This is a genomic window from Halomonas sp. DP5N14-9 (assembly GCF_019802175.1).
GTDB classification, from domain to species: domain Bacteria; phylum Pseudomonadota; class Gammaproteobacteria; order Pseudomonadales; family Halomonadaceae; genus Halomonas; species Halomonas litopenaei.
The window spans coordinates 458,544-516,214 of the sequence record NZ_JAHVHR010000035.1 but is presented as its reverse complement, the minus strand read 5'-3'; the positions used below and the strand labels follow the sequence as shown (position 1 = coordinate 516,214).

At 64.4% G+C, this 57,671-nt stretch carries 46 protein-coding genes and 1 pseudogene (1 of these 47 only partly in view); 22 read left to right on the top strand and 25 right to left on the bottom strand.

Features of this window, described 5'->3' with window-relative positions; genetic code table 11:
• Positions 1–150: 150 nt before the first annotated feature.
• The 3 genes from KUW00_RS21935 to doeA form a co-directional block, all read right to left on the bottom strand.
• Positions 151–636 (bottom strand): Lrp/AsnC family transcriptional regulator, encoded by a 486-nt coding sequence (locus tag KUW00_RS21935; protein ID WP_045992028.1) that lies wholly within the window; start codon positions 634–636, stop codon positions 151–153.
• A 114-nt stretch (positions 637–750) separates the two neighbouring features.
• On the bottom strand, positions 751–1,764 hold the full coding sequence (gene doeB, locus KUW00_RS21930; RefSeq protein ID WP_124803228.1) for a N(2)-acetyl-L-2,4-diaminobutanoate deacetylase DoeB: 1,014 nt from the start codon (positions 1,762–1,764) through the stop codon (positions 751–753).
• 159 nt (positions 1,765–1,923) lie between these two features.
• Complete coding sequence (doeA, locus tag KUW00_RS21925) at positions 1,924–3,123, bottom strand: ectoine hydrolase DoeA (RefSeq protein WP_222570128.1); 1,200 nt, start codon at positions 3,121–3,123, stop codon at positions 1,924–1,926.
• 210 nt (positions 3,124–3,333) lie between these two features.
• Between doeA and KUW00_RS21920 the strand changes: the two genes are divergently transcribed.
• Positions 3,334–4,740, top strand: a complete 1,407-nt coding sequence (locus KUW00_RS21920) for a PLP-dependent aminotransferase family protein (RefSeq protein ID WP_045992031.1) — start codon at positions 3,334–3,336, stop codon at positions 4,738–4,740.
• A 31-nt stretch (positions 4,741–4,771) separates the two neighbouring features.
• Complete coding sequence (locus KUW00_RS21915; RefSeq protein WP_222570127.1) at positions 4,772–5,716, top strand: 2-hydroxyacid dehydrogenase; 945 nt, start codon at positions 4,772–4,774, stop codon at positions 5,714–5,716.
• Positions 5,717–5,883: 167 nt separating this feature from the next.
• Here the strand turns inward: KUW00_RS21915 and yghU are convergent, their stop codons facing one another.
• The 5 genes from yghU to KUW00_RS21890 all read right to left on the bottom strand — a co-directional run bounded on the left by yghU (position 5,884) and on the right by KUW00_RS21890 (position 10,492).
• Entirely contained in the window at positions 5,884–6,759 is an 876-nt protein-coding gene (gene yghU / locus KUW00_RS21910; protein ID WP_108132470.1) for a glutathione-dependent disulfide-bond oxidoreductase, read from the bottom strand.
• Between the two features lie 178 nt (positions 6,760–6,937).
• On the bottom strand, positions 6,938–7,696 hold the full coding sequence (locus KUW00_RS21905; RefSeq protein WP_045992034.1) for an SDR family oxidoreductase: 759 nt from the start codon (positions 7,694–7,696) through the stop codon (positions 6,938–6,940).
• Between the two features lie 123 nt (positions 7,697–7,819).
• Positions 7,820–8,926 (bottom strand): alkene reductase, encoded by a 1,107-nt coding sequence (locus KUW00_RS21900; RefSeq protein WP_108448270.1) that lies wholly within the window; start codon positions 8,924–8,926, stop codon positions 7,820–7,822.
• A 285-nt stretch (positions 8,927–9,211) separates the two neighbouring features.
• Positions 9,212–9,796 (bottom strand): TetR/AcrR family transcriptional regulator, encoded by a 585-nt coding sequence (locus tag KUW00_RS21895; protein ID WP_045992036.1) that lies wholly within the window; start codon positions 9,794–9,796, stop codon positions 9,212–9,214.
• Positions 9,797–9,934: 138 nt separating this feature from the next.
• Positions 9,935–10,492, bottom strand: a complete 558-nt coding sequence (locus KUW00_RS21890) for a DJ-1/PfpI family protein (RefSeq protein ID WP_045992037.1) — start codon at positions 10,490–10,492, stop codon at positions 9,935–9,937.
• 175 nt (positions 10,493–10,667) lie between these two features.
• On the opposite strand from KUW00_RS21890, the gene KUW00_RS21885 reads away from it, so the two are divergent.
• The 7 genes from KUW00_RS21885 (at position 10,668) to KUW00_RS21855 (ending at position 17,351) form a co-directional block, all read left to right on the top strand.
• Positions 10,668–11,357, top strand: a complete 690-nt coding sequence (locus KUW00_RS21885) for a hypothetical protein (RefSeq protein ID WP_222570126.1) — start codon at positions 10,668–10,670, stop codon at positions 11,355–11,357.
• 348 nt (positions 11,358–11,705) lie between these two features.
• Positions 11,706–12,632, top strand: a complete 927-nt coding sequence (locus tag KUW00_RS21880; RefSeq protein WP_222570125.1) for a lysine exporter LysO family protein — start codon at positions 11,706–11,708, stop codon at positions 12,630–12,632.
• A 439-nt stretch (positions 12,633–13,071) separates the two neighbouring features.
• Positions 13,072–14,148: a LacI family DNA-binding transcriptional regulator gene (locus KUW00_RS21875; RefSeq protein ID WP_315901219.1), complete on the top strand. Its 1,077-nt coding sequence runs from the start codon at positions 13,072–13,074 to the stop codon at positions 14,146–14,148.
• A 148-nt stretch (positions 14,149–14,296) separates the two neighbouring features.
• Positions 14,297–15,736, top strand: coding sequence for an ATP-binding protein (locus KUW00_RS21870; RefSeq protein ID WP_222570124.1), 1,440 nt, complete (start codon positions 14,297–14,299; stop codon positions 15,734–15,736).
• Complete coding sequence (locus tag KUW00_RS21865) at positions 15,733–16,440, top strand: response regulator (RefSeq protein ID WP_045994066.1); 708 nt, start codon at positions 15,733–15,735, stop codon at positions 16,438–16,440. The genes KUW00_RS21870 and KUW00_RS21865 overlap by 4 nt, the downstream gene beginning before the upstream one ends.
• Positions 16,441–16,663: 223 nt before the next feature.
• A complete protein-coding gene (locus KUW00_RS21860) occupies positions 16,664–17,050 on the top strand; it encodes a type II toxin-antitoxin system RelE/ParE family toxin (protein ID WP_222570123.1) in 387 nt (128 codons plus the stop codon).
• Positions 17,031–17,351, top strand: a complete 321-nt coding sequence (locus KUW00_RS21855; RefSeq protein WP_222570122.1) for a helix-turn-helix domain-containing protein — start codon at positions 17,031–17,033, stop codon at positions 17,349–17,351. Before KUW00_RS21860 ends, KUW00_RS21855 begins: the two co-directional genes overlap by 20 nt.
• Before the next feature lie 281 nt (positions 17,352–17,632).
• On the opposite strand, the gene KUW00_RS21850 is transcribed toward KUW00_RS21855, so the two are convergent.
• Entirely contained in the window at positions 17,633–19,156 is a 1,524-nt protein-coding gene (locus KUW00_RS21850) for a DUF3360 family protein (protein WP_222570121.1), read from the bottom strand.
• A gap of 291 nt (positions 19,157–19,447) precedes the next feature.
• On the opposite strand from KUW00_RS21850, the gene KUW00_RS21845 reads away from it, so the two are divergent.
• A complete protein-coding gene (locus tag KUW00_RS21845) occupies positions 19,448–20,371 on the top strand; it encodes a helix-turn-helix transcriptional regulator (RefSeq protein ID WP_222570120.1) in 924 nt (307 codons plus the stop codon).
• Between the two features lie 27 nt (positions 20,372–20,398).
• On the opposite strand, the gene KUW00_RS21840 is transcribed toward KUW00_RS21845, so the two are convergent.
• Positions 20,399–20,995 carry a LysE family translocator gene (locus KUW00_RS21840; protein ID WP_222570119.1) on the bottom strand — a complete coding sequence of 199 codons (597 nt, stop codon included), beginning with the start codon at positions 20,993–20,995 and terminating at the stop codon, positions 20,399–20,401.
• A 279-nt stretch (positions 20,996–21,274) separates the two neighbouring features.
• Between KUW00_RS21840 and KUW00_RS21835 the strand changes: the two genes are divergently transcribed.
• The 3 genes from KUW00_RS21835 to KUW00_RS21825 all read left to right on the top strand — a co-directional run bounded on the left by KUW00_RS21835 (position 21,275) and on the right by KUW00_RS21825 (position 24,887).
• Complete coding sequence (locus KUW00_RS21835; protein WP_222570118.1) at positions 21,275–21,901, top strand: hypothetical protein; 627 nt, start codon at positions 21,275–21,277, stop codon at positions 21,899–21,901.
• A gap of 416 nt (positions 21,902–22,317) precedes the next feature.
• Entirely contained in the window at positions 22,318–24,363 is a 2,046-nt protein-coding gene (betT, locus tag KUW00_RS21830; RefSeq protein WP_124803252.1) for a choline BCCT transporter BetT, read from the top strand.
• A gap of 176 nt (positions 24,364–24,539) precedes the next feature.
• Entirely contained in the window at positions 24,540–24,887 is a 348-nt protein-coding gene (locus KUW00_RS21825; RefSeq protein WP_222570117.1) for a DOPA 4,5-dioxygenase family protein, read from the top strand.
• A gap of 3 nt (positions 24,888–24,890) precedes the next feature.
• On the opposite strand, the gene phnX is transcribed toward KUW00_RS21825, so the two are convergent.
• From phnX to KUW00_RS21810, 3 genes are all read right to left on the bottom strand, one after another.
• Complete coding sequence (gene phnX, locus KUW00_RS21820) at positions 24,891–25,724, bottom strand: phosphonoacetaldehyde hydrolase (RefSeq protein ID WP_222570116.1); 834 nt, start codon at positions 25,722–25,724, stop codon at positions 24,891–24,893.
• A gap of 148 nt (positions 25,725–25,872) precedes the next feature.
• Positions 25,873–26,901 (bottom strand): alcohol dehydrogenase AdhP, encoded by a 1,029-nt coding sequence (gene adhP, locus KUW00_RS21815; RefSeq protein ID WP_108132457.1) that lies wholly within the window; start codon positions 26,899–26,901, stop codon positions 25,873–25,875.
• Between the two features lie 189 nt (positions 26,902–27,090).
• Positions 27,091–28,611 (bottom strand): aldehyde dehydrogenase family protein, encoded by a 1,521-nt coding sequence (locus KUW00_RS21810; RefSeq protein ID WP_222570115.1) that lies wholly within the window; start codon positions 28,609–28,611, stop codon positions 27,091–27,093.
• A 147-nt stretch (positions 28,612–28,758) separates the two neighbouring features.
• Here KUW00_RS21810 and KUW00_RS21805 point away from each other — a divergent pair, with 147 nt between their 5' ends.
• The 7 genes and pseudogenes from KUW00_RS21805 to KUW00_RS22500 all read left to right on the top strand — a co-directional run bounded on the left by KUW00_RS21805 (position 28,759) and on the right by KUW00_RS22500 (position 37,481).
• Entirely contained in the window at positions 28,759–29,445 is a 687-nt protein-coding gene (locus KUW00_RS21805; protein ID WP_213229172.1) for a response regulator, read from the top strand.
• A gap of 362 nt (positions 29,446–29,807) precedes the next feature.
• Positions 29,808–34,694, top strand: coding sequence for an RHS repeat-associated core domain-containing protein (locus KUW00_RS21800; RefSeq protein WP_222570114.1), 4,887 nt, complete (start codon positions 29,808–29,810; stop codon positions 34,692–34,694).
• Positions 34,695–34,705: 11 nt separating this feature from the next.
• Positions 34,706–35,146 (top strand): SMI1/KNR4 family protein, encoded by a 441-nt coding sequence (locus tag KUW00_RS21795; RefSeq protein ID WP_222570113.1) that lies wholly within the window; start codon positions 34,706–34,708, stop codon positions 35,144–35,146.
• A gap of 158 nt (positions 35,147–35,304) precedes the next feature.
• Positions 35,305–35,979 (top strand): RHS repeat-associated core domain-containing protein, encoded by a 675-nt coding sequence (locus tag KUW00_RS22605; RefSeq protein WP_222570112.1) that lies wholly within the window; start codon positions 35,305–35,307, stop codon positions 35,977–35,979.
• 7 nt (positions 35,980–35,986) lie between these two features.
• Positions 35,987–36,373 (top strand): DUF2750 domain-containing protein, encoded by a 387-nt coding sequence (locus KUW00_RS21785; RefSeq protein ID WP_222570111.1) that lies wholly within the window; start codon positions 35,987–35,989, stop codon positions 36,371–36,373.
• A 474-nt stretch (positions 36,374–36,847) separates the two neighbouring features.
• A pseudogene (locus tag KUW00_RS22505) lies at positions 36,848–37,090 on the top strand (RHS repeat-associated core domain-containing protein); the annotation flags it as partial.
• Positions 37,091–37,304: 214 nt separating this feature from the next.
• Positions 37,305–37,481 (top strand): hypothetical protein, encoded by a 177-nt coding sequence (locus KUW00_RS22500; RefSeq protein WP_261392348.1) that lies wholly within the window; start codon positions 37,305–37,307, stop codon positions 37,479–37,481.
• A gap of 35 nt (positions 37,482–37,516) precedes the next feature.
• Here KUW00_RS22500 and KUW00_RS21775 read toward each other — a convergent pair whose 3' ends face one another.
• From KUW00_RS21775 to ptsP, 6 genes are all read right to left on the bottom strand, one after another.
• Complete coding sequence (locus KUW00_RS21775; protein ID WP_249742893.1) at positions 37,517–38,929, bottom strand: hybrid sensor histidine kinase/response regulator; 1,413 nt, start codon at positions 38,927–38,929, stop codon at positions 37,517–37,519.
• Positions 38,913–40,118, bottom strand: a complete 1,206-nt coding sequence (nosP, locus tag KUW00_RS21770; RefSeq protein ID WP_213229170.1) for a nitric oxide-sensing protein NosP — start codon at positions 40,116–40,118, stop codon at positions 38,913–38,915. Before nosP ends, KUW00_RS21775 begins: the two co-directional genes overlap by 17 nt.
• Positions 40,119–40,215: 97 nt before the next feature.
• Entirely contained in the window at positions 40,216–40,788 is a 573-nt protein-coding gene (locus tag KUW00_RS21765) for an antibiotic biosynthesis monooxygenase (RefSeq protein ID WP_204248979.1), read from the bottom strand.
• A gap of 409 nt (positions 40,789–41,197) precedes the next feature.
• On the bottom strand, positions 41,198–42,961 hold the full coding sequence (locus tag KUW00_RS21760; RefSeq protein WP_213229168.1) for a PTS fructose-like transporter subunit IIB: 1,764 nt from the start codon (positions 42,959–42,961) through the stop codon (positions 41,198–41,200).
• A complete protein-coding gene (locus KUW00_RS21755) occupies positions 42,958–43,959 on the bottom strand; it encodes a 1-phosphofructokinase family hexose kinase (protein ID WP_213229166.1) in 1,002 nt (333 codons plus the stop codon). The genes KUW00_RS21760 and KUW00_RS21755 overlap by 4 nt, the downstream gene beginning before the upstream one ends.
• Positions 43,956–46,844: a phosphoenolpyruvate--protein phosphotransferase gene (gene ptsP, locus KUW00_RS21750; protein WP_222570110.1), complete on the bottom strand. Its 2,889-nt coding sequence runs from the start codon at positions 46,842–46,844 to the stop codon at positions 43,956–43,958. Before ptsP ends, KUW00_RS21755 begins: the two co-directional genes overlap by 4 nt.
• A gap of 331 nt (positions 46,845–47,175) precedes the next feature.
• On the opposite strand from ptsP, the gene cra reads away from it, so the two are divergent.
• Positions 47,176–48,174 carry a catabolite repressor/activator gene (gene cra, locus KUW00_RS21745; RefSeq protein WP_213229162.1) on the top strand — a complete coding sequence of 333 codons (999 nt, stop codon included), beginning with the start codon at positions 47,176–47,178 and terminating at the stop codon, positions 48,172–48,174.
• A 66-nt stretch (positions 48,175–48,240) separates the two neighbouring features.
• On the opposite strand, the gene KUW00_RS21740 is transcribed toward cra, so the two are convergent.
• The 6 genes from KUW00_RS21740 to KUW00_RS21715 form a co-directional block, all read right to left on the bottom strand.
• Positions 48,241–50,415 (bottom strand): ATP-binding protein, encoded by a 2,175-nt coding sequence (locus tag KUW00_RS21740; RefSeq protein ID WP_222570109.1) that lies wholly within the window; start codon positions 50,413–50,415, stop codon positions 48,241–48,243.
• 166 nt (positions 50,416–50,581) lie between these two features.
• Entirely contained in the window at positions 50,582–50,995 is a 414-nt protein-coding gene (locus KUW00_RS21735) for a molybdopterin-dependent oxidoreductase (protein ID WP_231498610.1), read from the bottom strand.
• Positions 50,996–51,237: 242 nt separating this feature from the next.
• Complete coding sequence (locus KUW00_RS21730) at positions 51,238–52,056, bottom strand: DUF2189 domain-containing protein (RefSeq protein WP_045994083.1); 819 nt, start codon at positions 52,054–52,056, stop codon at positions 51,238–51,240.
• A 221-nt stretch (positions 52,057–52,277) separates the two neighbouring features.
• The gene (locus KUW00_RS21725; RefSeq protein ID WP_045994084.1) at positions 52,278–52,706 is read right to left on the bottom strand and encodes a universal stress protein; all 429 of its coding nucleotides are present in this window, start codon (positions 52,704–52,706) and stop codon (positions 52,278–52,280) included.
• 11 nt (positions 52,707–52,717) lie between these two features.
• Positions 52,718–55,312, bottom strand: a complete 2,595-nt coding sequence (locus tag KUW00_RS21720) for a TRAP transporter permease (RefSeq protein ID WP_222570108.1) — start codon at positions 55,310–55,312, stop codon at positions 52,718–52,720.
• Between the two features lie 213 nt (positions 55,313–55,525).
• A complete protein-coding gene (locus tag KUW00_RS21715; RefSeq protein ID WP_213229154.1) occupies positions 55,526–56,509 on the bottom strand; it encodes a TAXI family TRAP transporter solute-binding subunit in 984 nt (327 codons plus the stop codon).
• 419 nt (positions 56,510–56,928) lie between these two features.
• On the opposite strand from KUW00_RS21715, the gene KUW00_RS21710 reads away from it, so the two are divergent.
• Positions 56,929–57,671, top strand: the 5' portion of a protein-coding gene (locus KUW00_RS21710; protein ID WP_222570107.1) for a carbon-nitrogen hydrolase family protein. Its footprint extends 124 nt past the window's final position; the window shows 743 of its 867 coding nt (coding positions 1–743); the start codon lies at positions 56,929–56,931; the stop codon falls past the right edge of the window.

Sequence of the window (57,671 nt, the reverse complement as noted above, 5' to 3'; positions counted from 1 at the left end):
GGGAGAAGCCAGGGTCGGACTTTTTGAAGCGCCCGTCTGTCGATGGCGTTTTTTTTGTCCAGAACCGTGAAAACGCGGTTTTTTCTGCAACGCCTGTTTTAGCAAAAACCTGCAAGCCTACAGGAACTTCCGGGCCTGTGCCGATGGCGCTCAGAGCGCCCCGTTGGCCAGCTCGTCGATATCGACTCCCTCGCGAGGAGCCTTGACCGTCTTGGTGACGATATAGGTGAAGTAACGCTCGATGCCGACATCCGAGGTCAGCCAGTCGTCGATCAAGCGCTGGTAGGCGTCGATGGTCTCGGACTCGACCTTGATCAGATAGTCGACTCCGCCGCCCACCGCCACACACTCGGTGACCGCGTCGGTGGCATGCACCAGCGACTCGAAACGCTGGAAGCTTTCGGCATTGTGGGCCTTGAGTTCGATCTGAACCCACACCGGGGTACGCCGGACCAGGGCGCTTGCGTTGATCCGGGCGCAGTAGCCTTCGATGATGCCGGCCTTCTCGAGGCGGCGGACGCGCTCCCAGCAGGGGCTCACCGACAGGTTGATGGCCTCGGCCAGGCGGGACTTGGTGATGCGGCCGTCGCGGGACAGGATGGAGAGGATCTTGAGGTCGTAGCGGTCGAGTTTCATGGCCGGGCTTGTGTGGTTGAACGGGACCGCCCCGCGAGAGGCTCTCGGCGGGGCGCTGATGACGAGAAACGGCGGGCGGGCTCGGGCAAGACGGTATCCCGAGCCCTGGCCCGTTCAGTCGCCCAGGGTCTCGACCACCTCGGCGATGACGGCGATGGTGTCGCCCATGTTCACCTGGGCGGGGAAGCGTCGAGCCGCCAGGATACCATCACGCTCGGCACGGTACTCGATCGGCTCGGCGCCGCTGCGGGTCATGTCGTAGACCCGGGCGATCACGTCGCCCTTGGCAATGCTGTCGCCGAGGGCGTAGGTCAACTCCAGCAGCCCAGTGTGCTCGCTTTGCACATAGCAGCTGGCATCCGGCATATCGAGATAGACCTGGGTCTCGGGCATGGCCACCTCGCCGTCCTTGAGCCCGAAATGGATCAGCACATTGTCGATGCCGCGCTCGGTGATGGCCAGGCTCTCCGGCGTGGAGGTGCCGCCGCCCCCGAGTTCGGTGGCAATGAAGATCTTGCCCTGGTTCTCCACCACGGTATCGAACAGCGCCGAAGCGTCCAGCTCGAACATCATCATCGCATAGGGCGCGCCGAAGGCCTTGGCCCCTTCCAGCGCCTGCCGCTGCTGTTCGGGGTTGTCGAGCACGTGGGAGGCGCCGAAGGGAATGATGTCCAGGGTGCGGCCGCCGGAGTGGAGGTCCAGCACCACGTCGGCCATGGGCACCATCTCCCGGGTGAAGTAGTCGGCGATCTTCTCGGTCACGCTGCCGTCCGGGTCACCGGGGAAGCTGCGGTTCAGGTTGCCACCGTCCATCGGCGAGGTGCGACGGCCGACCTGGGCCGCCGGGGTGTTCATCATCGGTACGATGATCACCCGTCCCTTGACGTCTTCGGCCTTGAGCGAGGTCGAGAGCTTCTGCAGCGCGGTGATCCCCTCGTACTCGTCACCGTGATTGCCACCGGTCAGCAGGGCGGTGGGGCCTTCACCGTTGGCGATCACGGTCACCGGGATCATCACCGCACCCCAGGCGGACTCGTCATTGGAAATGGGCAGTTTCAGAAAGCCGTGCTGCACACCCTGGGCGTCGAAGTCGACGGTGGCGGAGATGGGGCTCTTGCGCTTGCTCATGGTGACTCCAGAAACAGGGACAACGGTCAGGTTTGATTGTAGTGGTGATGGGCAACGTCGGTCACAGAGGGCCGATCACACCGGGCCGATTGCATAGGGCTAATCAACAGGGCTAGTCAACAGGGCCTGATCGACAAGCCCTGCTCAGCCGACCCCGCCCTACTTGACGAACAGCTGTCGCGGAAACTGCGCCAGCGGCTCGGCGCCATTTTCGGTGATCAGGATGCTCTCGGTGATCTCGAGCCCCCAGTCATCCATCCACATCCCGGGCATGAAGTGGAAGGTCATGCCCGGTTGCAGGATGGTCTCGTCAGACGGACGCAGACTCATGGTGCGCTCGCCCCAGTCCGGCGGGTAGCTGATGCCGATGGGATAACCACAGCGCGCGCCGCCTCGGTCGAAGCCGTACTTGTCCATGGCCGCGCCGAGCGCCAGGGCGATGTCCGCGGTCCGGTTACCCGGCTTGGCCACGGCCAGGCCTTTCTCGATGCCTTCGAGCAGCGCCGACTCGCCACGCACGAAGTCCCGCGGCGGCTTGCCGAGAAACACCGTGCGCGACAACGGGCAGTGGTAGCGCTTGTAGCAGCCGGCGATCTCGAAGAAGGTGCCCTCGCCTTCGCGAAACGGCGTGTCGTCCCAGGTCAGGTGGGGGGCAGCCGCGTCGCTGCCGGTGGGCAGCAGCGGCACGATGGCGGGATAGTCGCCACCGTAGACGCGCCCTTCGCTGTCGGTCCAGCCCTCGATGCCGACCCGATAGATCTCGGAGACCAGCTTGGACTTGGCAAGGCCCGGCTCGATCATCTCGAGGATGCGCGAGTGCATGCCCTCGACGATACGCGCGGCAATGCGCATGTACTCGATTTCACGCGGTGACTTGATCGCCCGACACCAGTTGACCAGCGCGTTGGCATCCTGGAAGCGCGCGTGGGGCATCTCCTTGATCAGGCTCTGGTAGGCCTTGGCGGAGAAGTAGTAGTTGTCCATCTCCATGCCCACGACCCCTTCGCACCAGCCGCGATCCGGCATGATCGACTGTGCCAGATACTCCATCGGATGCATCTCGGGATTTTGGACATAGTAGTCGGGGTAGTAGGTGATATTGTCAGGGTCCATCCAGCAGGTACGCAGGGCACCATTGCTGTCCTGACGTCGTCCGTACCACACGGGCTCGCCTTCGAGCCCCACCAGTACGCACTGATGGACATAGAACGACCAGCCGTCATAGCCGGTCAGCCAGGCCATATTGGAGGGATCGCTGACAATCAGCACATCGATGCCTCGCATGGCCATCTCGGCACGCACCTTTCGCAGGCGCTGAGCGTATTCCTCACGAGTGAACGGCAGGGATACCTGAATCATGAAACCACTCGCCACACAGTGTCATCACCGAAAAACCGGACTCATTGGAGTCCGGCGCGCCCTTGAAGCGACATTGCATCCCCTGTAGCGTGCTGACAGGTCACAATTGTCATGAGAAGCTCTTAACAACGTCATGACAATGACTGATCAATGCCGTCTTGCTGATACTAGCACTACGAATAAGCTACCGGTCAAAGGCTTTATTGGATCATGACAATTGACCTGCTGCCATATCTGGACGATAGCCAACCCAAGTATCTTGCGATTGCGCGGGCACTTTCTCGCGCGATCCGTTCCGGTGAGCTTACGCCAGGCACCCGGCTGCCGCCCCATCGACAGTTGGCGGAGCACATAGGCGTCAGCGTCCAGACGGTGTCACGGGCCTATTCACAGGCAGAAAAGATGGGCCTGGTGCAGGCCAGGGTCGGCAGCGGCACCTGGATCAACGCCCTCGATGACAACCGCGAATCCGCCTACCTGAGGGCCGGCGAGCCGCGAACCGAACAGGCGGTGATCGACCTGTCGATCGCCCATCCGGTCTGTCCCCCAAGCCATGACCAGCACTTTCGCGATGCCCTGAGAACGCTGGCCGACAGCGCACATCCCGACGTCTTCACCGCCTGCCGGCCGATCGCCGGCCTGCCCCATCAGCGCGAACGCGCCAGCTGGTGGCTGAACGAGCGCCTGGGCATGCCCGGTGAAGCGGACGACCGCATCCTGACCAACGGTGGCGCCCACGGCATCATGCTGGCGATTTCCAGCGTGGTACAGCACGGCGACCTGGTCCTGACCGAGGCACTGACCGACCATGGCCTGATCGCCCTGTCTCGCACCCTGGGCTTCCAGCTGCGTGGCGTCACCATCGATAGCCAGGGCATCGTACCCGACGCCCTCGACGCCGCCTGTCATCGCTTCAAACCGCGCGCCGTGTGCCTGACCTCGTGCCAGCTCAATCCCACCGGGGCCACCCTGGACGAGAGGCGCCGCGACGAGATCGCCGCCATTCTGGAGCGCCACGGGGTGTGGCTGATCGAGGATGACGTCCACACCCTGCTCGAGCCCGAGCCGCTGATGCCGATCAGCGCGCGCATCCCTTCCCATGCGTTCCACGTCACCAGTCTGACCAAGGCCACCCTGCCTGGGCTTCGCGCCGGCTATCTGACGGTGCCACGCAGTCAGCTGCACCACACCCTGCCCCGCCTGCGGGCGACCTCCTGGATGGCCACACCGCTGTGCTTCGAGGTCGCCAATCTATGGCTGGAGGACGGCACCATCGAGCGCATGGCACAGCAGCAACGTGAACTGCTGGCAGAGCGCCAGCAGCTCGCCGCACGCATCCTGCACAGCCATGGCAGGGCCTCCCGCCCCACCAGCCTGCACGTCTGGCTGTCGCTGCCGGGTAGCTGGCGGGCCGAGGAACTCCAGCAGCTGGCCGAACAGGAAGGGGTGGCCATCACCACCGCGACCCCCTTCATGGTCGAACAGAGTCCGGCGCCACGCCGAGTGCGCCTGAGCCTCGGCGCGGAGCCCGAGATCGAACGTCTCGAGGACGGCCTCAAGCGCCTTGCCAGCCTGCTGGATGACGCTCCGCCGCCCATGATGCAGATTGTCTACTGAACCCCATTCATTCGACCGGAGCGGAATTGTCATGAAGGTGATCGTACACACCGACCAGGCCGACCAGTGGCAGCAGGCGCTAAGCGAGCGGCTGCCCCAGGCCACCATCTGGAAGAGTCAGGAGGCCGACCGCGAACAGCGCGCCCAGGCGGACTTTCTGGCGGCCTGGAAGCCAGACGAGACGCTGCTGCGGGAGTGCACCGGACTCAAGGGCATCGTCAACCTGGGGGCCGGCGTCGACGCCCTGCTCGGCAACCCGGCCCTGCCTCGCGACGTTCCCATCGTCAAGTTGCGTGACGCTGGCATGGCCGAGCTGATCGCCGATTACGTGCGTTACGGTCTTTTCCACTTCCAGCGCGACTTCGACCGCTACGCTCGCCAGCAGCAGCAGTGCGAGTGGCGTGAGCACGAGGTGATCGACAAGCCGGACTGGCCGGTGGGCGTGCTCGGCCTCGGCGCCATCGGCGCCAAGGTGGCCCGGGCCATCGCCGCCGACGGCTTCCCGGTGCTCGGCTGGAGTCGCTCGCACAAGGATATCGACGGCATCGAATGTCTGAGCGGTGACGAAGGGCTCGACCGGCTCCTGTCGCGGGTGAAGACCCTGGTGCTGCTGCTGCCCGATACCTCCTCGACCCGCCACATCATCAACGCCGAGACACTCGGCAAGATGCGCGAGGGAGCCAGCCTGATCAACCCCGGGCGCGGCACCCTGATCGACGAGGATGCCCTGCTCGCAGCGCTGGGCGAAAAGGACCAGCGCCAGGAAGGTCGCCTCCGGGGCGCGCTGCTCGATGCCTTCCCGACAGAGCCGCTGCCGGAATCCAGCCCGCTGTGGCGCCACCCGCGGGTCATCGTCACCCCTCACATGGCAGGACCGACACCCTTGAGCGAAGCGCTCGATCAGGTCGCCGCAAGCCTCGACGCCCTGGACAAGGGCGAGGACATCGAGACCGTCGACCCCGACGCGGGCTACTGACCCAGGAGCCGGAAAGTGCCAGCGAGGGCCGGTAAGGAACGAGGCGGCGATCGCCTCGCGCTCCTGGCCCGCCCCCGGATCAAGCCCCAGATTGATTCACAAAAAAAAGGGCGCCTCCTCGGAGGCGCCCTTGTCGGTGCTGAAAGCGACGTTTGAATTTCAGTGGATCAAGCGTCGTCGCCGATCTTGTCTTGGGTACGCAGTTCGAAATCGCTGGCGTCGTGACGCTCGTGGAGCTGCTCTTCGGGCTCACCGAAGGTGCGGTTGACCATGCGTCCACGCTGTACCGCCGGGCGCGCATCGATGGCCTTGGCCCAGCGCTGGACGTGCTCGTACTCGTGCACGGACAGGAACTCCGCCGCGTCGTATAGACGCCCCAGGGCGAGCTGGCCGTACCAGGCGAAGGTCGCCATGTCGGCGATGCTGTACTCGTCACCGGCCAGGTACTCGTGCTCGGCCAAATGACGGTCGAGCACGTCGAGCTGGCGCTTGGTCTCCATGGTGAAGCGGTTGATCGGATACTCGTACTTTTCCGGCGCGTAGGCGTAGAAGTGGCCAAAACCACCGCCCAGGTAGGGAGCCGAGCCCATTTGCCAGAACAGCCAGCTCATCGCTTCGGTACGCGCCTTGTGCTCGGTCGGCAGGAAGGCGCCGAACTTCTCGGCCAAGTAGAGCAGGATCGAACCCGACTCGAAGACCCGGGTCGGCGGCGTGGTGGTGTGGTCCACCAGGGCCGGAATCTTGGAGTTGGGGTTGATCTCGACGAAGCCGCTGGAGAACTGGTCGCCCTCGCCGATACGGATCAGCCAGGCGTCGTACTCGGCCTGATCGTGGCCCTGCGCCAGCAGTTCCTCGAGCAGGATATTGACCTTGACCCCGTTGGGCGTGGCCAGGGAGTAGAGCTGTAGCGGATGCTTGCCCACCGGCAGCGCCTTGTCGTGGGTCGCACCGGCGATGGGACGGTTGATGCTGGCGAAATGGCCGCCACTCTCACCTTCCCACTTCCAGACCTTCGGCGGCTGATACTCGGCATCGTTGCTCATGATGTTCCTTCTCGTTGAGTGGGGCACCACCCGGCACCGCCGGGTTCATTGATGCAGTAAAGATACACAAGCCTAGCGAAAAATAGCGTCAGACGAAGCACCTTGGAGCGACCTGGCGTATTGCGCCGCGGCCGGACTGGCGTCTCCCGGGACGGCGACGCCAGTCGAACGCCAGCCCTTACAGCTCCTGGCGAGTGGGCCGCAGGATCAGTTCGTTGACGTCGACGTCCCCCGGCTGCTCTACCGCAAAGGCGATCGCCCGCGCCACGGCATCGGCATCGATGGCCAGGGTGTAGAGCTCGTTGACCCCCTCGGCGGTCTCATCATCGCTGATCGTCCGGGTCAATTCGGTGTCGATCGCGCCAGGAGAGATATTGGTCGCGCGAATCTCGCCATTGGATTCCTGACGCAGGCCCTCGGTCAGCGCCTTGACCGCGAACTTGGTCGCGCAATAGACCGACGCGGCGGGGAACACCACATGCCCGGCGACCGAAGACAGATTGATCACGTGGCCTTCGTGCTGTTCGCGCATGGTCGGCAGCACCGCGGCGATACCGTAGAGCACGCCCTTGATGTTGACGTCGACCATCTGCTCCCACTCGTCGACCTTGAGCTTGTCCAACGGCGAAAGCGGCATCAGCCCGGCGTTGTTGACCAGCACGTCGATGCGCCCGAATTCGTCGCGGGCAAGCTTGGCCAGGGCCTCGACCTGCTCACGGCTGGTCACGTCGGTGACACGGTAGACGGCCTGTCCACCGTCAGCCTTGATGTCGTCGCACAGTGCCTTGAGGCGGTCCTCGCGACGCGCGCCAAGCACCAGGCGTGCGCCGCCCTTGGCCAGGCGCTTGGCGGTGGCCTCACCCAGTCCACTGCTGGCACCGGTGATGATCACGACCTTGTCCTTGATACCGTCGGTATTCAGGTTGTTCACGTCCATGCTGTCCTCCTGTCGGGCCGCCAAGGCCCCTTGAAATGTTCCAGATCGATGACGTTGGCAAGACGGCGAACCGCTTGGCGGTCATCGAGAAAAAGACGTCATCGCGCCAGCGATCTTCAAGCGCTAGCGATCTTCGAGAAACGGGTAGTCGGTATAGCCTTTTTCATCGCCGCCGTAGAAGGTGTCGTAGTCCGGCTCATTGAGCTCTGCTCCGCGACGAAAGCGCTCCGGCAGGTCCGGATTGGCGATGAAGGGACGACCGAAGGTCACCAGATCGGTCTTGCCGGCGGCGATGCGCTCACGCGCTTCCTCCGCGCTGTAGGCGCCATTGGCGATATAGACACCGCTGAAGCGCTCGCGGATGGCGCTGATGATCGACTCGGGGCGACCGTTCTCGTGGTTGCCCTGGAAGGAATCTTCCACGACCTCGAGGTAGGCGATGCCGATCTCGTCGAGCGCGGCGGCGAAGGCCGGGAAGGTCTCCTCGGGCTTCTGGTCGTGGACATCGTTGAAGCTGCCGGTCGGACTGATGCGTACCCCGACACGGCCCTTGCCCCAGACGTCGACCACCGCACGCACCACTTCGAGAGGCAGTCGCAGGCGGTTTTCCAGGCTGCCACCGTAGGCATCGGTGCGCGCGTTGCTGTCGGACTTGATGAACTGATCGAGCAGGTAGCCGTTGGCGGCGTGCACCTCGACGCCGTCGAAGCCGGCTTCGCGGGCGTTGATCGCCGCCTGACGGTACTGCTCGACGATGCCTGGAAGCTCGTCGGTGTCGAGCGCACGCGGGGTCGGCACTTCGACCATGCCGGACTCGGCGCTGATGAAGGTCTTGGCGCCTTCAGGCTTGATCGCCGAGGGCGCCACCGGGTCGGCTCCACCGGGCTGCAGCTCCGGATGCGAGATTCTTCCCACGTGCCATAGCTGGGCGTGCATACGACCGCCGGCGTCATGCACGGCGTCGGTGACACGGCGCCAGCCAGCGATCTGCTCCTGGCTATGGATGCCCGGGGTAAAGGCGTAACCCTTGCCCTGGGGCGAGATCTGGGTGGCCTCGCTCAGGATCAGGCCCGCGCCGGCCCGCTGACGGTAGTACTCGACATTCATCGCCTGGGGCACGTCCCCCGGTTGGGCCGCGCGAGAACGGGTCAGCGGCGACATCAGCACTCGGTTTGGCAGGGTGATGTCACCGAGGACCTGCGGGGTAAAGAGGGGATCTTGCTCGCTCATGGAAATCTCCTGTCGTGAAGCTGATACCACGAGGCGCTGCGGCCTCAGCGAGGATGCACGGCTGGACGGTGGCTGGCGCTTCGTTGGCTCGTCGCCAACGGCTGCCCAAGGTGTTCGACTAACGTTTTAGCGAATGTTCAGCCCTTACCGTACAACCCATGCATCACATATCAAGCAGTTTTGTACAAAAACAGAGGGTTTTATAGACCAGTCTATTATTACTTAGGGCCAAGAAAACGGCAGGGGAATCGAGGACCCACCCTGCCACGCCTTCACCTCGACGCGTTAGCGTTTGATGCAGGCCAGTAACGTATTCTCGAACTCAGTCAGTGGCTCACAGGTTCTGGCCATCTTGGAGCGCAGCAGCGCCCCCTGCCAGCCCGCCAGAATAAAGGCCGCCATGGCCTGGGGAGTGATGTCGTCACGCACGCTGCCGTCGGCCTGGCCTTCCTTGAGGCAGCTGGTGAAGTAGCCTTCCCAGCGCTTGAAGATGGCGTCCAGGGCATCGCGCAGGCAATCGCTCTGGGAAGACATTTCCTGGCCCAGGGTACCGATCAGGCAACCCCGGGTGTGGCCGCACTCGGCCATCGCCTGGCGCACGTCTTCAAAATAGTGGCGCAGGCGCGCAACGGGGGCGTCGCGGGAATTCACCAAGAGCGCCTGGAAGCGCTCGTCGTAGTCTTCGGCGAACACCTCGACCACGGCAAGGCCGAAGGCCTCCTTGCTGGAGAAATAGTGGTAGAAGGAACCCTTGGGCACGCCAGCAGCCTTGAGCACCGTATTGATGCCCGTCGCCGTATAGCCGTGCTCGGCAAAGGTGTTCATGCCGACCTGTATCAACAGGTCACGTGTGGGAGCCTTGGTTGTCATGCCCAAGACACTAGACCAGTCGTCTAGTCGTCGTCAAGTGGCTTTCTACCAAGAGCCCAGCGGCCAGGTTTCCAGGGGGCTGGCCTCGCTCCTGGCCTGGGCCTGTACCCAGGCCAGAAGGGGGCACGCCTGGCGGACCTACAGCAATTCGTTGAGCTGGCGCAGCCACTCCGGGTGCGCGGGCCAGGCTGGCGCGGTCACGAACTTGCCGCAGGTGATGGCGTCGGTGACTTCGATATCGACGAATTCGCCACCCGCCAGGCGTACCTCGGGGGCGCAGGCGGGATAGGCCGAGATACGATGTCCTGACAGTGACACCGCCGCCGCCAGAAGCTGGGCGCCGTGGCAGACAGCGGCCACCGGCTTCTCGCTGTCGACGAAGTGGCGCACCACTTCCAGCACGCGCTCGTCCAGGCGCAGGTACTCCGGCGCTCGCCCACCGGGGATGACCAGGGCGTCGTAGTCGGCCAGAGTGATGTCGGCGAAGGTCTCGTTGAGCGCGAACAGATGCCCGGCCTTTTCGGTGTAGGTCTGGTCGCCCTCGAAGTCATGGATGGCGGTCTTGACCTTGTCGCCTTCCTTCTTGTCGGGGCACACCGCATCGACACGATGCCCCATGGCCTGCAGCGCCTGGAAGGGCACCATGATTTCGTAGTCCTCGACAAAATCTCCCGCGAGCAGCAGCAAACGTGCCATGTGGCAAACTCCTTGGTCATTGAGGGGCGGCGCAGGGTCATGATGGCGACCATGCTGTAATGCAGCGTAACCACTGGACCGCGCTTCTGCCAGCCCGCCGGGGAACCTTCAGGCCGCACCGGCCTCCCAAGGTGACAGCTCGTTTCCATATGCCACTCAAGCAGCGGACGCTACTATGCCCAGCAACTCCATCGCCTACCGCTCGCCGTCTCTTCGCCCGCGCCTCGCGGCGGGGCTGCTATGGCTACTGTTCTTGCTGCCGTTTGCAGCACAAGCCGCATCGATGGCCAGCTTCGATGCCCGCTACCACCTGTCGGTGGACGGCTGGCCCGATGCCACCGTGCATCATCGGGTGTACCGCGAAGGCGATCACTGGCGCAGCGACATGCGCGCCCAGGTGGCCATCGCCGAAGGTCAGGAAACCGCGCGCTTCGCCGAGAACGGCGACGGCTTGCGTGCGCTGGGCTATTCCAGTGGCTATCGTCTGCTGGGCATCGGCAAGAGCTACCGACTGGACAACCGTCAGCTACGGCGTCACCCCGACCGTCAGACCGCACTGGTGGATCTGTCACGTAGCGTCCAGCGAGAGCGCTGCGCCAGCGGCTGCGAGATTCACTATCTCGATCACAAGGGCGACATCGAGACACTGGTCGCAAGCCCTCTGCCCACCGCCGCCATCGACGTGAACGGGCGCATGGTGGACGCCCTTCGGGTCCGCCTGGTCGAGCCCGGCAAGGACGACCGCCACATGGTCGTGGCCTTCCACCCGGACCTGCCCGGCCTGCTGCTGGGGGTGGACTACATCAAACGCGGCGAGCGGGTCAGTCGGCTGAGCCTGACCTCCTTGACCACTTCCAACAACTGAAGCTGCTCCGTCTCTCCCTTCCTCGGGCGCCTTTTTGGCCGCTTGTTCAGGCGCTCGTTCAGCCGCCCTGCCTCACCACCATCTGGCCTTCCGCCCCGCCGAGGCCGGCGGCTCGTTGCCAGGATGCCTTGTCGACGTCTGAGGTATGGCACCGATCTTGCCGACCACTGACGCTTTGGTCGTCTTTTCTCCCTTGTGAAACTTGCATAGAGTATTGCGCTTTTGGTCGCGCCGTTGACCACCGATTTGTCCTGCTCATCCTCGACGGACGGGCTCACGAGCGCAGCAATTCATCGATGCGGTGCCTGACCGACATGCACCGCCTCCATCGAGCAAGGAAGTTCGTTCATGTTCACCGGTCTGTTGATCGTGCTGCTGCCGCTGGTGCTGGGCTATCTGGTACCGGTACGCCGCGCAAGCGTCATGGCCTGGATCAATCGCGGCGTCAGCGCATCGATCTACCTGATCCTGCTGTTGATGGGGGTGAGCCTGGCGGGCCTGCCCGACCTGGGCACTCAGCTGTCGCGCATGGGCGGCCAGGCGCTGTTGTTGTTCGTGGTCATCTCGGCCTTCAACCTGGCCGCCCTGTGGTGGCTGTCGCGTCGACTGCGCCTGGACCTTGGCGAAAAACGCGTGATCGACGGCGCCCCGACCAGCAAGCTGGCGGCCATGGCGGGTTCGTTGTCACTGGTCGGGGTGGTGATCGCCGGACTGGTCATCGGGCTGATGCTGGTGGGACGCTGGGGGACGACGCCCTTCGAGCTGGCGGAACACCTGGCAGAATGGGTGCTCTACGTATTGCTGGCGCTGATCGGCTGCCAGCTGCGCAACTCCGGCATGCCGCTCAAACAGATCCTTCTCAATCGTCATGGCCTGTTCATCGCCATGACCCTGGCGGCAAGCTCGCTGATCGGTGGACTCGCCGCTGCACCGATGCTCGGGCTCGCCTGGAACGAGGGCCTGGCCATGGCCTCGGGCTTCGGCTGGTACTCGCTGTCCGGCATTCTGATCGGCGAACACCTGGGGCCGGCTCTGGGCGGCGTCGCCTTCTTCAACGACCTGACCCGGGAACTGCTGGCCTTCGTGCTGATTCCGCTGGTCATGCGACGCTACGCCCCCCTGGCGATCGGTTATGGCGGTGCCACCTCGATGGACTTCACCCTGCCGGTGATCCAGCAGCACGGGGGCGTGCGCTGCGTGCCCATCGCCGTGGTCAGCGGCTTTATCCTGTCGCTGCTGTCACCACCACTCATTCTGTTTCTGGTCGCCCTATGATGCCGGGTCACGACAACCACTCATTCAGCGCTTTATGGTCGCCCTATGATGCCGGATCACGACAACCACTCATTCAGCGCTTTATGGTCGCCCTATGATGCCGGGTCGCAACAACCACTCATTCAGCGCTTTATGGTCGCCCTATGATGCCGGATCACGACAACCACTCATTCAGCGCTTTATGGTCGCCCTATGATGCCGGATCACGACAACCACTCATTCAGCGCTTTATGGTCGCCCTATGATGCCGGGTCACGACAACCACTCATTCAGCGCTTTATGGTCGCCCTATGATGCCGGATCACGACAACCACTCATTCAGCGCTTTTCGGTAGCGCTGTGATGCTGGAATAAGATGCCCGGTTGCGCTGCCAAGCCGTGACGCCCGGTGGCCCAGCGCTTTATGCTGTCGAGTGCACGCAGCAAGGAACACAAGCCCGTGGTGAATCCTGAGGACCGCCCCATCACCCTGAAGAATCTGGCCCAGCGACTTGGGGTCTCTACGGCCACCGTCTCCAACGCCTTCAATCGCCCCGATCAGTTGTCTCGCGCCCTGCGAGAGCACATCCTCGAGGAGGCCCGACGCCTGGGCTACCGCGGCCCCGACGCCAGGGCCCGCAGCCTGCGCACCGGGCAGTCCCGCATCGTCGCGGTGGTGCTGGCAGAGACACTGACCTACAGCCTCAACGACGCGGTTTCAAGCGAGCTTCTGACCGGCATCACCGAGGTGCTCGACGCCCACGGGCACACCCTGCTGCTGCTGTCGGGACGTCAGCCCGAATCTCCCCGTCACGCCGACGCACTCTGTCACCCGGGCTCCGCCAGCATGGCCGACGGCTTTGTCGTCTATGGTCTGATGCCCGGGGATCGGCTGATCAACGAGCTGCCGGCCCAGCGTCCACTGGTCGGGGTGGATTTCCATATCGATGCCCGCCCCACCGTCCATATCGACAACGAACCGGCCTGCTACGCCATCGCCTGCCACGCACTGAAAAAACGTCCACGGCGGGTCGGCATCCTCAGCCTGCGCTTGATCGATGAATCCTATAATGGCCCGGTGAGTGCCGAGCATCGCTGCCTCGATGCCCATCGCACCATCACCCGCTCGCGCCTGGACGGTTTCCACCGCGCCCTGGACGAACACGACATCGACCCCACCGGCGTCCCGGTGTGGAACATCGACGAGAACACCCACGCGGTCTGCGCCCCGGTGATCGAGAAGATCCTCGACCTGCCGGCAGAACAGCGCCCGGATCTGCTTTTGTGCATGTCCGACCGCATCGCCCTGACCGTCCTGACCCTGGCCGAACAGCGTGGCATCCGCGTCCCCGAGGACCTGCGCCTGACCGGCTTCGACGGTATCGAAGAAGGCCAGTACCGAGCCCCACGACTGACCACCGTGCGCCAGGACAGCATCGAGAAGGGGCGCGTCGCCGCGCGCATGGTGCTGGGTCTGGAACCCGCCGAGAACCGCCTATTGGGAACGCGACTGCTGATCGGGGAAAGCTGTCCCTGACGGTCTGACCGCTACGGACTGAGGTGAACGCTCGACTCATCCGTCGGCGAAGGCTGCACAAAGGTTTCACCGTTATTGGCGCCTTTTTGGCGCCGACGATGGCATGCTGTGTTCATCTTTTTCGCCATTTCGGTCAAGGAATCGTCGCATGTCCGCGAAACGCCTGTTTCGCCCGGCCTTCTCACGCCTGGGTCTGAAGCTCTTCGTCATCATCCTGGTGGTCAATGTGGCCATCGCCGGGCTGGTGTTCGTGGCGATTTCGCGCAGCCTCGACCAGGGCTTCATCGAGTACCTCGACCGCTCCCAGACCCAGCGCGCCGAGACCCTGGCGGAAGGCCTCGGCGAGGCCTGGGCGCGACGCCAGAACTGGCAGTGGCTGCGCCAGTCGCCGCGCGCCTGGCACCACCTGGTACGCCGCCAGCTTTGGCCCGGTGACAACCTGCCGCCGCTGAGCATCGAAGGCGACCTGGGCGACCCCAGGGACTTCGTGCTCCATGACGAAAGCGGCCTGCCGGTGATCGGCCTGCCCCCGGACAAGGACGACATGGCCGCCGAGCTGCGCTGGCTGCCGGTGATGAGCGCGGGCCGCCAGGTCGGCACCCTGGGCTATCGCCCGCCGGAGCAGTTGATGGCACGCATGGACCGACTGTTTCTGGCCCAGCAGCAACGCAACCTGACCATCATCGTCATCGCCCTGGCGCTGACCTCGCTGCTGCTGGCCGCCGCTCTGTCCTGGTGGATGGGCCGACGCGCCCGCGGCATGGCGCTGGCCACCCGCCGGCTGACCGAGGGCGACTACAGCATCCGTCTGCCGGAGCGCGGTCGCGACGAGCTGTCCAGCCTGTCCCACGACTTCAATGTGCTGGCGGAAACCCTGGAAGCCAGCCGCGAGGCACGTACCCGCTGGGTTTCCGACATCGCCCATGAGCTGCGTACCCCACTGGCGGTGCTGCGCGGCGAGATAGAAGCGATGCAGGACGGCATTCGCGCCCTCGACCAGGACAACCTGCGCTCGCTGTCCCAGGAGGTCGGCCAGCTAGAGCGCCTGGTCGCCGACCTGCGCCTGCTGTCCCAGAGCGACGCCGGCGCGCTGGAAGTCCAGCTCGCACCGCTGGACCTGGGCGAGCAACTGGCCACCCGGCTGGACGAAGCCGAGGGCTGGCTTGCCGATCATGGCCTGACCCTTGAGCACGATATTCAGGGCCCGGCGTGGATTCGCGGCGACCTGCAGCGCCTGCGCCAGCTATGGAACAACCTGATCGACAATACCTGCGCCTACACCCAGGCGCCGGGGCGCCTCAAGGTATCGCTGCGGCGTGAGGCCGACGACTGGGTGCTGCGCTGGGAAGACAGCGCCCCCGGGGTACCGGTCAACGAACTGCCGCGGCTGACCGAACGCCTCTACCGGGTGGAAGGCTCGCGCAACCGTTCAAGCGGCGGCAGCGGCCTGGGGCTGTCCATCGCCACCGCCCTGGCCCGCGCCCACGACACCGACATGCGCCCCTCCCCTTCCGAGCTTGGCGGGTTATGCTGGACCCTGCGTTTTCCGGCCCTGCCGGACCATCAGCAGCACGAGGACGATGAATGAACGACACCGACGCCAGTCTCGACGACATCCTGATCGTCGAGGACGAACCCAAGATCGCCCGTCTGGTGGCGGACTACCTGGAGGGTAGCGGCTACGCCACCCACCATATCGACCACGGCGACCAGGTGGTCGGCTACCTCAGCGAGGCCGAGTCACGCCCCAGCCTGGTGCTGCTGGACCTGATGCTGCCTGGCACCGACGGCCTGACCCTGTGCCGCGAGATCCGTCAGCGCTGGCCCGATATCGCGGTGGTGATGCTGACCGCCCGAGTCGAGGAGGTCGACCGCCTGCTGGGCCTCGAACTGGGTGCCGACGACTACATCTGCAAGCCGTTCAGCCCGCGCGAGGTGGTCGCCCGGGTCAAGGCCGTGCTGCGCCGCAGCCAGGCACACCAGCAGGACAGCGAAGCCAATCACGACCTGGTGCTGGACGAAAGCGGCTGGCGCGCCCTGGCCGACGGTCAGGACCTGGGCCTCACCGCGGTGGAATTCCAGCTGCTCAAGGTGATGATGCACTCGCCGGGTCGAATCTTCGCCCGCGAGCAGTTGATGGATCACATGTACCGCGACCACCGCATCGTCTCCGAGCGCACCGTGGACAGCCATATCAAGAAGCTGCGCAAGAAGATCGCCGATATCTGGCCCGAGCGGGAGATCATCCGCTCCGTCTACGGCGTCGGTTACAAGTACCAGCCGGAAGAGTGATCCTCGGGGCTGCCTCTGATGGCAGCCGTCCCCCGGCAGCAGTCCCTCGGCGGCTGGACATCGTCCGGCCGCGCTGCCTTTCCCTTTTTCTGCTTGATGCCCCGAGTCTTATGCATCGAAAAGGAGACACTGCCCTGCAACGCCCTGCTGCAGGCAGGACAGTTGCTGCGGGCCGCATGATGTCACACTATGTAGTACACTACGAATGGCAAGGGCACGGCCGGTGAGGATCTTCAAGAACGCCTGGTTTGAACGCTTCGCCAGAAAACAGAAACTTGACGACGCCGCGCTGCGCGACGCTATCCAGCGAGCGGAACGGGGCTTGATCGATGCTGACCTGGGCGGAGGCGTGATCAAGCAGCGGGTGGCTCGTCCCGGGCAAGGCAAGTCAGGCGGCTACCGCACGATCATCCTCTACCGCCAGGCACACCGAGCCTTCTTCGTTTACGGCTTCGCCAAGAGCCAACAGAGCAATATCAGCGACGAGGAAAAGGTTGCGTTCAAACGGGCCGCCCAACACATCCTCGAGCTGTCAGAAGAGCACCTGGTCGAGTTGATTCATAAGGGGCATTTTTTGGAGGTGGAAGACGATGGCGAAGAAATACCGTAGCGAAGCGATGGCGGCGATCCATGAAACCATGGAAACTCTGCACGAGGTAGGCGCCGTCGACAAGCAAACGATGCGCGACTTCGATGAGAGCTGCCTCACCACGGTAGAAATGATTTCCCCCGACGCCATCAGAGCGCTGCGCGAGCGCGAAAATCTTTCTCAGTCTGTCTTCGCTCGCTACCTCAACGTCAGCAAGAACCTGGTCTCAGACTGGGAGCGCGGCGTGAAGCGTCCTGGAGGGCCCGCGCTGAGGCTACTGGCAGTCATCCAGAAAAAAGGCATTCAGGCCATCGCTTGCTGAGCGCGCCTCTCCATTCCTGCCGGTGGAAGGGCCACTTGCGTGGAGAGGCGAATCGAGCACTGTACTCAGGGGGGCCGCCATATATTACGTTGTGCCCTCTGTCACGCTGCCATGGCCGTAATCGAGAGCCCCTTCTAACTGTTTCGCCTCGACTGACGGCAGGCCCGAAGATTCAGTCGCCAGCACCAAGCAAGCCGGTCGGGGAAGTGTCTCGACCGACTCACCGATAACGCAAGAGGCCGCCCTTGGGCGGCCTCTTGCGTATGCCACTTGCGCTCGATCTAGAACAGCGCGGGAATCCCGTACTGTCCCTCGAACATGCCCACCGCCAGCATGGCGAACAGACACACCGCCAGCACCGAGGCGGGGATGATCAGACGGTCGGCCAGCGACAGCCGGGTGGCGCGTTCGCGATCACCGATCCAGCCGTTGTTGTCGAGCAGCATGGTCACCGCCCAGGCCAGCACCGGGTTGGTGACCGCAGCGGCGAACAGGCAAACGCCGGCGGCCTGGGCGTCGCGGCTTTCCTTGATCATCTGCACGCCGGCCTCAAGCATCGGCAGGAAGACTCCGACCAAAAGCGCCACGCACATCACCGGCGGCCACACCGCGACGTCCATGGGGAAGCCGAGGATGGCGATGGCGATGGTCAACAGCCCCAGCAAAATGGCGCCGGCGGGAATCGGCCGCTTGGCGATGGCCGCCGGAATCATGTAGGTGCCCCAGGACGAGGTGATATTGCCACCGCCGAGGGCGGTACCGACCACCTGACGCAGCGAGCACATCGTCATGGTGTCGTCGACGTCCATCAGTACCCGATCGGTACCCTTGGGATAGTTCATCTCCTGGAAGATGCGATGACCGAGAAAGTCCGGTGACCACATGGCAACCGCCAGGATCGCGAACGGCAGCGAGGCGATGAAGTGCTGCATGTTCGGCAGCCCCAGCATCCAGCCGTGGTCGGTGCTGCCCCACCAGTAGCTGGGGCTGAGCGGCGGCAGGCCGGTCTCGGTGGTGAACTCGAGATCGAAGCCCGCACCCAGCGCCAGCGCCACCACCAGGCCGGTGACCGCGCAGGCGGGAATCGCCAGCCAGCGCTTGCCCAGCCGCGCCAGCACGGCGTACAGCAGGATATTGACCGCCAGCACCACCAGGGCGACGTAGCCCATCTCGCCCTCGAGCCCCATGCCCCACGCCTTGAGGCTACCGATCTGGCTCATGGCGCCGGAAAAACCGAGGAAGATCAGCAGGCCACCGGCGGTGCCCTGGGAGGTCAGGTTGACCAGGCGCGAGCCACCCTTGACCCAGGAAAGGCCGAGGCCGAAGGCGCCGATCCACAGCGCCAGGGCCAGCGGGTGGGCACCGGCCAGGGCCATGCTGGCGATCAGCGGAATCATCGGGCCGTGATTGCCGGCCAGGTTGGCACGCGGATTGAAGATACCTGAGCCCAGCACGCAGAACAGCAGGACCGGCAGCAGCATCTCCAGGCGCGAGACGGCGATGGCGAACTCGCGCCCCAGGGTGACATCGGGCCAGGCGGCGGACAGGCCATTGGCCCAGGACATCATCACCGCCGAGTACATGGCGATGATGCCGATGGTGCCAGCGATGGCCGGTACCAGGTCCTCGAGTTCGAAGTGGAAGTCCCGGCCGATCAAATTAAGACCATAGCGCCGGGGACGCATGATCTTGAGTTCATGCTCTAGGTAGTCGGAACGGCTGGCAAATTCGCTGGCATCGCGGTGCATCTCGCGATAGCTGGGGGCCTCGCCGGCCTCCCTGGTGGACGTCACGGTGTCTGTCATGTGGATCTCGATGTCTGAGGTGACGCTGCTGTCCGACGCCGAGCCAAGTCCCCCTGACCGTTCGTCGAATTGACAGCGCGCCTTGAAAAAAGATGACAGACCTTAACAATGCCCCCCGCGGGCCTCGTTGACGGCTATCAGGCTTTGGCCTCGCCAAGGGTTGTGACGCCAAAAATGCCTGACAAACTCCCCTCTCCCTTGATCCAGCGCAGGCGTCTCTTGCCTGGCATCCCAGGATCGACGAGAGTGAAGACCTCGACGCAGCCACGGCGTCTTGCCAGGAAGACCGTCATGCCCCCCAGGATCGCTGCCACCTTTTCCCGCTACCTGCGCGACCCGCGGATGCCCCAGGTCGAGGCGCGCCGGGTCAGGGGCGGGCACCGGCTAAGCCACGCGCCCCACAGCCACGACACCCACTCGCTGGGCGCGATCGTCCAGGGCCACTCGAGCTTCCTCAATCGCCACCGAACCCTCGAGGTGCGCCAGGGAGACGTGGTGCTGATCAACCCCGGCGACGTCCACGCTTGCAACGCCTTGAGCGAGCGAGACTGGGGCTACGACATGCTCTACCTGGACAGCACCTGGCTGACCGAGCGCTGCGGCCTCGACGGCGACGACGGCGCGGTGTTCTCGGCACTGACGACGCAAGACGCCCACCTTCACCAAGCCATTCGCCTCGCCACCGACGCCCTTGCCGATGGGGATGCCAGCCTGCTCGAGCGCGAGACCGTGCTTGAGCGGCTCGCCGAGCGCTTGACAGGCCTGCTCGACCTGCCCGCACAAGGCGAGGCAGAACACGGCGCGCCTCCCGAGCGACTGGTGCGCGCCTGGGAGCGGCTTCACGACGACTGGCAGCAAGAGCTGCGCCTGGACGATCTTTGCGCCGCCGCCGAGTGCCGCGCCACCAGCCTGATTTCGGGCTTTCGACGTCACTATGCCACCACCCCCCATGCTGCGCTGATCGACCTGCGCGTGCGTCATGCCAGGCAACGACTGCGACGGGGCGATCCCATCGCTACGGTCGCCAACGACTGCGGTTTCGCCGACCAGGCGCACCTGCAACGCACCTTCAAGAAGCTGCTGGCCACCACTCCGGGGCACTATATCCGGGGTCATACGCAGGATCAGATGCTGGGTCATATGCCAGGCCCGTTGAAGGGTCAGATGCCAGGCCCGTTGAAGGGTCAGATTCAGCACCTTAAGCAGCGCGCCTGACCGTCGTACCGGTGGCCGCAAGCTGCCTCACAGCAGCATCAGCGCGCCGCTGCAAATCAGCAAGGCCGCCAGCAGGCGCTGGAGGCCCCGCCGTCTTGCCTCGCACGACAGCCAGCCCCGGGCGTGTCCACCAAGCCACGCCCAGCCGATGGCGCTCGCCAGGCAGACGCTGCCCCAGACCAGGGTGAACAGCGCGATATCGACGCTTCCCCGTCCCGCCGTGAAAAGCCCCAGCCCTGCCAGCGAGGCGATCCAGGCCTTGGGGTTGAGCCACTGCATCAGCGCGCCGGTGGCGGGACCCGGCGGTTCACGCCGCTGGTCCGTGCCCCAGTCGCCTGCGTCGGTCAACAGGCGCCAGGCCAGCCAGGCCACAAAGCTCAGGCCCGCCAGGCGCACCAGCCACTGAAGCCCGGGCAGCGCCAGCCAGACACTCCCGAGCCCCGCAGAGAGTAGGCCCAGCAGCAGGGTGAAACCGCCGCTGGCACCCACCACCAGGGGCATCGCCCGGCGCCAGCCGTGACCCACGCCGGTGGAAAGGATCAGCAGATTGACCGGGCCCGGCGATATCGAGGCCACCAGCGAGAAGGCGAAGATCGCCAGCAGTTCTTCCAGAGAAAACGTCATCACACATGCCTCACAGGATGGCGTTTCAGGCTGACGCGATGACGCCCTTCGGTATTGAAGAAAATTTCACCGGCGCCGATTCCTCGGCCGCGGTTGCACTGCCCCGCCGAAAATTCGAACCCTGCGTTGCACAAACTCGTCTGCGCTTGCCGCTTCTCTGCACATTGGCTGCATCAGCCTTGCACGAGCCAGGGTCAAGATGGATCACGTCAACAAGGGCATCGCCCGCCATAACGCCACGTCCTGTGACGAGGCATCAACGCTGAAGGAAGTCGACCCATGAAAATGACATTTGCCCGCAAGGCCCTGCTGTCCGCCGCTGTCTCTGCCGCCCTGCTGCCGGTCGCCATGACCGCGACGGCCTCGCCCGACCGCCCCGAAGGCCCGCGCCACGACGGGGGCGAGATGCGCGCCGAGCTGTTTGACCGCGCCGGCATCGACGCCGAGACCCGCGAAGCCCTGAAGCAGGCAGCTATGGAGCACCGTCAGGAGGTCAAGGAACTCAACGATGATTTCCGCGAGCAGCGCATGGAGATCCTCGGTGAAGACGGTGTCGCCGCCCTCGAACGTGCCCGCCACGAGCTGCGCGAGGAGCGCATCAACGCCCTGGTCGACAAGTGGGAGCTGTCCGACGACGAGCGCGACGCCTTCAACGCCGCTCGCGAATCTTTCAAGGAAGGCGCCGAAGCGCTGAAGGCCCAGGAGTTCGAGAACCCCGAAGCCCGTCATGACGCCTGGCGCGAACTGATGTCCTCCACCCGTGACCAGCTGGCCGAGATCCTCGACGAGCGCCAGCTGCGTGAACTGAAGCACACCATGATGCCGGGCCACGGCGACCACCCGCGCGGTGGTCCGGGTGAGCACCGCGCTCATGGTCCCGACAAGCATCACGCCCCCGAGGCCTGATATTGACGCCACCGGTTCGGCCATAGGCGCCGACCCGGGGGACCAGAAAGCCCTGTACCAACACGCCATGTCCGAGCCTCGGGCATGGCGTTTTCGTGCGCCCCCTGCCCGCCGTTTCTCCCCCTCGGGTTGAAAGATGCTCCCCATCTCTGTATTTTATTGAACGTTCAATCAATAAAATAACCGCGCGCCCCTGGCCGCGGTGGGTCGCCCAGACCCTTCGCAAGAGCCGCCAACAGGTGCCGAGCCACGACTCGGCCACTCCGCCATCATCATTTTGTTAATTGGTCGGTCAATTAACAAAATGGCGTAACGCTCACGGAAGCAGCATCAGGATGCCAGGATGGCATCGTGGAGAACGGCGATAGCCTCGCCGGGCAGGCTCTGTCTCACTTCATCCTCGAGGGAGCACGTGCATGTCACATCACGAGAGCGCCTCCCGCGATCGCCTCAACCCCGTCGTCTTTCACGGCGCGGTAGCCGGCATCGTGGTCTTTCTGTTCTTCACCATGACCTTCACCGAGCGGGCCGGTGCCCTGTTCGACAGCGGTCTTGCCTGGGTCAACGACACCTTCGGCTGGTACTACATGCTGGCCGCCGTGGCCTATCTGGTGTTCGTGCTGGTCATCAGCCTGTCCCGGGTCGGCAACATTCGCCTCGGCCCGGACCACTCGCGCCCGGAATTCTCGCTGCTGTCCTGGGCCTCGATGCTGTTCGCCGCAGGCATCGGTATCGACCTTCTGTTCTTCTGCGTGGCCGAGCCGCTGTCGCACTACCTGACGCCCCCGGACATGGCCCCGGAAAGCGCCGCCGCCCTTAGGCAGGCGGTGCCTCAGACCTTCCTCCACTGGGGACTGACCGGCTGGGGCATGTACGTGCTGATGGGCATGGCACTGGCCTACTTCAGCTATCGCCATCGCCTGCCGCTGGCCATCCGCAGCGCTCTCTATCCGCTGTTGGGCAAGCGCATCTACGGCCCCATCGGCAACGCCGTCGATATCACCGCGGTGATCTCCACCGTGTTCGGCATCGCCACCAGCCTCGGTATCGGCGTCATCCAGCTCAACTACGGCCTGAGCTTCATGTTCGGCGTACCCGAAAGCCTGTCGACCCAGGTGGTGTTGATCGTGCTGGTGGTGATCCTGGCGACCATCTCGGTGGTCACCGGCGTCGAGAAGGGCATTCGCCGGCTGTCCGAGTTCAATATGCTGCTGGCCGCCGCCCTGCTGCTGTTCGTGCTGTTCCAAGGTGACACCCTGGCGCTGCTCAACGCCCTGGTGCTCAACGTCGGCGACTACTTCAGTGGCTTCGTCGGCAAGAGCTTCGACACCTACGCCTTCGCCGGCAGCGACGCCCAGCAGTGGAAAGGCTGGTGGACCATCTTCTTCTGGGGCTGGTGGATCGCCTGGACACCCTTCGTCGGGCTGTTTCTGGCGCGCATCTCGCGCGGGCGCACCATTCGTCAGTTCGCCCTTGGCGCCCTGCTGATTCCGCTGGGCTTCATGATGGCGTGGATGTCGATCTTCGGTAATGCCGGCATCGACATGGTCGCCAATGACGGCCTGGCGGTGCTCGGCGAGCAGGCGCTGGCCACTCCCCAGACCACCATCTACACCTTCCTAGAGCAGTACCCCTACATCGGCGTCACCGCCTCGGTGGTCACCCTGCTCGGGGTGGTGTTCTTCGTCACCTCGGCGGACTCCGGCGCCCTGGTGCTGGCCAACTTCACCTCGATCTTGCGTGACGTCAACCACGACGCGCCGATCCGCCTGCGCATCTTCTGGGCGGCGGTGATCGGCCTGATCACCATCGCCCTGCTGATGGCCGGCGGCCTCGACGCCCTGCAAAGCGCGGTGGTGATCACCGCCCTGCCGTTCTCGCTGGTGATGTTCGCCATCATGGTGGGACTGGCGCGGGCACTGCGCACCGAGAAGGAAAAGGCCGACGCACGCAAGCTGGTTGCGGCCAGCGGCGAAGGTGGCAACTGGAAGGAACGCCTGGATCGGGCGCTGGACACCTCCAACCGCGCCGGTGCCGAGTCGACCATGGAGCACGCCCTGCGCCCGGGCCTGAAACAGTTCGTCGAGGAACTCGAGCGTCGCGGCCAGTCGGCCACCCTGAGCGAAGAGCAGATCGAGGGCGAACCGCTGCCGCGGCTGACCCTGCAGGTGGACTTCGAGGCGATGCAGAGCTTCGTCTACCAGGTCCGCCCCCATCGCATGCGCACGCCGAGCTTCCTGCCGGCGGACGATGACTACTACCTGCGCCTGGACGTGCATCTGGCCGAAGGCGGTGTGGGTCAGAACCTCAATGGCTACACCCGGGGTCAGGTCATCGATGACGTGCTCGGCGAGTACGAACGCCACCTGCAGTTCCTGGCGATCGCCCGCCAGGGCACGCCGACGCCGGCCATGCCGGGCTTTATCGGCGAGCCGCCCCAGGGCACGACCCAGGAACCCTGAGCGTGACCCGGCAAGGTCGTCACCGACGACGCCGGAGCAAGTGACAGCGGCGGCCCCAGGGCCGCCGCTTCAGTACGTAACGCTGGTGGGCAGGCGGGCGTGACACCGCGATTGCCGTGCATCGCCAGGGACGCGATCCTTGTCGACGTCATCAGCGAAGCGCCCAGGAGAGTCCCATGCCCGACGTCGACCAGATTCACTACTACCACGCCCACCTCTACTACGACGATGCCGAAGGGCTTGCCCAGGCCAGGACCCTGGCCGAGCAATGCCAGGCGCGCTTTGTAGTTCAGGTGGGACGTTTTCATCAACAACCGGTGGGGCCGCATCCGCGCTGGAGCTGCCAGCTATCCTTCGCGGCCGAGGCCTTCGGCGAGATCGTGCCCTGGCTCGCCATTCACCGGGGGGAGTTGGACATCTTCGTGCATCTGGGCACCGACGACGACCTCTTCGACCATACCCAGGGCGTCATCTGGCTGGGACGCAGCCACGCACTCGACCTGTCCGTTTTTTCCCCGAGCTGACCTTCACAAGGCCTGGGGTCGCTCGCCCCGGGCAAGCCGAGCCGCGATCTGATCCAGCACACCGTCAAGCTCGGCGACGCTTGCGATCAGGTAGTGGGGGCGACAGGCGCTCAGTCGCTCGGCTACGTGGCGCCGGCGCCGCTCGAGCGCATCCGGCGGGGTCGCTTGGTAACCCTCGAGATCCAGCCCCATGGCGTTACCGGTATCGGTCACCGCCACCGTCCACATGCCGGCGGCGCGCCCCTCCTCGATGCCGGGAGCGGTATCATCGACCTTGACGCAAGCCGCCACATCGCCGATACCGAGCGCCACCACATTGGCCAGCGCCTGGGCCGGCCCGGGTCGCCCGCGCACCACCTCGTCACCGGCGACGGCGTGGTCCACCTCGAGCCCCGCCTGGCGCGCCGCACGGCGCACCGGCGCCAGCACCTCGGCGGGATAGCCGGAGCAGGAACCGATCTTGAGTCCTCTGCCCCGCAGCCCCGCGAGACATTCCCGCGCGCCAGGAATCGGCGCGGAATGCTCGGCCACCTTGGCCACCTGCAACGGCATGAACCGCCGATAGAGCACGTCGACGTCCTCGTCGCTCGGCGAGTGCCCGCAGGCCCGGCGAAAACGCTCGGCGATGTCGGGCAGATCGCACAGGGCGCGGATATGGTCCCACTTGCTCATGCCCATGGGGCCGCGGGCTTCGTCGAGGCTAACGGCCACACCGATCTCGGCGAACACCTCGACAAACACCTGGGTCGGGGCGAAGGAGCCAAAGTCGACCAGGGTCCCGGCCCAGTCGAAGATGACTGCCTCCAGGGCCAGAGGGGCGTGATGGTCGGTACTCATGCGGTCGGCTCCTTGCGGGTTCGAGATACCATGGATGGTGCCGCGACACCAGCGTAGGCAAGGATGACAAGGACATCACATGCATATGACAGGGCGGCGACACCTGGTGTCGCCGCCCTGCTGTATCGGTCGCCGCTGCTCAGTCAACCTAGCCCTGCATATCGAGCACGACTCGGCCCTCGATCTTGCCATCGATCATGCGGCCGAAGATGTCGTTGATATTGGCCAGACGGTCGGTGGAGACGGTGGCCTTGACCTTGCCTTCACCGGCAAAGTCCAGCGCCTCCTGAAGGTCCTGGCGGGTACCGACGATGGAGCCACGCACGGTGATGCCGTTGAGCACGGTATCGAAGATCGGAAGCGGAAAGTCGCCCGGCGGCAGGCCGTTCAAGGCGATGGTGCCACCACGCCGGACCATGCCCTGGGCCTGTTCGAAGGCCTTCGGCGAGACCGCCGTGACCAGGGCCCCATGGGCGCCGCCGATGTCCCGCTTGATCGCCGCCACCGGGTCCTCCTTCAAGGCGTTGACGGTGACCGTGGCGCCGAGCCGTCGTGCCAGCTCCAGCTTGTCGTCGGCCACGTCCACCGCCGCCACGTTCAGGCCCATGGCCACGGCGTACTGCACCGCCATATGGCCAAGACCACCGATGCCAGAGATCACCACCCACTGCCCCGGGCGGGTATCGGTCATCTTCAGGCCCTTGTAGACGGTGACGCCGGCGCAAAGTACCGGGGCGATCTCGACGAAGCCGACGTTGCTCGGCAGATGGCCGACGAAGCCGGCGTCGGCGATGGCGTACTCGGCGAAGCCGCCGTTGACCGAGTAGCCGGTGTTCTGCTGGGACTCGCACAGGGTCTCCCAGCCACCCAGGCAGTGCTCGCAGTGGCCGCAGGCGCTGTACAGCCAGGGAATCCCCACCCGATCGCCTTCCTTGACGTGGCTGACGCCTTCACCCACCGCGGCGATCTCGCCGACGCCTTCATGGCCGGGAATAAACGGCGGATTGGGCTTGACCGGCCAGTCGCCGTGGGCGGCATGCAGGTCGGTATGGCAGACCCCGGAGGCGGCGATCTTGACCAGAACCTCGCCCCTGGCGGGACGCGGCACCTCGACCTCCTCGAGGGTCAAGGGCTGACCGAACTGACGAACGACGGCGGCTTCCATGGTGCTTTGCATTGTTGTGCTCCTTGCCCTGATCCGGGCAAAAAGGGTCTCTATCCGCCCGCTATCAAGGAAGGACGGTACAGAGGAGAAAGGTGTCCGGGGACACCCGGTGAACGGTAGCGGCGCTGAGAGTCAAACGGCGTCAGGCCGCTGGGGTGAAGCTTCCCGGGCCCGGTGGTACCGGGCCCGGATCGACTCCCGTTAGAAGAAACCGAGGGGATTGGTGTCGTAGCTCACCAGCAGGTTCTTGGTCTGCTGGTAATGCTCGAGTGCCATCTTGTGGGTCTCGCGACCGACGCCGGACTTCTTGTAGCCACCGAAGGCGGCGTGGGCGGGATACTGGTGGTAGCAGTTGGTCCATACGCGACCGGCCTGGATGCCACGCCCCATGCGGAAGGCCACGTTGATGTCACGACTCCAGACGCCGGCGCCAAGGCCGAATTCGGTGTCGTTGGCAATCGCCAGGGCTTCTTCCTCATCCTTGAAGGTGGTCACCGCCACCACCGGGCCGAAGATCTCTTCCTGGAAGACGCGCATCTTGTTGTTGCCCTTGAGCAGCGTCGGTTCGATGTAGTAGCCGGTGTCCAGATCGGCATTGAGCTTGGCCTGGTTGCCACCGGTCAGAAACTCGGCGCCTTCCTCCCGGGCCACGTCCATGTAGGACATGATCTTGTCGAACTGCTCCTTTGAGGCCTGGGCGCCGACCTGAACCTCGGTGTCCAGCGGGTTGCCACGCTTGATGGTGGTGACCCGCTCCATCACCTTGGCCATGAACGGCTCGTAGATGCTCTCCTGGATCAGCGCCCGCGACGGGCAGGTGCACACCTCGCCCTGGTTGAAGAAGGCCAGCACCAGCCCCTCGGCGGCCTTGTCGATGAACTCCGGCTCGGCGTTCATGATGTCGGCGAAGTAGATGTTGGGCGACTTGCCGCCAAGCTCCACGGTAGAAGGAATGATGTTGTCGGCAGCGCACTTGAGGATGTGCGAGCCCACCGGGGTGGAACCGGTAAAGGCGATCTTGGCGATGCGCTTGCTGGTGGCCAGGGCCTCCCCCGCCTCGGCGCCGAAGCCGTTGACCACGTTGACCACGCCGGGAGGTAGCAGGTCACCGATCAGCTCCATCAGCTTGAGGATCGAGGCCGGGGTCTGCTCGGCGGGCTTGAGCACCACGCAGTTGCCGGCGGCCAGCGCCGGGGCGAGCTTCCAGGTGGCCATCAGCAGCGGAAAGTTCCAGGGGATGATCTGGCCGACCACGCCCAGTGGCTCGTGGAAGTGATAGGCCACGGTGTTGGCGTCGATATCGGCGGCGGTGCCTTCCTGAGCACGAATGCAGCCGGCGAAGTAGCGGAAGTGGTCCACCGCCAGCGGAATGTCGGCGTTCAGGGTTTCACGCACCGCCTTGCCGTTGTCCCAGCACTCGGCCACCGCCAGCGCCTCTAGGTTGGCCTCGATGCGCTCGGCGATCTTCAACAGGATATTGCTGCGCTCGCCGGCGGACGTGCGCCCCCAGGCCGGCGCTGCCCCATGGGCGGCGTCCAGGGCCTTGTCGATATCCTCGGCGCTGGAGCGGGGGATCTGGCAGAACACCTGGCCGTTGACCGGGCTTACGTTGTCGAAGTACTGGCCCTTGACCGGGGCGACGAACTCGCCGCCGATATAGTTGCCGTAGCGCTCGTCGAAGCTGACCACGGCGTCGGGTTGTCCGGGGTTGGCGTAGATCATGGCGTGTCTCCTTGGAAAGGATGTTGTAGTTGTCTGCCACTCCAGTCTTGGTCAGGAACCTGGCTTGCGACATACTGCCCTGGCAGGAGAGCGCCTCCTCCTTCGGTAGGAGACCGACCAAGGACACAGACAACCGGGACGCCAGACATGCACAGCCTGATGGTGGCTGACGATCACCCGCTCTTTCGCGACGCCATTGCCGCGGTCATTCAATCGGGCCTGCCCGGCACCGAGCTGCGCGAGGCGGACTGTTTCGCCGCGTTGACCAGCGCCCTCGACGCCGACGACGACGTCGACCTGGTTCTGCTGGACTTGAATCTGCCCGACGCCTCGGCCCTGGACGGACTGCGCGAACTGCGCCGGGCCTTTCCGGCGGTGCCGGTGGCGGTGCTGTCGGCCGAAAGCGAGCGCGCCACGGTGCTAGGCGCCCTGGATCTGGGCGCCATCGGGTACCTGCCGAAGTCCACGCCACGCCCGGACCTGCTGGCGGCGATCAAGCAGATCCTGGACGGCCAGATCTATCTGCCCGCCGAGATCATGCGCCGCCCGGCCGAGGCCTCGAGTGCGCCGCCTGCGACACAGGGGGTGACGGGTCCAGCCGATGCAGGCGCGCTCGAGCAGTTGACGGTCAAGCAGCTCGAGGTGCTGTCCCTGCTGATTCGCGGCGCCTCCAACAAGGTCATCGCCCGCAAGCTCGATATCGCCGAGACCACGGTCAAGACCCACGTCTCGGCGATCCTCAAGAAGCTTGGCGTCGGCAGCCGTGTTCAGGCGATCCTGGCAGCCGACGAGTCCACCCTGCTGGCCTGCCTGGCCAGGCGGCGGGTGCGCTGAGTGACCAGGGTGAGCCCACAGATCGCTTGACCTGAATCCACTCCCCGCCTGCCCCGCCCTACGACGCGCAGTTCCGCAACGCCGGTAGCCGACCGCACCGGATGCCCCCGCGATCTCACGCTATTCGGGCACATCCTGGACGACATGGATGTTTCTGGCGTAAGCCCTTTCTGAAAGCACCTTCTTCCTGCTGTCCCGGCCTCGCCTCGCCAGTAGGATCCTCCAGAGTCGGACCACGGCGTCGTTCAGGGAGGATCCACCGTGCCATCTACCCTCGTTCCTTCATCCCCATCTCATGAGCTGCCATCGGTATCTGGCGACCAGCAAAACGTAACCGGAGGGCACTGAGGATGGATGACGGCATGACCCCCGGGCATCGGCCCTTTCCCACCGAGGCCATCGCAGACACCGGCCAGCGCCCGGCCGTGCCGACCGAATTCACCGCCGATGAGCACGGGGGCGGCCTTATCCCCCTGAGGGAACACCTCAACCATCGCCGGGTGATCACCGCCGAGCCCTACAGCGAAGGCGAGACCCCGGAAGCCGTGATGATGATGGACGTGGAGGAGGGATCCGTCACGGTACTCGATGTGATCGTCCAGGCCGCCTACATGTTGCCGGTGGTCGGTAACGTCATGGCCATCGGCGACGTCGCCCGCGACGTGGTTGACCTCGATGGCAACGACGCAGACGGCACGCCGAACTACCAGAACGTCTGGCTCTGGGCGGTGCTGGTGATCGACGCCATCGGTCTGGTGCCCGCCTTTGGCAACGCCTCCCGCCCTATCCGCGTGGGTACCCGCGAAGGCATACAGGCGTTTGCCCGCGGTGAAGGCGTCGACATCGCCGCTCAGATTCTGGTCAACATGGCCGGCGGTGCGGCGATGGATTTTCTGGCAGAACTCGAATCCAAGCTCGAGGAACAGAAACCGAAGCTGTTGCGCGAAATTGACACCATCGTCGGCAAACTCGCCGAGTTCATCAACAACCCAGTCGATGCCGCCACACAGCTCAAACTGATCGACGAGAACCCCGAGTGGTGGAACCTTCTCGAGAAAGGCAAGCGTGTCGTATTCATTGCCTTTGACCGCCTGCTCGAGGCCTTTGGTGACGACCGTCAGCGCCTCATCGCCTTCCTCGGCCAGCTCGGCGGGATGGCCAGGTCCATGGTCAACGCCGGGTTCGAGCGCCTGTTGCCGATGATACGCGACCTGGCCCAGGCGACTCGCCGCCGGTCGTCGCAACGTGGGGACGTCAATCACCAGGGCACCGCCGTCACCGGGCAACGTACGGTCCACTACCTGTCGGCAGACAATCGCCAGACCACCCGCCACGAAGCCGAGCCAAGCGCCACTCCGGCCGGCTGCGTGTGCTCGCTGCATCGCCCCACCCCCACCAGTCCCAACCCTGTGGACTATGTGATGGGTGACGAGAACCTGTGGCACACCGACTTCAGCGTACCGGGGCTGATCGACGTCGAATGGACCCGCTACTACCGCTCCAGCATCGACGAACTCGATGACAGCGAGCTGGGCGCCCGCTGGAGCAGCCCGTTCCATACCCGCTTCGAGGCCCTGGGCGAGCAGTTGACCTTTATCGACAGCCTGAACCGCGCCCTGCCCATCGAGCCCATCGAGGTGGGCGGCAGCCGCTTCCTGCCGCGTGAAAGCGTGACCCTTGAACACCCCGACAGCGAGCACTACCGGCTTCACTACCTCGACGGCAGTCAGGAGCTCTACCGCCGCATCGGCAAGTCCGGGCGGGGCGAGCGCGTCCACTTCCGCCTGGTCGAGCAGCGCGAGCGCGACGGCCGCGCCCTGCACCTGAGCTATCGCCAGGGCCGACTGGACCGGCTGACCGACGGCGCCGCCCTGCTGCTGCGCTTTCACTACAGCAGCGCGGGACTGCTGGCCAAGGTGGTGCGCCACTATCCCGGGGCGGGCGTCGGCAAGGACGTCACCAAACACAATGACGAAGCCGCCGAGGCGCACGAGCCCGAGGTGCTGGTCCGCTACCAGCACAGCGCCGACGGTGATCTGATCGAAAGTCGTGATATGCGCGGCTACACCCGCGAGTACCAGTACCAGCACCATCTGGTCACCCGCTATACCCACCGCAGTGGCCTGGCGGTGGAGCTCGAGTGGGACTGGCCGGGCAAGGCCGAGGGCGCCCTGCCCGCCGCTCACGACGCGCGCTGCGTACGCAACCGCCTGGAAGACGGCAGCGAGGACACCCGCTTCGAGTACCATCGCGGCCTGTGGTACACCCGCGTCACCGACGCCGACGGCGTGGTGACCTTCTACCGCTACAACGATCACAACCAGATCGAGTCGATCACTCACCCCTTCCACCCGGCGCTGGGCAGCGAGCACTGGCGCTGGGACGAGCACGGCCGGCTGATCCGCCATATCGACGGCGAGGGACGCACCACCCACTATCGCTATGACGACCAGGGTCGGCTGATCGAGACGGTCGACCCCCAGGGCCTGAGCACCCGCATCGACTACGACGACAAGGGCCTGCCGGTGCGCGTCACCGAACCTGACGGGCGCGAACACTCGCTGCGCTTCGATGAACGCGGCCTGCCGCTGCAAGAGATCGCCCCGAGCGGGCGTGTCACCACCTTCCGTCACAACGCACGCGGCCTGCCCACGGCGATGACCGACGCCGCCGGCAACACCTACCAGTACCGCTGGAACGACCAGGGTCGGCTGACCAGTGCCAGCGACTGTTCACGCAAGACCACCCAGTTTCGCTACGACCACCGCGGCTGGCTGATCGAGCGCCGTGACGCCGCCGGGCATCGCACCCATTACACCCGTGACGCCACCGGCCTGCTGTTGAGCGTCGAGCACCCCGACGGCGCCATCGAGCACTTCTCCCACGACGGCGAAGGCCGGCTTACCCAGTATCTCGATCCCACCGGGCAGCGCACCCGCTATCGCTACAATGGCAAGGGCCAGCCGATCGAGCGCCGCGACCCCATGGGCCAGCGTTTCGCCTACCACTACGACCGCCTGCTGCGGCTCTCGGCACTGACCAACCAGAACGGCGACCGCTGGCAGTTCCGCTATGACGGCGGTGGACGACTGATCGAGGACACCGGCTTCGACGGGCGCACCCGCCACTACCGCTACGACGATGGCGGTGCCCTGATCGAGCGTCGCGAAGGCGAGCTGATCACCACCTTCACCCGCGACGCCATGGGCCGGGTGCTGGAGCGCGAGAGCCAGCGACCGGGCCAGCCCGCGCTGACCACCCGCTACGGCTACGACCCGCTGGGACGCCTGACCCGCGCGGCCAGCCGCCACAGCGAGACGCGCTTTCACTTCGACACCGCCGACAACCTGATCGCCGAGGTGCAGCGTCATCAGCTGCCCAACGGCGGTGACTACTCCAGCGTCACCCGCCACACCCACGACGCCCTGGGCAACCGCGAGACCACCACCCTGCCCGACGGCCAGACCCTGGCCTGGCTGCGCTATGGCTCAGGCCATGTCCACGCCATGACCCTGGACCAGCGCGAGCTGATGGCCTTCGAGCGCGACGACCTGCATCGCGAGGTGCGCCGTCACCAGGGCAGCCGCGAGGTCGAATCACGCTTCGACCCGCTGGGACGCCTGATCGAGCAGCACATCCGCACCCTCGAAGCATCCGTCGAGGACCACCCCCGACACCCCACCGTCAGGCGCCAGTGGCACTACAGCGCCAACGGCCTGCTCAGCCAGGTGGACGACAACCTGCGTGGCACCACCCGCTACGGCTACGACCCGCTGGCCCGGCTGCGCCAGGCAAGCGCGCCAGGGCTTGAGGAAGTGTTCGCCTTCGACCCGGCCGGCAATCTGGTCGATCCCGCGCCGCCAGAACGAACCAGCGAAAACGGCAGCCGCACCCCGCCCTCCGACGCCACCCGCTGGCGACGCGAGCGCCCCCGCGATCACCTCGACCACGGAACCGAGGAACGCATTCGCCTCGATTACCCAGGCGCACCAGCCAGCCTGTCGCCGGCCATGGGCAACCTGCTCAAGCGCTACGCCGGCACCCACTACCACTACGACGCCAGCGGCAACCTGACCCGACGCATCGCCCCCAGCGGCGAGACCTGGCACTACCAGTACGACCCCGAACACCGGCTGATCGAGGCCTGCCACTACCCCCATGCACCCGCCGCGGGCGATGACACGGTGCCGCGCATGCGTGCCCGCTACGCCTACGACGGCCTCGGCCGACGGGTATGGAAAGAGGTGAACCACCAGGGCCAGCCCAGTGAGCTGACGGTGTTCAACTGGGACGGTGACCTGCTGCAAAGCGAAGAGCGCTTTGTCGGCGGCCTGCCGCCGCTGTTTCGCCCCGAACGACTGGAACTGGCCCGCGAGAACCCCGAGCGGCCTCACTCGCTACCTATCGCCCAGCGCTGCCATCGGCTCGAGTACCCCGGCCTCACTCCCGAACGGCGGGTGATCTACCTGTTCGAACCCGACAGCTTCGTGCCCGCCGCCAAGCTCGAAAACCGCTTCGAGGCCGTCCACACCCGCAGCGGCACCGGAGCGGTGCTCTACACCGAATACCAGTCAACCGAACCGACGCTCTACAGCATCCACACCGACCACCTCGGCACCCCGATGGAACTGGCCGGGCAGGATGGGCAACTCGCCTGGGTCGGCCACTACCGCGCCTGGGGCAGGCTCACCCAGGCCAGTGACGGCCACGGCAATCCCAGCACCACCGACAACTCCCTGCGCTTCCAGGGCCAGTACCTGGATGAAGAAACCGGGCTGCACTACAACCGCCATCGGTACTATGATCCAGAGACGGGACGCTTCACCACCCAGGACCCCATCGGCCTGGCCGGCGGCGAAAATCTGTACATGTACGCCCCCAATCCGACAGGATGGGTGGATCCGCTGGGGTTATGTAATTGCCCACGAACAGCCTCTGGCTATGGGCCAAATGACCCAGCAGCCCGAATTGAAGGTGAATGGTCAGAAAATGACATGAAGGCAGGACTTTTAGGCCATCCCCCTCGTGGGTTGGGTAGACCAGATCTTCATCATGCTGATCAAATGCCAGGCTCAGGAATACATGAAATACTGCCGGAAAGACACAGAGGAAATAGAGCCCTCCATCCAAATATATATAATCAAGGAGTCACGCCGGAGATGAGGGCAGCAGACAGAAAACTTCACTGGTGGTATCGAGCTCGAGAGGAAGGAGCAGATGAAGTGCTACCTAACTGGATATATGATTGAGCGAGTCAAACATGGATATATTTGAATTTAAGGAACTAGTTAACAAAGTTCGCTTATCAAATCCCATATGGTTCGGCCTCCCAGCCGACAATATTGCCGATGATCTTAGCATAAGTAATGCAGAAACGAGCCTTGGGGTTAAACTACCAATTGAGTACATAGAATTTGTGAAGGAGTTTGGCGGTGGTTTTTTCGCACTCGGAACCGTATATTCCTTAGATGAGGAAAGCGACATAAACATCGTCAATGAAAACAAAAAATACAACAATATACGTGAATCACATATTATTTTTTCCGATAATGGCGCAGGGGACCTCTACGGGTTCAAAGAAAAAAATTCCACATGCGATGGGAAAGTCTACGAATATGATCACGAGAAGAACGAGTGGAGCAAGTCCCCATCGTACGAAGATATCTACGAGTACTTGAAATTTACTGCACTGCAGAATTGAGCACTCAAGCTCTAGGGGCTGAAAACTTACCTCCGAATCAGAGTTTGGAAGGCTAACCCCCTCAGGCTACCTACTGAATCGCGGCTACACCCGCGACTTTTCATACCTCCGGTACATACCGCTTCGAGGCCGTCCACACTCGCAGCGGCACCGGGGCGATGCTCTACACCGAACACCAGCCAACCGAGCCGACGCTCTACAGCATCCATACCGACCACCTCGGCACCCCGATGGAGCTGGCAGAATGCGACGGCAAGCTCGCCTGGGTCGGCCACTACCGCGCCTGGGGCAAGCTCACCAAGGCCAGTGACGGCCGCGGCAACCCCAGCACCACCGACAACCCCCTGCGCTTCCAGGGTCAGTACCTGGATGAAGAAACCGGGCTGCACTACAACCGCCATCGGTACTATGATCCAGAGACGGGACGCTTCACCACCCAGGACCCCATCGGCCTGGCCGGCGGCGAAAACCTGTACATGTACGCCCCCAACCCGACAGGATGGGTGGATCCGCTGGGGTTGGCCTCCGGAAGGTCAGGAAAGCAAGCTAGATTGCGAGCTATCGGCTTGGACCAAAAGCAACCCTCGCATATTCGTGGTTGGATACAACAAGAACAAAATGCCATTGAAAATGGGGCAAGGAGAAATATTCGAAATCCTCCAGGGTATCAACTTGCCCACAGAAGGGGGTATGAATCTCACAAAGGTTTTGGCTACGAATATGCTGAGCCACAGCATACTGACTTACACAAGTTGCAACACCGGTACGACGATAGAGGAAGAGCAAACAGGCGATATGCATGTGGTCGTTGCTTCTTGATTGAAGAAGAATGAGGTGATTATGAATCAGCCATCAAAAGAAATTACATTCTTGGCAAAAAAACCGTCAACTGACCGGTACATCTACACATTAAAAAAAATTGCTGACTTTGAGGAAGCTTGGGGATTGTACGATAAAGGATGGGCATTAACAGGAAGCGAATGTGATGATTTTTTTCCAATATGGCCATCCAAAGAATCCGCTTCAATTTGCGCCACAGATTCTTGGGGTGAATATTCCCCCAACCCAATACCTGTGGACCAGCTTTTAAACAACTTACTCCCTATGCTTATAGAGGATAACGTAAAAATTGCTATTTTTATGGTTCCAGGTTCGTCAGAAACAGCAACGAAAAAAGCTCAAGAATTTAAAGACGACTTAGAAAACGAGCTAGAGAAATACGAATAAAAATAAATCTTTAATTACCAAATCAAGAATCAAAAAAATTAGGTGTGTGGAGAGGAAGGGGAGCCCCAATTCTGTTCATTTATTGACTATTGATCGTTGGTTGTGGAATTCAACCCTGAAGCGAAGGTGGCCATGAGCGCTATTGCCATAACATCGAGCCTGGTCGGTTGCTGCGCGTCCACTTCCACCTGACCTGACCGGCGGGAGCAAGATTTTCACGGCTACACCCGCGTCTCTTCATACCCCCGGTGCCAGCACCATCTGGTCACCCACTACGCCCACCGCAGTGGCCTTGCGGTGGAGCTCGAGTGGAACTGGCCGGGCAAGGCCGAGGGCGCCCTGCCCGCCGCCAAGCTCGAAAACCGCTTCGAGGCCGTCCACACCCGCAGCGGCACCGGCGCGGTGCTCTACACCGAACACCAGCCAACCGAACCGACGCTCTACAGCATCCACACCGACCACCTCGGCACCCCGATGGAGTTGGCAGAATGCGGCGGCAAGTCCAGCGGAAAGCTCGCCTGGGTCGGCCACTACCGCGCCTGGGGCAAGCTCACCCAGGCCAGTGACGGCCACGGCAATCCCAGCACCACCGACAACCCCCTGCGCTTCCAGGGCCAGTACCTGGATGAAGAAACCGGGCTGCACTACAACCGCCATCGGTACTATGATCCAGAGACGGGACGCTTCACCACCCAGGACCCGATAGGCCTGGCCGGCGGCGAAAACCTGTACATGTACGCCCCCAATCCGACAGGATGGTTGGATCCGCTGGGGTTGAGTAACAAATGTTGCAACTGTCTTTATCGCGGGGTAAGCGCATCACATCCAGCGTTAGATGAGGCAAAGAAAGGCATCGTAAGACCGGCCAACCCTAATGCAACTCTCTCTCCTGAAGAACACGCTCGGGGAGGAGTGATCTTGCCCACCAACAGTGGACACCTGCTTCGACGGGCGCACCCGCCACTACCGCTACGACGATGGCGGCGCCCTGATCGAGCGTCGCGAAGGCGAGCTGGTCACCACCTTCACCCATGATGCCATGGGCTGGAGCGCGAGAGCCAGAGACAGGTCCTGCCCACCCTGCCTGGCCAGGCGGCGGGTGCGCTAGAAGGCAGAACATCTCGCTGACCGGCGCAAGCCTGCTCAACCGGCGTCGAGCAGGTGCATCAGGGCCTGACGCAGGCGCAGAGGCTTCAGCGGCTTCAGCAGACAGGGGAAGCCAAGCTCACGACAACGCCGCTTGATCTCGGCGTCGTGGTTGGCGGTGATCAGTATCGGGGCCAGGTCTACATGAGAGCCGGCCAGGCGCTGCGCCAGCGCCAGGCCATCTTCTTCGTCGCTGGACAGGTGGTAGTCGATCATCACCACCGTTGGCGACGGCCTATCCATGCCCTGTGTCTCGTGGCCCTCGGCCAGGCTCTGTTCCAGTTCAACCACTCGCGACGCCAGGCGCGCCCGACATCCCCAGCCACCCAGCAGCGCGCTCATGCCCTCGAGGATGGCGGGATCGTTGTCCAGCACCCATACCTCGGTACTCTGCAGTTTACGCGTGCCGGCCTGCTGCAGGGTCGAGGCCGACGGGGCCACCGCTCGCGCCGGGCGAGCGCAGGGCACGCTTACCGAGAACTGGGCGCCCTGGCCGGGTCGGCTATTGAGGGTAATGGGATGATCAAGCAGCCGGGCGATGCGATCGACGATGGCAAGCCCCAGCCCCAGCCCGCGCTCCTGCCCCGGGGCTGCGGCGTTGCCGCGGCGAAACTCCAGAAATATCTCGTCGCGCCGAGCCTCGTCGATGCCCGGACCGGTATCCCCCACCAGGATCTCGAGCCAGTACTGCTGGCCTACCCGACGTCTGCGACAGCCGAGCAGCACCCGCCCCGACTCGGTGTAGCGCACGGCGTTGGACATCAGGTTGCGAATCACCCGGGCCAGCAGCGCCAGGTCGGACTCGACCCAGGCGGAACTCGGCACATAGCGAAACGCCAGCCCGCGGGCGCCGGCCATCTGACGAAATTCCTCGGCGAGCGCATCCAGCAACTGCGAGACGGCGAAGGGGGCCACGTCCGGGGTCAGCACTCCGGCATCCAGTCGCGAGATGTCGACCAGGGTCCCCAGCAGCAATTCCACGTCGCTGAGCGAGCGATCGATACGCTGCACAAGACGACCGGATTCTTCCGGCAACTTTCGCTCTTCCAGGGCGCTGGCAAACAGCCGCGCGGCGTTGAGCGGCTGCAGCAGGTCGTGGCTAACCGCCGCCAGGAAGCGGGTCTTGGAGGCATTGGCGGCCTCGGCGTCGCGCCGGGCTTCCTCCAGCCGGGCGTTGGTTTCGGCCAGTTCATCCAGGGTTCGGTGCAGGGTCTCGGTACGCTCGCGCACCTGCTCGGCGAGCAGCACTGCGTGCTCGAAGGCACCATAAGGTGCCCCGCCCGCCCCGGCGGACTCGACCCGCTCGATCAGCGCCTGGCAGATCCGGCGTAACCGATGGTTTTCCTCCAGCAGTTCCTGTTCCAGTGCACTGCTGGCGCGATCCTGCCTTGGCTCACCGACCAGATCCAATCGCCACCCCCGTGAAGGTCTGGTTGATATGCATGCCGTGGTGCTGCTCGCCGTAGGTGTTGAAGCCCACCACCGAGGCCCTGGAAAGTCGCTCGGAGGCGTCGCCGATCTGCGCGAGCGCCTCGAACTCCAGCCGTCTGAGAAAGCAGTCACAGCCGATGATCAACTGCGGTTTCCCCAGCCGGCGCTGAAGGCCCCCCAGGGTATCGTCGAGGGCCTCGAGAATCGGCGTGCCGGCCATGGCGGTCAGCACGATGCCGGTCTCCACCGCGCAGTAGAAGCTGAGGCTACCGTCGGCGTTGGCACGCTGGATCGAGCGGACGTAATAGGCGTCGCCCAGCTTGACCGCCAACGGGTGGCGGGCAAACACGCCCTCATCGAGCTCGCTTGGCAAGACCCCGACCAGCCGGGCGTACTCGTCCACCGCGGGCAGGGCATTGAGCTCCAGCACACGCCGGCCCGCAGGGTCGGCGCGGGTGACCACCAGCTTGTCACGGCGTGCCGCCAGGTGATGGGTCGAGAACACCTCGAAGGGATGGTGGGTGGTGATCAGCACCACCACCGCCGCCGCGCTGTGAAAGCGCCCACCGGCAAACACGTGGGTATGCGCCAATCGGTTGTCGTCCCCGGCCGAGCCACCGAAGCTCGGGATACCTCCCAGGGCGGCGTCCAGCGTGGTCAGCACCTGCTCTTCGCTGGCCGACAGCCCATCGAGCAGGGTCAGCGCGAAGGCCTCGCCATCCAGATGCCCCCTGGCGGTGGCAAGAAGCGACTCCACCCGACGCTGGGCGTCGATCAGGGAGACGCTCTCGAGGTCCTCGAGCAGGGTGGTGGCCACGCCAAAATGACGGCGATCGAACCCGATGGCGACGATGGACCCGCGCTCGTACCCCAGCGGGGTGATCTCACCCGCCGTGGTGCAACCCGCCAGCGGCAGCCCACCGAAGGTCGACTCCAGGGCCTGGGCCAGGGGGTCCAGCGCGTATTCGGCGCTGACGAAGAACAGCACGAAACCCAGGTCGGGATGATAGAGCTCGTGATGCAGCTCACACGCCGCCTGTTCAGCCTTGGGGTGGCGGCTGGCCGCCACCTTGAGTCCCAGCGACGCAAGCTCTTGTTGTTCTGGTGTAGGGCGCTCCCGCGCGGTGATGTCGCCTTCCACGCGGGGCGCCGTGCTCGCACTGCCCATGGGCTGTCCTCAAGATCCGCGGCAACGCCGCATGACCTGAGTGTAGGCGCGAGCAGTGGCCAGACTCAATGCGAGCCGGGAGGGCCGCCTGTCAGCCTCAGCTGCGGCGCAGACGCAGGCTCAGGCGAGCGCCACGTCCGGGCGGCGCCTGAAGCCAGGGCGCCAGCAGGCGGGTAGACAGGGGGATGAAAAGGAACACCATCACCGGGGTCAGCATCAGGGTGCTGGCGAGTACCCGAGGAACCAGCGGCAAGGTCGCCAGGGTATCGCCCAGCAGCCACTGGAACATCAGCGACACCGGGAAGAACGCCAGCCAGATGGCGATCGCCTGCTTCCAGCGCGGCGGCACCCTGGGGCCGGGGCTGGTGAACCAGCTGTCGAGTCCCAGGGCACGCCGCTCCTGGGGGGCCTCGAACAGGCCGGCACCACGCTCGAGCCAGGCACGGCGCGAGGCGGAATGCTCCCAGCGTGCGAGGGTATCGGTGTCCTGAAAGCGAAAGATGATCTGATACTCGTCGTCGCCGGGGGGCGGCGCCAGGATGCCGGAGCCGAGATAGCCGGGAAAGTCCGCCGCCAGCTCGCGGCCTTCATCGAGCCACAGGGTGAAGTCGCGGTAGCGTCCACGCGCCACGCGGCGGGCCACCATGAGAGTCACGGGTTCGCTTGACATGGGATCTCCTCATCAATCGGACGTACCGCCTCGTGCCAGCTCGCGCCGACTTTCGCCGGCCTTCACAAGAAAACGGTCGTCCTTGTCAGGCCCCGGGTGGGGGCCGCCTGGGCCCGGTAAGGCCCTGTCCCGGCTGAGGTGGGGTCGCCACCTGCTCCGGGTCCTGCCTAGCATGAGGCAAGAAGCGCGCCATTATGCCATGCGCTCGGAATTTTTCCGTCTTTTTACTGATAATCCAGCAAAATACCAGTCGATCATTTCGTTAAAGGGTCAAGAACAAAAAAAATGGCCCGACCTGTCAGGCCGAGCCATTGAGCAATACCCTTCATCGTGCACCAGTGAGAGGCACCCAGGGCGCCACCTGCACCTTGCTGGCCGTCAACCGCCGGTGAGTGCCGAGCCCCCCATATCAGGCCCCCTCGCCCACCGGCATGGAGGCCGTCTCGCCGCGCTTGATGGCGGCGTAGCCGAGCCCGGTCACCAGCGAGCCCACGACGATCGCCAGCAGGTACCACAACACTGGAGTAATCGCATTTGGAATCAACAGCACGAATACACCGCCATGGGGGGCCATCAGCTTGGCGCCCACCAGCATCGAGATGGCACCGGTGATGGCGCCGCCCAGCATGCTGATGGGAATCACCCGCAGCGGGTCCTTGGCGGCGAAGGGAATCGCGCCCTCGCTGATGAAGCACAGCCCCAGCACGAAGGAGGCCTTGCCGGCCTCGCGCTCGGGGTCGGCAAACTTGCGCCCGGCGACGAAGGTGGCGATGCCCATGCCGATCGCCGGCACCATGCCGGCGGCCATGATCGCCGCCATGGGGGCGTAGGTCTCGGAGGCGAGCAGGCCCACCCCGAAAGTGTAGGCCGCCTTGTTGACCGGTCCCCCCAGGTCGAAGCACATCATCGCGCCGAGCAGAATCCCCAGCAGCACCGCATTGGTGGAGCCCATGCTCTCGAGGAAGGCGGTCAGTGCCTCGAGCACTCCGGCCACCGGCTCACCGACCACATAGATCATCACCAGACCGGTGACCAGACTCGCGACCAGCGGGATGATCAGGATCGGCTTGAGTGACTCGACGCTGGAAGGCAGCTTGACGTAGCGGGTCACCGCCTTGGCCACGTAGCCGGCCAGAAAGCCCGCCAGGATACCGCCGATAAAGCCGGCACCGATGTTCGACGCCAGCATGCCACCTATCATGCCCGGGGCGATGCCGGGGCGATCGGCGATGGAATAGGCGATGTAGCCGGCCAGCACCGGCACCATCAGGGCGAAGGCGGTGCCCCCACCGATCTCCATCAAGGCGGCAGGCAGGGTGCCCTCCTCCTTGAAGGCCTCGATGCCGAAGACGAAGGACAGCGCGATCAAGAGGCCCCCGGCTACCACCATGGGCAGCATGAAGGACACTCCGGTCAGCAGGTGCTTGTAGACGCCCTTCTCCTTGAAGCTCTTGGCGGACTCGGCCCTGGCACCGCCATCCGCGCTTTCCACCTGGGCCTCGACCAGCGCTGCCTCGATGGTCTGGCGCGACTTCTTCAGGGCGTTGCCGGTGGACGTGCGGTAGATCCGCTTGCCGGCAAAGCGGGTGGGATCGACCTCGATATCGCAGGCCAGGATGACCAGATCCGCCTGGGCGATCTCGTCGTCGGTCAACTGATCCTGAGCGCCCACCGAGCCCTGGGTCTCGACGCGTACCTGATGGCCGAGCCCACGCCCTGCCTCGGCCAGTGCCTCGGCGGCCATGAAGGTGTGGGCGACCCCGGTGGGACAGGCGGTCACCGCGACGATGCGCGCCTCGTCGCTGACGTCTGCAGCCACGGGGCCATTCCCTGAAGCGCTGGCCGCCTCATCGTTGAGGGGGGTAAACACCTGGGCGTCGCGGGCCGCCCGCTCGAGAAAGTCCGACGGGTCGCTCAGGGCATCTTCCAGGCTGCCACGATACAGGCGCTTGCCGCTGAAGCGGTGGGCCCCGGCGATGGGTTCGCCCACCGCGATCACCAGCTCGGCCGCGGCCAGCGTCTGGTGGGACAGGGTCTCGACCGGTGCCAGGCTCGAGTGCACCTCGGTGGAGAGCTGCCAGCCCTTGGCCCCGGCGGCAGGGGTCAGGCGCTGGGCGGCCAGGTAGCTCGTGACGCTGCCGCCGGGGCAGGTCGTCAACAGGATCACGTTCATGCAAGTACTCCCCGGGCTTCGACGTCATTGAGGCGCCGCACCCTGGTGTCGGAAAGAAGGTCGGAGAAATCGGAGGCGTCGGCCCGGCCCACGCCGGTGTGGCGCACCGCCTCGGCGGACAGCGCCGTGGCAAACCTCAGCGCCTGTTCCACAGGCGCCTCGCACAGCACGCCGTGCAGCATGGCGGCAAATAGGGTATCGCCGGCACATACGGTATTGGCTACCCTGACTGCAGGAGGCAGCGACTGCCACAGGCCATGCGGACCCAGCCAGGTCACACCGTCGGCACCGGCGGAAATCAGCACGTCGCCGACGCCGGCGGCGTAAAGCTCAAGGGCTGCACGCTGAACGTCGACGTCTGTTGCAATGTCACGATCCGCCCAGTCGGCCAGCTCTTCCAGGTTGGGCTTCACCGCGTCGGCCCCCGCCTTGACCGCTGCCTTGAGCGCCTCGCCGCTGGTGTCCACCCACACGGGTACGCCGGTGGCCTTGATCCGCGTGATCAGTTCGGCCAGCGCCGAAGCGCCGACTCCCGGTGGCTGACTGCCGCCGATCATTACCGCGGCGGGGCGCAGCGCAGGCGTCGTCAGACGCGCTTCGATGGTGGCGATCAGGCGCTGCCAGGCGTCGGCATCGACGCTGAGTCCCGGCGCATTGATATCGCTGACGCGACCGTCGGCCTCGCTCAGCTTGGTGTTGATGCGGGTGGCGCCGGGCAATCGCACAAAGGCGTCCTCGACCCCCATCTCGGCGAAGGCATCGATGAAGGGCGAGTCGTTGTCACTGCCCAGAAAGCCTGTGACACAGACCGGGTGGCCCAGGGCGGCGAGCACCCGCGCCATGTTGACGCCCTTGCCGGCGGCGGTCAGCTCGACTGACTCGGCGCGGTGCAGCGCACCTGGCGTCAGCCGGTCCACGGCGACAGACAGGTCCAGCGCCGGGTTGGCCGAAACGGTCAGCACCGGTGGCTTGACGGCATTGCCGGATATCTCGCTCATTGGCTCGCCTCCAGCTCTCTGCGCACGTCCCGGGCGGTGGGAGCGGCCAACGCCAGGGCGGCGAGTTCCCGGGCCCGGGTGGTGGAGACCGACGCCAGGCGTGCCTTGACCATGGGCACCTGACGCGCGCTCACCGACAGCTCGTCGATGCCGAGGCCAACCAGCACAGGGATCGCCTGGCGGTCGCTGGCCAGCTCACCGCACACGCCGACCCACTTGCCATGGGCATGGGCCGCCTGGACGGTCATCTGGATCAGCCGCAGCACCGCCGGGTGCAGGCCGTCGGACTCCCCGGAAAGCTCAGGATGACCACGGTCGATGGCCAGGGTGTACTGGGTCAGGTCGTTGGTGCCGATGGAGAAGAAGTCGACCTCGGGCGCCAGGCTCGGCGCCAGCAGCGCGCAGGACGGCACCTCGATCATCACGCCCAGCTGCAGGCGGTCGCCGTCTCGGCTGACGCCGAGTTCGCGCAGCACCTCATCGAAGATCGCACGGGCGGCGCGGAACTCATCCAGGTCCTTGACCATGGGCAGCATGATGCGCAGCGGCCGGCCGTCGGCGGCCTTCACCAGGGCGCTGAACTGATCGCGCAGCACCTGGGGACGCCTGAGGGCCAGACGAATGCCACGCAGGCCGAGGAAGGGGTTGTCTTCCTGGGGCAGTGGCCAGTAGGCCAGCGGCTTGTCGCCGCCCACGTCCAGGGTCCGCGCCACCAGCGGGCGGCCGTCCAGGGCATCCAGGGCTTCGCGATATTCGCGCTCCTGGGTCTCCACGTCCGGCAGCGAGGCGTGGGCCATGAACAAAAACTCGGTACGCAACAGCCCCACCCCCTCGGCGCCGCGCGATACGGCGTCGCGGGCGTGGGCGGTATTGCCCAGGTTGGCGACCACCTCCACGCGGGTACCATCCTCGGTCCGGGCGTCCTCGAAGCGAGCGTCCCAGGCACGTGCCTTGAGCGCCTCCAGCGCTTCCATGCGCGCCTCGAAGCGCTCGCGACGCGCTTGCGAGGGTGCCGGCACGACCCAGCCTTCATCGCCGTCGAGCAGCATCTCAGTGCCATTTTTGAGCGCCAGCACGCCGGCACCGGCACCGACTACCGCCGGTATCCCTAGTGCCCGGGCGAGTATCGCGCTGTGGGCGGTGGCGCCGCCCCGGGCGGTGAGGATGCCGCGAACCCGCTCGGTGTCCAGGCGGGCGACATCGGACGGACCGATATCGTCGGTCACCAGCAGGTAAGGCACGGCCGGCGGCTCGGGCAGCTCGACGTCGCACAGGATACCCAGCACACGACGGCCGACGTCACGCAGATCCGCGGCTCGTTCGGCCAGCAGGCGATCGGCCAGCTGTTCCTGGGCGCGGGCGGCGACGTCGATTGCCTGCCACCAGGCGGCCTCGGCGGAAAGCCCTTCGTCGATGCCCTCTCGCGCGGCCTGAGCCAGTTCCGGGTCTTCGAGCATTTCCTCATGCATCGACAGAATGGCGGCGACCTCGCCTCCGGCGGTCCGGGCAATCAGGGCCTTGAGCTGCTCGCCGCCCTGGGCGATGGCCCGCTCGAGGCGCTGTCGCTCCAAGACGGGGTCCGCCTCCTCGCGGGGATAGTTGAAGTCCGGGGTCTTGATCACGAAAAGCGGCGCCACCGCGAGTCCCGGCGATGCGGCCACCGCTTCCAGCGGCTGGTCGGCGGGCGGCATGCTTGCCGCCACCGGCTCCGCGACCGCCTGCTCGGCTTCGCCTTGCGACACAGCCGAAGACGCCAGTGGCGTCACCTGCTCCCCCAGACCATCGTTGATCGCCTCGACCAGCGATGTCAGCGCCTGTTCGGCACCCTCGCCTCGCGCCGACAGGATCAGCTCCTGCCCTCGTCTGGCACCAAGACCGATCACCTTGGTCAGCGACGCCGCCGACACCGGGCGTCCGCTGCCCTCGGCCAGGCGCACCTGCACGGCGACCCCGCTTTCGCGTGCCTTCTGGACCAGCACCTTGGCCGGACGCGCGTGAAGCCCATGGGCGTTGAGCAGGCGTACGCGACGACTCTGCGCCGAGCCACCTTCGCCAGCCAGCAGCGCCAGCCAGTCGTCAGCGTCCCGCTCGCGCAGATGGGCGGCGTCGGACTCATCCAGTGACGCCACCAGCGACACGATGGCGTCGGCCAGCGGGCGTCCAGCCTCGCCATGGGAGGCCAGGCACAACACCGCTTCGACGTCGCTACCCTGATGCTGGACGGGCTTGGCCGGCGTCACCACGGCGAGTGCCGGCGTGGACACGCCGGCTTCGCTGGACGCAAGCCACAGCCCCCGTCCCAGGTGCGTCGGCATGGTGGTGACCATCTCGGCAAGATAGGCGGTATCGACCAATGCCAGCTGGCGCAGCCGCTGAGCCCCGGCCAGCGCCAGATCGAGCAGGTCGTCGGCGCGATGGCCCAGCACCAGGGTGTCCTGGTCCAGTCGCGGGCGAACCACCGGCCGAGCCAGCAGCTCGGTGATCTCCTCGGCGCTGCTCGCCTGGGCCAGGCGTTCGGAGACACCGTCCCGGTCGAGCACGTGGGTCAGGCTTCTGAGGATATCCAGGTGCTCGTCACTCTGGGCGGCGATGGTCACCAATACATGAACGAGGTTGCCGTCGTGCCAGCGCACGCCCTCGGGGAACTGCAGCACCCGCACCCCGGTGCGACGCACCGCGCCTCGACTCTCGGGGGTGCCGTGGGGGATGGCGATGCCATTGCCAAGCCAGGTAGAGGACTGGGACTCCCGATCGACCAGGCCCTGGCGGTAGCCGTCATCGACCAGGCTGGCCGCCTTCAGGGTGTCAAAGGCGGCGTCGAGGGCGTGGCGCCAGCTCTCGGCACGACAATCCAGCAGGATGTCGTCGGCGTTCAGCGTCAGCATGAAGGGCTCTCCTGGGTGAGGTGCAGCGTTTCCTCACCGGTATCGGTTGAACGGTGTCGGCGAGGAGGTCCAGCGCCCCGGCACTGCCGGGATGCAACAGATACAGCGCACGCCGGATGCTGGGATCACCTGGCTTCGGCAAATGCAAAATGCTCGAAAGCTGAATCGTGTCACCTCACCATGCCACAATGCTGGTACGATTCAGCGCACATGGCAAGTCGCAAAAGCTACGACTTTGGCAGGGGGACACTGCTGCCATGCCAGGTAGACTAGAGGGAATTGACACCTTGTCGCCGTGACCACGCCCGACGCCTTCAATGGAGACACCCGCATGACCTTGGCCGAAATTGCCCGCCTGGCCGGCGTTTCCCGCACCACCGCCAGCTACATCGTCAATGGCAAGGCCAGGGAGCGCCGTATTCGTCAGGACACCGTGGACCGAGTGATGGCGGTGGTGGCGGAGCATGGCTACCGTGTCGATGCCCAGGCGGCGGCCCTGCGGCGCGGCAGCAGCCGCATCTTGGGGCTGATCGTGCCGGACCTGGAAAACTCGAGCTACGCCCGCCTGGCCAAGCACCTGGAACGCGGAGCGCGGGCCCAGGGCTACCAGCTGCTGATCGTCGGCTCCGACGACCAGCCCGACAGCGAGCGGGACCTGGCCCTGTCACTGCGCGCCCAACGCTGCGAGGCGTTGATCGTGGCAAGTTGTCTGGCGCAGCCGGAGTCCTTCTATACCGAATTGATGCACGAGGGTTTGCCGATCATCGCCATCGACCGGGGCCTGCCCGAGGCGAGCTTCGCCAGCGTCGTCAGCAATGACCGCGAGGCCGCCGAACAGCTCACACGCTCACTGATGACGCCGGCAGTCAAAAGCGTGCTATGGCTCGATGCGGTGCCGCACCTTTCGATCACCGAAGAGCGCCGTGCCGGCTTCCGCGCAGGCGTGGAGGGACGCGAGCTCGAGTGCACCCTGGAAAGCGGCGATCACTATGCCCGCGAGGAAGGCGCCAGGCTGCTGGCTGACTACATCGACAAGAAGGGACTGCCCGACGCCCTGGTAACCGCGTCCTACATTCTGCTGGAAGGCGCCCTGGACGAATTGATTGCACGCGGCGGCCTTCCCCCGCGTCTGGCCATGGCGAGTTTCGGCGACAACCGTCTGCTGGACTTTCTGCCGCTGGCGGTCAACTCCGCCGTACAGGATCATCGAGGCATCGCCGAGCAGGCCCTGGCGCTGGCGATGGATGCGGTGCGGGGTGAATACCGGGCACAACGGGTGGTGGTGCCACGACATCCGCGCTGGCGACGTCCCCGTCCCCAAGGCAACTGAAACGGCACCTTCCCACGACCACTGAACAGTAGAGCTCAGCAACACAGCGGGACGCCGAAGCCGACCTCAGGTCTGGGAGGCGCGCCTCTCGCTGCGGGCAAAGGCCGCCAGGGTGCGTTCAAGCAGCTCAGGCAGCGCATCGATGACGCCTCTGGCATCCTCGATGCAGCCATCCAGGGCACAACGCTCCAGCGCTCGCGCCGCCTCGGCCAGAGCCATGGCGCCGACGCCGGCGGCCTCGCCCCTGAGCTGATGGGCCAGTTGGGCCAGCGGCTCCTCCTCGCCTCGCCGGTAGGCGCTCTGGATCTCCGGCAAGCGTTCGCGCGCCTGTCGTCCGAACAGATCCACCAGAGCATCCCGGCGCTCGCCCCCAAGCCCTTCGTCCAGGGCATCGAGCGTATCGGCATTGATCAGTGAGGTGATACCCCTCGGAGTCGTCGAGGTCTCGGACTCTCCCAGCAGGTGGCGCTTGAGCACCATCAGCAGCGTGCCCATCAACAGCGGCTTGGTCAGATAGTCGTTCATGCCGGCGGCCATGCAGTCCGACTCATCGTGACTGGCGCCACCAGCGGTCATCGCCACCACGGGAACCTCACTACGCCAGTCGGAAAAGCTGCGAAGGCGCCGGGTGACCTCGCGACCATCGAGGTCAGGCATCTGGACATCCATCAATATCAGGTCAAAACGCCGCTGTGAGCAGAGAGCCAGCGCTTCCTTGCCGCAGGAAGCCAAGGTAGCCGAACAGCCGAGGCGTTCCAGCATCGCGATCGCCACTTCCTGGTTAACCAGATTGTCTTCCACCACCAGCAGATCCGCCTCGGCGAGCTGCTTGGGATGGGCGCGCGCCCTGGCCACCGTCAGCGGTTGACGGCGGGGTTCGTCACAGGGCACCAGCGGCAATCGGAACCAGAAGCGACTGCCCTTGCCTCGGCGGCTGTCGCCCCCTATCTCGCCCCCCATGGCCACTACCAGGCGCTTGGAAATCGCAAGGCCCAGACCGGTGCCGCCATAGCGCCGGGCAACGGAGGCATCGCCCTGGCGGAAGGGCTCGAACAACTGAGGCAGCAGGGACGCCTCGACGCCCTGACCGGTATCCACCACGTCGAACTGCACCCAGCCTTCGTCCACCGGCGCTACCGACAGCCTCACCATGCCGCGATCGGTAAACTTGATGGCGTTGGCCAGCAGGTTGAGCAGCACCTGTCGAAGCCGGCCCGGGTCCCCCTGGAGTCGTGCCGGCAGCGTCTCGTCCACGTGGCCAAGCAAGCGCAACCGCTTGTCGAGTGCGCGCGGACGAAACAGCTCCAGCGCATCTTCGATCAAGGCATCGAGTGCCACCGGCTGAACATCCAGCTCCATGCGTCCTGCCTCGATCTTGGAGAAGTCGAGGATGTCATCGATCATGCCCATCAGTTGGCGGGCGCTGTCATGAATGGTGTGCGAGTAGCGGCTGGCGGGCTCCGACAGTTCGAGATCACGCAACAGTTCGCTCATGCCGATGACACCGTTGAGCGGCGTGCGGATCTCGTGGCTCACCGTGGCCAGAAAGTCGGACTTGGCCTGACTGGCGGACTGGGCGCGCCGGGCACTGATCTCCAGTTCGCCGCTCAGCGTCTCCAGCGCCTTGCGCGAGGCCTCGTTGTCACGGGCTTCCTTGAAAAGCACGGCAAGCATGACCCCTCCGGCCAGGCTCATACCGAGGATCATCACCAGCAGCAACAGGTACAGTCGCTGCAGACGAACACGCTCTGCGGTATTGATCTCGGCCAGATGGCCGTTGACGGCCATGATCAACCTTTCGGTCTCGGTGGATAGCGCGGCAAGATGCTGGTCAAGAACGGCCTCTGCCTCGCTATCGAGGGACGCCAGGGCACTGACCTCGGCATCCAGGTCCTGCATCAGGCTGATGATGATCGACAGTTGGCGACGCGCGGCCGGAGCCTCCTCGACCAGATCGTGAATGTCGCTGTGGCGAAACAGGTTCAGTCGACTGAACAACAGGTCGAACTCGAGCCTGAAGCCGGCCAGCTGTTCGGGTCCATGCTCCCCGAACAACAGGTGATTGCGCAGCAACACCACGTCTCGGTCCAGCTTGTAGGAATGCCAGGTGATATCCTCCACCACCTGGTGGGAAAGATTGTCATGGCGCCAGGCGACCAGACCGATCACCACCATGGCGGCGGCAAAGAAGGTCAGTGCCGCCACGGCACTGAATACCAGTCTCAGAGGATAGCGTCGCATACGGAACGGATGCGCCGAGCACCCTCCTCCTTGGGTCGGGAATCTGCTGGCAGAATGTTCGGGTCGACACCAGCCGATACACCGGGATCACTCACTATGGTATTGGGGCGCTGCACTCCCTGCCTTGCCTCCTGATGGCCTTCGACCGATCTCCCGGTGACATTGATCACGGGACCTCGATGGCATCTACCTGCCACACCGAGCGAAACTGGACCGACTCGTTAAGTAGTTCTGGATGATCATCGAAAGGGTACAACACGAACAGCGGGCCGAAGTTTCGCACCGACATCGCTTCGCCGTCCTGCTTCATGGCCAGGATGACGTCATAGCGATAGGCATCGGAGACCGGGATATCGGCCACGAAGCCGTTCAAGGCGTGCACGCGAATGCTGTCGGCGGTGACACCGGCGGATTCCAGCACGCTGCGGAGCAGCGGCCCCTCGAAACGGCTGGCCTGGCTATGCCACGGGGTATCGGTCACCAGCGCACGACTCTCCAGATCGTCGAGCATGGCACGATCCAGCAGAAGCTGTGCATCCACATTGGTGTTCTGGATATTGCCCGATACTTTAAGCAGCACAGGCCCCTCCGGAGCTGGCAGAGGCTGGGAATGGGCCTGGCCGATTCCCCCTGCTACCAACAGCCCCAGGAGGACACCCACCTGGCAAAGGAAAGCTGGCACCCGCATGACGTCTCCTGACTCTTTCTGCAGGAGTAGATTACGTGATCGAGCGCCAAAGGTCAGTCTGTGGGCCCCTCGAGCTTTGCTGGTTCAGGAAAACGCCCCCTGTAGGGGCGTCTTCACGGACCAGGATGCCGCCCTCAGGCGCCGGGGTCGTCCAGCCGTTCGCACACCACCAGGTCTTCGTAGGCGTGCCAGCTCGCGTGCCCCAGTACCGGCAGAATCAAGGCAAGCCCGATATAGAAGGTGGCCATCCCCACCAGTACGCAGCCGGTGAGAATCGCTGCCCACAGCAGCATCGGTCGGAAATTGCGTGCCACCGAACGAATACTGGCCTCGATGCCCTCCATGAACGTCAGGTCCTGATCCATCAGGGTTGGAATCGCGACCACGCTGATGGAAAAGGCGCCAAACGCCAGCACACAGCCAAAGGCCAGCCCCACCACCAGCATGCCGAGGCCTTCCGGCGTGGTCAGAAGTGACGCATAGACCGTGGACGGATCCGGCGACTGGAGACCGAAGAACAGGGCAAACAGCAAGGTGGCCAGGCGAATCCAGGCGAGAAAGAAGATCATCATCATCACGCCCATCATGGCCAGTTGCCCGGTGTGGCCGCGCCAGGCGCCAAAGGCATCCCCCAGGGTCGGGGAGCGGCCTTCTTCCAGCGCCCTGCTGATCCCGTAGGAGCCCACCGCCACCAACGGCCCGATGAACATGAAGCCGGCCACCAGCGGCAACAGCCAATGCCACAGTCCCAGCGTCAGCGCCCCTGCCGTGACGGCGATGCTGAGCCCGACCCAGAACATGCCATAGGAAAGGCTGACCGCAGTGGCGGCCCGAAAGTCCTCGAATCCCGAAGATAACCACACCCTGGGCCGCCCCATACCGACGTTCTTGATGGAGATCTTTACCCTGGCCCCGCTCGACTCCTTGTCGTGTCGTGATGCTGCTGCACTCATCATCTACTCCCCCTTGTACCCACGGATGACGGTTGCCACCGCCCACCTGTCACGGGAGTCAAGGGGCAAGATGCGAGGTTCCTTCACGCCATCGCCGGCGCCCATCGACTCTAATTTGACTGTAGTTGATGGGCCCTGGATTCGCCTTCAACCTACGCAAGCTTACGAAAACGCCCCCTCATGTGAGGGGGCGTCGATGGCGCTAGCGCTTGTCGTCTGGGTCAACGCACGATCATCACCGAACACTTGCTGTGATGGACGACGTGCTCGGCGTTGGGGCCGATCACGTAGTCGGCGAACTTGCGCTTGGTATGCGAGGCCATGACGATCAGGTCGGCATCGATCTTCTTGCCGACCTTGATGATGGCTTCCCAGGGGGAGCCATCGGCGATGATCGCCTGAGCCGTCAGGTCCTCCGGCACGTGCTCGACGATGAAGTCATGCTGCGCCTTCTGTACCGCTTCATGGGCCTTCTTGGCGAAGTCCTTGGGGAAGTAGGACCCCACCAGCGGCATGCGGTAGTCCGGCAACACCGTCACCAGGTGCAGGCTGGCACCAAAGTTGCGGCACAGCGAGAGCGCCACCGGCAGTGCCCTCTCCCACGACGATGGCTCATTGAGATCGACCGGTAACAGGATTTTCTGGTACATGACGGACCTCCTCAGGCCTTAGCCTCAGTGGTTTCGGGGGGCCGACGACGGCGCTGTGCCAACACGATCAGGGCGAACAGCAGCAGCGCCGGAATCCACATCAGCTCTTTCGGCCAGCGGTCCACCGGTGCCTGAATCTCGACGATCTCCTGATCGAAGTCGAAGCCGAGATCCGCAGCCTGACTGCCATAGGTCACCATGTCGACGATGGCGCGACCGTCCTCGACGATCAGTTCCAGACCGAGATTGAGCAGACGATCCTCACCGGTCTCGCCGTCTGCCACCGGCAGCGTCATGTAGGTCGTCAGCGGATCGCCGAAGGCGTCCTCGCCCTTGACCTGCAGGCGCAGGGTGCTGTCCTCGTCCACGTTGCCGTATGCCTCGACGAACTCGGACGGCGGCACACTGCGATAAGGATCATGGATGATGTCCATCCAGAAGCCTGGGCGGAACAGGGTGAAGGCCACCAGCAGCAGCAGGACGCTCTCGTAGACACGATTGCGGGTGATCATATAGCCCTGGGTCGCCGCGGCGAAGATCAGCATGGCGATGGTTGCCACCACGAAGATCAATACGCCCTGCAAGGGCGCCACATCGATCAGCAGCAGGTCGGTGTTGAAGATGAACAGGAACGGCAACGCGGCGGTACGCAGGCTGTAGTAGAACGCCTGGAAGCCGGTGCGGATCGGGTCCCCTCCAGAAACCGCCGCAGCGGCAAAGGAGGCCAGGCCCACCGGCGGCGTGACGTCGGCCATGATGCCAAAGTAGAACACGAACAGGTGCACCGCGATCAGCGGTACCAGCAGACCGTTCTGCTCACCCAGTTGCACGATCACCGGAGCCAGCAGCGCCGACACCACGATGTAGTTGGCGGTGGTCGGCAGCCCCATGCCCAGGATCAGGCTGAGAATGGCGGTGAAGAATAGGATCAGCATCAGGTTGCCCATGGACAGGATCTCGACCACGTCCGCGAGCACCAGGCCGACACCGGTCTGGGAGACCGCACCCACGATGATGCCGGCGGTGGCGGTGGCGATACCGATACCGATCATGTTGCGCGCACCGGTCACCAGCCCCGTCCACAGGTCCAGACAGCCTTCGCGCAGATCCTTGCCAAAATCACCCCGCCCACGGAAGGCGTGCATGATCGGGCGCTGGGTCAGCATGATGAAGATCATGAACACCGTCGCCCAGAAGGCGGACAGTCCCGGTGACAGGCGCTCCACCATCAGACACCAGATCAGCACGATCACCGGCAGGATATACTGCAGGCCTACCAGCACTGTGGGTCGGGTCTGGGGCAGCTTGTAGATAGGCTCGTTGGGATCATCGAGCTCGAGCTCGGGATAGTTTGCCCCCAGCTTCAACAGCGCCACGTAGACCACCGAGAGCGCCACGGCCACCACCCAGGGAGTCGCATCACCCAGCACCGGCTTGAGCCAGCCCAGGCCATAGTAGACACCCAGCGCCACCACCATCAGCAGCAGCAGACCACCGAGGAAGCCGATCACCTTGCGTACCAGCGGCTTGGGCGGGTTGGAGCTTTCCAGCCCCTCCATGTTGGCCTTGAGCGCCTCGAGGTGAACGATGTAGATCAACGCGATATAGGAAATCAGCGCCGGCAGGAAGGCGTGCTTGATCACCTCCACGTAGGAAATGCCGACGTACTCCACCATCAGGAAGGCGGCAGCGCCCATCACCGGCGGCATGATCTGGCCATTGACCGAGGAAGACACCTCCACCGCACCGGCCTTCTCCGAGGAGAAGCCGACACGCTTCATCATCGGAATGGTGAAGGTACCGGTAGTCACGGTATTGGCGATGGACGAGCCGGAGATCAGGCCGGTCATGCCGGAGGCCACCACGGCGGCCTTGGCGGGCCCGCCCTTGTAGTGGCCCAGCAGCGAGAAGGCGACCTTGATGAAGTAGTTGCCGGCACCTGCCTTGTCGAGCAGCGCGCCGAACAGCACAAACAGGAAGACGAAACTGGTCGAAACGCCCAGGGCGATACCAAACACGCCCTGAGTGGTCAGCCACTGGTGATTGACCAGGCCGTAAAGGCTGACGCCACGGTGGGCGAGGATACCCGGCATCCAGGGCCCCGCCAGCGAATAGAAGATGAAGATCGAGGCGATGATCATCAGCGGCGGCCCGAGCGCCCGCCGTGTTGCCTCGAGCAGCAGGATCAGGCCGGTCACACCGACGATGACGTCCTGCAGGATGGGTGCGCCAGGACGGTCCGCCAGCTGTTCGTAGAACACGAACATGTAAGCCCCGGCGGAAGCGGCCAGAATCGCCAGCACCCAATCCTGAAGAGGAATGCGGTCCCGCGGCGAGCGCTTGGTCGCGGGGTAGGCCATGAAGGCCAGAAACAATGCAAAGGCCAGGTGAATAGAGCGCGCTTCGGTGGCGTTGAAGACGCCGACGCCGGCCATGAACGGCAACGGCGAAGCAATCCATAGCTGGAACAGCGACCATGCCGCCGCAACGCCTACCAGCAGCTTGCCGGGCGCACCCAAGGGGTTGCGCGAACCGGAGTCACTGGAGGCGACCATGTCCTCGAGATCCACTTCGGACTGCGTGGATCTCTTGTTGTCCTCAGTCATAAGCGTGCCCTGCCTGGAAGAGGAATCGTCATGATGGAGGGCTTCGCCTCCATCCCCGAATGCCCGCTTTCGCGGGCCAGTCGTGCTGGCGCTGTCTGGTCTCTACCGAACGTCCGGTGTCGATCCATCGACGGGCCACAACGCACTGCGCGGCCGCCCAACGGCCGACCGCGCAGAGATTAGCTGGCTATTCCCCCGAGAGGGGAAGACCCCTTACTCGATCCAGCCCTGCTCGCGATAGTAACGAGCGGCACCTTCATGCAGCGGTGCGGACAGACCGTTGGATACCATGTCCTGCGGATCCAGGTTTTCGAAGGCTGGGTGCAGACGCTTGAAGCGATCGAAGTTGTCGAACACCGCCTTGACGGTCTGGTAGACCAGCTCGTCGTCGGCCTCGGCGCTGGTCACGAAGGTCGCGGCGACACCGAAGGTCTCGACGTCATCCGGGTTGCCCTTGTACAGACCGCCAGGAATGGTGGACATGGAGTAGTACGGATACTCCTCGACCAGGCCCTTGATGGCGTCGTCGTTGAGCGGCACCAGCTTGGCTTCGACGGTGGTGGTGGCTTCCTGGATGGAACCATTGGGGTGGCCGACGACGTAGGCCATGGCGTCGATGTTGTTGTCCGACAGGGCAGATGCCATCTCGGCTGCGTCGAGCTGCGAGGCCAGCGAGAAGGTGTCTTCGGTCCAGCCCTTGGCGTCCATCACCACTTCCATGGTGTTGCGCTGGCCGGAACCCGGGTTACCGATGTTGACGCGCTTGCCGGCCAGGTCATCGAGGCTCTCGATGTCGGCATCGGCACGGGCCAGGATGGTCAGCGGCTCGCCATGCACCTTGAACACGGCGCGCAGGTCTTCGTAGGCTTCGCCCTCGAAGTTGCCGGTACCGTTGTAGGCCTGATACTGCACATCAGACTGGGCAACACCCATGGTCAGCTCGCCACTGCGAATACCATTGACGTTGGCCACGGAGCCACCGGTGGACGGCGCGTTACAGCGGATGCCGGTCTCTTCGCTGTTGCGATTCACAAAGCGGCAGACAGACTGGCCAACGACGTAATACACGCCGGTCTGACCCCCGGTGCCGATGGTGATGAACTGTTCTTCGTCCTGGGCCATGGCCGGGGACGTGAACATGGCGGCTCCGAGAATGGCGCTGGACAGTGCAGCGGCGGAGAAAGCATGGCGCTTCATGGTCACACCTCTTTTGGTATTGTCGACGTTGACGGCATGGACTCGTGCCTTGCCCCTCCTGGGCCGGCAAAAGATCCACCAGTCATTCCTTTTGCGATAAATTCACCTGGAGAGACCAGGCCGAATCATTGTAAAACGAGAGTTTAGCTACCGCTAACGTTTAGTGGGCGTTAATTTTTTCTGCACGCCCCTCAGGGCGTGGAGAAATATCCCTTCCCTCCCCGTCGGCCTGCAACGATGGCCAGGTATACAACGAGGGCCCAAGGCTCTCGACCGCTGACACTCGCGGAGCGGAAATCGAGCGTCGACGGTCTACCGTGAGCATAGCCCTTGGCACCGCTGACGCAATCGACTGCCGCCCATGTCGTCCGATCACTGATTCGGGTTACCCTGCCTCTTTCGCCAACTGCGAGGAATCCATGCGCCTGCTGGCTTGCCAGACCTCTATCGCAGCGACCCGCAATCGGCTCGACCAGCGCGACCACCTGGACGCCCTGGCCGGGCGCCTGCGCACTGCCGCGTCGCAGCAACGCCCACAGCTGATCGTGCTGCCGGAGCTGTCGTCCCAGGAGTACGGCGAGCAGGCCTTCGAGGCGATGGATGAACTCGATGACGACCTGCAAGGGCCTGTGACAGCACACTATTGCGCGCTGGCCCAGGAACTCAGATGCCCGATCGCCTTCGGCGTGGCGCGCAGATCACGCCGGGCCGACGGCTCCCTCCGGCGCCATATCAGCCAGGTGGTCGTCGACGCCGAGGGGCAACTGGCGGGAGCCTACGACAAGCTGCACTGCGCCCAGTTCGGCGCCAGCGCCGAGGCGGCCCACTTCAGCCCGGGCGAGCGCCTGGTGACGCTGGATATCGCCGGCTGGCGCGTCGGCTTCATGATCTGCTACGACCTCAGGTTCGGTGAGCTGGCCGCCCGCTACCGCCGGTTGGGCGTCGACCTGATGGTCCACCCGGTGGCCTTCACTCGGGACTTCTCCTTCACCAGCTGGCACAGCTTCGTCGTCACCCGGGCGATGGAAAACCAATGCTACTGGTTAAGCCTCAACCGGGCCGGTAACGGCTGGGGGCACTCGCTGCTGTGTCCGCCGCTGGTCACCCCCGAGGCGTCGCCAGAGGTTCTGGGCGAAGAGGAAGCGTTGGTCAGCTGGCAGCT

Coding starts and splice junctions, on each gene's coding strand:
- KUW00_RS21935 (WP_045992028.1), bottom strand. CDS start 636: ATGAAACTCGACCGCTACGACCTCAAGATCCTCTCCATCCTGTCCCGC.
- doeB (WP_124803228.1), bottom strand. CDS start 1,764: ATGAGCAAGCGCAAGAGCCCCATCTCCGCCACCGTCGACTTCGACGCC.
- doeA (WP_222570128.1), bottom strand. CDS start 3,123: ATGATTCAGGTATCCCTGCCGTTCACTCGTGAGGAATACGCTCAGCGC.
- KUW00_RS21920 (WP_045992031.1), top strand. CDS start 3,334: ATGACAATTGACCTGCTGCCATATCTGGACGATAGCCAACCCAAGTAT.
- KUW00_RS21915 (WP_222570127.1), top strand. CDS start 4,772: ATGAAGGTGATCGTACACACCGACCAGGCCGACCAGTGGCAGCAGGCG.
- yghU (WP_108132470.1), bottom strand. CDS start 6,759: ATGAGCAACGATGCCGAGTATCAGCCGCCGAAGGTCTGGAAGTGGGAA.
- KUW00_RS21905 (WP_045992034.1), bottom strand. CDS start 7,696: ATGGACGTGAACAACCTGAATACCGACGGTATCAAGGACAAGGTCGTG.
- KUW00_RS21900 (WP_108448270.1), bottom strand. CDS start 8,926: ATGAGCGAGCAAGATCCCCTCTTTACCCCGCAGGTCCTCGGTGACATC.
- KUW00_RS21895 (WP_045992036.1), bottom strand. CDS start 9,796: ATGACAACCAAGGCTCCCACACGTGACCTGTTGATACAGGTCGGCATG.
- KUW00_RS21890 (WP_045992037.1), bottom strand. CDS start 10,492: ATGGCACGTTTGCTGCTGCTCGCGGGAGATTTTGTCGAGGACTACGAA.
- KUW00_RS21885 (WP_222570126.1), top strand. CDS start 10,668: ATGCCCAGCAACTCCATCGCCTACCGCTCGCCGTCTCTTCGCCCGCGC.
- KUW00_RS21880 (WP_222570125.1), top strand. CDS start 11,706: ATGTTCACCGGTCTGTTGATCGTGCTGCTGCCGCTGGTGCTGGGCTAT.
- KUW00_RS21870 (WP_222570124.1), top strand. CDS start 14,297: ATGTCCGCGAAACGCCTGTTTCGCCCGGCCTTCTCACGCCTGGGTCTG.
- KUW00_RS21865 (WP_045994066.1), top strand. CDS start 15,733: ATGAACGACACCGACGCCAGTCTCGACGACATCCTGATCGTCGAGGAC.
- KUW00_RS21855 (WP_222570122.1), top strand. CDS start 17,031: ATGGCGAAGAAATACCGTAGCGAAGCGATGGCGGCGATCCATGAAACC.
- KUW00_RS21850 (WP_222570121.1), bottom strand. CDS start 19,156: ATGACAGACACCGTGACGTCCACCAGGGAGGCCGGCGAGGCCCCCAGC.
- KUW00_RS21845 (WP_222570120.1), top strand. CDS start 19,448: ATGCCCCCCAGGATCGCTGCCACCTTTTCCCGCTACCTGCGCGACCCG.
- KUW00_RS21840 (WP_222570119.1), bottom strand. CDS start 20,995: ATGACGTTTTCTCTGGAAGAACTGCTGGCGATCTTCGCCTTCTCGCTG.
- KUW00_RS21835 (WP_222570118.1), top strand. CDS start 21,275: ATGAAAATGACATTTGCCCGCAAGGCCCTGCTGTCCGCCGCTGTCTCT.
- betT (WP_124803252.1), top strand. CDS start 22,318: ATGTCACATCACGAGAGCGCCTCCCGCGATCGCCTCAACCCCGTCGTC.
- KUW00_RS21825 (WP_222570117.1), top strand. CDS start 24,540: ATGCCCGACGTCGACCAGATTCACTACTACCACGCCCACCTCTACTAC.
- phnX (WP_222570116.1), bottom strand. CDS start 25,724: ATGAGTACCGACCATCACGCCCCTCTGGCCCTGGAGGCAGTCATCTTC.
- adhP (WP_108132457.1), bottom strand. CDS start 26,901: ATGCAAAGCACCATGGAAGCCGCCGTCGTTCGTCAGTTCGGTCAGCCC.
- KUW00_RS21810 (WP_222570115.1), bottom strand. CDS start 28,611: ATGATCTACGCCAACCCCGGACAACCCGACGCCGTGGTCAGCTTCGAC.
- KUW00_RS21805 (WP_213229172.1), top strand. CDS start 28,759: ATGCACAGCCTGATGGTGGCTGACGATCACCCGCTCTTTCGCGACGCC.
- KUW00_RS21800 (WP_222570114.1), top strand. CDS start 29,808: ATGACCCCCGGGCATCGGCCCTTTCCCACCGAGGCCATCGCAGACACC.
- KUW00_RS21795 (WP_222570113.1), top strand. CDS start 34,706: ATGGATATATTTGAATTTAAGGAACTAGTTAACAAAGTTCGCTTATCA.
- KUW00_RS22605 (WP_222570112.1), top strand. CDS start 35,305: ATGCTCTACACCGAACACCAGCCAACCGAGCCGACGCTCTACAGCATC.
- KUW00_RS21785 (WP_222570111.1), top strand. CDS start 35,987: ATGAATCAGCCATCAAAAGAAATTACATTCTTGGCAAAAAAACCGTCA.
- nosP (WP_213229170.1), bottom strand. CDS start 40,118: ATGGGCAGTGCGAGCACGGCGCCCCGCGTGGAAGGCGACATCACCGCG.
- KUW00_RS21765 (WP_204248979.1), bottom strand. CDS start 40,788: ATGTCAAGCGAACCCGTGACTCTCATGGTGGCCCGCCGCGTGGCGCGT.
- KUW00_RS21760 (WP_213229168.1), bottom strand. CDS start 42,961: ATGAACGTGATCCTGTTGACGACCTGCCCCGGCGGCAGCGTCACGAGC.
- KUW00_RS21755 (WP_213229166.1), bottom strand. CDS start 43,959: ATGAGCGAGATATCCGGCAATGCCGTCAAGCCACCGGTGCTGACCGTT.
- ptsP (WP_222570110.1), bottom strand. CDS start 46,844: ATGCTGACGCTGAACGCCGACGACATCCTGCTGGATTGTCGTGCCGAG.
- cra (WP_213229162.1), top strand. CDS start 47,176: ATGACCTTGGCCGAAATTGCCCGCCTGGCCGGCGTTTCCCGCACCACC.
- KUW00_RS21740 (WP_222570109.1), bottom strand. CDS start 50,415: ATGCGACGCTATCCTCTGAGACTGGTATTCAGTGCCGTGGCGGCACTG.
- KUW00_RS21730 (WP_045994083.1), bottom strand. CDS start 52,056: ATGAGTGCAGCAGCATCACGACACGACAAGGAGTCGAGCGGGGCCAGG.
- KUW00_RS21725 (WP_045994084.1), bottom strand. CDS start 52,706: ATGTACCAGAAAATCCTGTTACCGGTCGATCTCAATGAGCCATCGTCG.
- KUW00_RS21720 (WP_222570108.1), bottom strand. CDS start 55,312: ATGACTGAGGACAACAAGAGATCCACGCAGTCCGAAGTGGATCTCGAG.
- KUW00_RS21715 (WP_213229154.1), bottom strand. CDS start 56,509: ATGAAGCGCCATGCTTTCTCCGCCGCTGCACTGTCCAGCGCCATTCTC.